This is a genomic window from Flammeovirga sp. MY04 (genome assembly GCF_001682195.2).
GTDB lineage: Bacteria > Bacteroidota > Bacteroidia > Cytophagales > Flammeovirgaceae > Flammeovirga > Flammeovirga yaeyamensis.
Window position 1 is genome coordinate 4,162,672 of the sequence record NZ_CP003560.2, and the last position, 57,671, is coordinate 4,220,342.

Here is a 57,671-nt window from a genome sequence, read left to right on the forward strand (position 1 = left end):
TTTGCTGGTCAATAAAATCAAATACTCGTTTTAGTTCCATGAAACGATTGATATAAATGCTTATGTATATATGTTTTCTAGTTGTAATAACCGTGTAGGTGTACACACAGTCACTACAAATTAAATGCTTTTTAATGAAAAATAAGATGATTAATATTAAGAATCTAGCTTTTCATTTAAATATTTAATTGATTATCAGCGTGATATTAATGAGTGAATAATCATTTAATAGTTGGTAATGATTTCCTTTAAAGGTAAATAGGTGAGGAATTTAAGATTAATTGTATCTTTATCAGACCTATTTACAGCATATATCAAACATCAGATTTTAATGGAAGAGTTCAATAAGAAACAACATTGGGAAGAAATATATTCTAAAAAATTAATCACAGAAGTGAGTTGGTATCAGAAAGTACCTCAAACATCTTTGGATTTTATAGAACGATCGGTGCTGTCAAAAGATGCCTCTATTATTGATGTTGGTGGTGGGGATAGCTTTTTGGTCGATCATTTATTAGAAAAAGGTTTTACTGATGTATCCGTTTTAGATATTTCTAAAAAAGCTTTGGATAGGGCCAAACAACGATTGGACAAAAAGGCCAATGCAGTGCAATGGATAGAAAGTGATGTGACTACTTTTGAATCGGATAAAAAATTTGATTTTTGGCATGATAGGGCCGCATTTCATTTTCTAACAGAGGCGGATGATATAGAAAAGTATAAAAGAATTGTCGGTAAAAGTATTCAATCGGACGGTTTGTTAGTTATTGGTACATTTTCGGAAAATGGGCCGAAGAAGTGTAGTGGAATACCAATCAAACAATACTCTATAGATCAATTGTCCAAAACATTTGATACTGATTTTGAATTAATCAATACGCTAGAAGTAGATCATACCACACCGTTTGATACCATTCAAAATTTCACTTTCTGCTGCTTAAGAAGAAAATAAAATATATGTGGACGAAGTGATACTACGTCCATTTTTTATTTAGGTAAATTTAATTGCAGTTTTTCGATTCCATTTAAAGATTTCAGGTATTCTATCACATAATGATTTTTATCCTTAAGATAATCGCTAAGTTTTCCTCCATTTTCGTATTGAGTTAATAAGCCAGCGTCTTCCAGATCTTCCCAATGAATCTCATGGAATGCCATATCCCAAGAAGCGAAGTTTCTTTTATCGAGTTCACCAGAGTAAATTTTCTGGACATAGGAGTGTCTTGTATCCTTACAGATTTTGTTATAAAGACTGTTGACTTCCTTTTCTTCTCCTTCTAAGATTTGTAGAAACTGATTATCCATTAAAACCAATAGGCCGGTTAACTCCTTATTTTGATTACTTTTTCTACTTTGGGTTAAAATTTCCTTTAGAACATCATCGTTCAATTTTTCATTTCTTGTACTAATATAACAAAGACAATACATAGCTTTTGATAATTAATTTCTTGGTTAGTCAATTATATCAAATGTCTTGTTTTTTTGTTTTGTCTCCTCAGAAAATAATTAAAATAAGAATATAACTTCTTTCTAAAAGCAAAGTCTATTTCTGATTTAGTGCTAAAACTTCTTTTGGTGTACTATTGAACTTTTCATATCAAAATGATACTATTTTTTATTGAATGGCATTACCAATTTTTTAATAATAAAGGGCTAAAAAAAGAAATACTTGATTATGAAATAAGAGTAAACTTTAGAAATTAAAAAAGGCAATTTGATCTCAAATTAGACCAATTGCCTTGCTTGTATATTTAACTTAAAAACTGAGATTATTAGAAATTGATGTTCAAACCTGCTTGACCACCAATCCAGAGAGCATTTCTTGTACCATGGCTAGAAGTCTTGTCATAGAAAGCATGTTCTGGAACGCTTAATGTACCTGCTTGTTCTGCTCCATTTACTTTTTGATCTACTGTATATACATTAAATGATGGACCAGCAAAAACAGTTAGGTTTTTAGTGATGTGGAACTGAGCATTCAAATCGGCTTTACTTAATAAGTTTAAGCTTCCAGTATCCCAAGAGTTATCGTAAATAATTTGGTTTGCAGAAAGGTCTAATGCGATACCTACTGTTTTGTTTAGGTTAAATAAAGTACCAAAACCAGCACCTACACTACTTACTACTTTACTATCATATTCTGAATAACCCGCTTTGAAAATAGTATAGAACTTTTCAGTACCCATTTTGAAGTTGATATTTGCCCAAAGTGTTTCTGAAGTACTCACCTCAACAGCATAGTAACCATCTTTCACTACGTTAATTAAACCAATTGGCGTACCCTCAGCACCTGATGAAACCACGTTGATTAAACCAATTTGAGTACCTACTAACGAATCTGTAAAGTTGATTAAACCTAATTGCATACCTGTAGCTTTACCTCTTGTTGTATTGGTTAAACCAATTTGAGCACCATCCATATCTTTATTAGCCACATTCGAAATACCAGAAATTTGAGCACCACTCACATCTTCTCTCGCAAAGTTATTGATACCTGCCATCTGCATTCCGTCTAACCCCTTGTTAGCATAGTTGGTAATACCAGAAACAATAAAGCCTTTATTTTCTCCTGCAGCGACGTTTGTAATACCTGCCATTTGGAAACCTCTAACATCTCCTTTATTTACGTTGGCAATACCACCTAATTCAAAATGTTTAACTCCACCGTTAACGCCCCATAAAATATTAAAAGATAAATCGTTTACTTGATCAGTATTTGTACCATTTGTACCTAAAGGATACAAGAAAGAAACTTGTCCAGTAAACTGATTTGTTTTAGTCGAATCGTTTTGTGCAAAAGTTGTAGTTAAACCAAGGATGAATAAAACGATATATAAGGATAACTTTTTCATATTTATATTAATTTCTTTTTTTTCTGAATCATATTTTGAATTGCGATAGACGCCTTTACCGCTTTTCATAGTAATGACCCTCCACTATTTAGTTACCCCTATTCTTTGATGAAAAAAAATGAAATTATTTCATAAATAACTGATATTTAGTTTCTTGTATTTTTTTTAAATTTATGTTTTTCATATCTACTTCTAATAGCTAAAGCTAATAGTTCATAGAAACGAGTGGTTTCACTGCCTCAGAATAATAAGACCAATGTTTGATTAAGTTATCCCAACAATTTAAATTACCTTACCTCTTACCTCTCATAAAAACAAATATATATTAAATGTAATCAACTGACTATGAGTATTTTAGAATGTTATTTTCGTTCTTTTACATGAGTTGTTTAAACAAATATTGTTTAATCCTTGTTATGATGGTGTAAATTGAATAAATTTGTTTCAACAAATAAAGATAAAACAATTAATATTATGTCAACTCAAGCAATAACCAATTCAGAAGAGAAAACATTTGAAGAATCAAAAGCAACAATGGCCGTTCGCTATTTATTAGCTTTAATGATGATTGTTTTTGGAGCGAACAAATTTGCTCAATTTATTCCAATGCCCCCTGCAAACGATCAAGTAGCACAAGTATTTGGTTCACTAATGATGATGGGAATATTACCTATCGCAGGTGTACTAGAACTTGTAGGAGGTATAATGTTAGCAATAAAGAAGCAAGTACCTATCACTCTAATTGTATTAGGTGCAATTGGATTTAACGCTTTTCTTTTCCATGCGACATTGGATCCAGCAGGTATTGGTGGTGCGACAGTATTCTTAGGTATGGTAATTTATTTAGCTTATGCCTATAGATCAAAATATATATCTTTAGTAAGATAACTAGTAGTTTGTTTAATAACCGACCCATATCAATTAACAGCAGTAAGAGAGAAATATTAACTTATCGTAGATCAGTCAGAAAAAAAACAGTCACTTTTTAGTGACTGTTTTTTTGATTATCCAATAACTTCAACTTTATCGTCCAGACTTGCTGCTTGTTCACCCCAAGATGAAATAGCATCCAATAATGGAATTAAAGTCTTTCCAAAATCAGTTAATGAATATTCTACTTTTAATGGTGGTTTATCTGTAGCTAAAACTTTTCTATTAATAAGACCGTCTTCTTCCAATTGTTTCAATTGTAGACTTAATGTTCGCTCACTAATAGTCGATATAATTTTTTTTAATTCGTTATAGCGATGAGGTTGTGTTTTAAGATGAATGAGAATAACTGTCTTCCATTTACCTCCAATATATTTCATGGTTAGGCTTGTACAGCAAGGATATTCTTTATCGTCTACTTTAAATTTCATGATACTACGTTTTTTATAAACAGAAGGATTCGTACTTCTAATACTCAATAATTATATAAATATACGAAACTAACAAAAGTATAGTTACTTTATTTAATGATGTTTGAATTTACTCAATTAAAACAAAAGTTAATATTTAAACTAACCTTTTTGTCCGTTATTGATTCTTATTTCAACGGTACTTATGTTTGTAACTATCAAAAGTATAGTAACATTAATTATTAATGTAAAACTTTTGATGATAAAGTGAATAAAGTTTAATCCTGATGATTTGTTTAAACAAATAAAACTCATTGCCGTTGAATCAATCATCAAATAAAAAAATACAATTATGGAATTTATTGACATCGCTAAATCAAGATACACAACAAAAAAATATGATGCTTCTAAAAAAGTAAGTGAAGCAGATATCGAAAGAATTAAAGAGATTTTACAATACAGCCCCTCTTCAATTAACTCTCAGCCTTGGAAATTTACGATTGTGGGTAACCAAGAATTGAAAGAAAAATTAGGAAAAGCTTCATATTTCAATGAAGAAAAATTAGTTGAAGGTAGTCATGTAGTGGTTTTCAGTGTAGTTGAAAGTGCAGCTAAATTCGAAGAAAATATGGAATCATATTTAGCGGAGGGTGCAGTTTGGTACTACAATAATTTCTTAAAACCACAAGGTGATGAGAAAGTACAAAATTGGATGTCTGAACAAGTGTATCTTGCTATAGGTTATTTCCTTTCTGCTATTGCTTCGATGAATATCGATTCAACACCTATGGAAGGCATCGAAAACGATAAATACAAAGAAATTTTAGGTTTAGATGGTTATCAACCATTAGTAGCGGTAATGATTGGATACCGTGATGAAGAAGATGGTAACCAACCTGCTAAAACAGCTAAATCTAGACTGGAACTAGATAGTGTAGTAGAAGTACTATAGTCGAGTGATAATTTTCTGCATTAGGCAACTGAATTACTTTCGGTTGCCTTTTTTGAATCCATATTTATGTAGTAAATTGAAATAATATATTTGGTAACCAAAATCTAACAACAATGATTTATAACAACGTCCTAGATAGTATTGGAGGAACACCCATCATTTGTATCAACCAACTTTTCGGAAGCGATCATGAAGTTTATATGAAAGCGGAGAAATTTAATCCTGGTGGAAGTATCAAAGATAGAATTGCTTTATCGATGATTAACCAAGCGGAAAAAGATGGTGTGATCAATAAAGATACATCCATAATTGAACCTACTTCTGGTAACACAGGTATTGGTTTGGCTATGGTAGCTGCTGTAAAAGGGTATTCACTTACTTTGGTGATGCCAGAATCGATGAGTATCGAAAGAAGAAAGTTGATGGCGGCTTATGGTGCAAAATTAGTACTAACACCTAAAGAAGGTGGTATGAAAGGAGCAATTGCCAAAGCACAAGAATTATTGGAAGCAAGTGATAATGCTTGGATTCCATCTCAGTTTGACAATCCAGCCAATGTAGCTGTTCACGAAGAAACGACAGCTCAAGAGATTTTAGCCGATTTCCCTGATGGTGTAGATTATCTAATTACAGGTGTAGGTACAGGTGGACACATTACAGGTGTGGCTAAAGTATTGAAAAAATTCTGGCCTGAACTAAAAGTTTTTGCAGTTGAGCCAGAAGGTAGTGCTGTGATTGGTGGCGGAAGCCCAGGACCTCACCCATTACAAGGTATCGGACCAGGTTTCATTCCAGGTAACCTTGATGTGGAATTACTTGACGGTGCTATCGGAGTAAATAACGATAGAGCGAAACAATTGGCTGCTGAGTTTGCCTTAAAAGAAGGTTTCTTAGGAGGTATTTCTACAGGTGCTTCTTTAGCTGCGATCGAGAAAAAATTACCTGAGATTCCAAAAGGAAGCAAAGTGTTATCATTTAACTATGATACTGGTGAGCGTTACTTATCTATCGAAGATTTATTCTAGTTTTCGGTATTGAAGATAAAATATCCTTATTTTTATAACACTCAATTGATTCGTCAGTTGGGTGTTTTTTTTCAACTATTTTTCATCAAATAAACTTTTAAGAAAATGACTAGACAGGCAACTCTTCAAGACCTAGAACAAGTAACCACTCTTTTTGATGGATACAGAGTATTTTATAGAAAAGAATCGGACATCAATTCAGCAAGAATTTTTTTAAAAGAGCGTTTAGAATTAAACGATAGTATAATTTATGTAGACGAACAAGAAGGTGTATTAACAGGCTTTACTCAATTGTATCCTCTATTTTCTTCTACTAGAATGAAAAAATTATGGTTATTGAATGATCTTTATGTTGATCCAAAATTTAGAGGAAAAGGAATTTCACTTCAGCTTCTTGATAAAGGAAAAGAATTGGCAGTAGAATCGGGTGCCTGTGCTGTGATGTTGGAAACAGAAAAAACGAATAATATAGGCAACCAACTTTATCCAAGAGCAGGATTTACATTAAATACCGAGTCAAACTTTTACGAGTGGAGCGTATAAATAAAGGGAATCAGAAATTAATCTGATTCCCTTTGTAGTTAGTTATTGGTGTTTGATAATTTTCTTATCTATAAACTGACCATCGACTTTCATCCTTATGATGTATAATCCATTGGCCCATTTATTTTCCAATTCAATCAGACCTTTTTGATCTGATTCCAAAAGAATATGTTTTTTAAGCACTCCAACTAAATCGTAAATCCATATTTCTTCTAAACCTTCAATCGCTTCGATATAAATTGATGTCGAGAATGGGTTAGGATAGACTTTCAAGTTCAATTCTTCTTCTAAGTTTAGAGTCGCACGTTTTCTGGCATTTGCAGTATTTCCACAACTAGGTGCAGTTGCACTATTCGTGAAATACAAGGTTTGTTTACCAGTGATTTCCACCAATACGAAATCATTGCCTTCCATAGTAGCATAATAAGTACCGTCCATTTCTGGTATTCCTGAAGAAGTAAACGTAAGTGTTGGCTGTGCATCCGCCAAAGTATGGGTGATACTAGACGTTAGATCAACCCACCAACTTGGTACTCCATTGCTTGTATTAAGAGAGAATTGCCATAATCCATTATTCGCTAAACTCCAGTTAATAGTTGCATCTTTTACCTGATCTAGATTCCAGGAATCATTTCCAAGTACATAGATATGTTTGTAGGTCACGTTCGACAAATCAGGAATTGCTGTTGCCGAAGGAGTTCCGAAAGCACAACTTGGAGCATTTGGATTAGCATCTACCGTAATGGTTTGTAAAATACTTGCATTTCCGCCTCGACCATCTTCTACGGTTAAAGTGACCTCATGTACACCCACACCGAAAGTGGCAGAAGCTGTGACTCCTGTTGCAGGAGCATCTCCACCAAAATCCCAAGTGTAAGTCAAAGGATCATTATCTGGATCCGAAGAGGTGCTCGCATCAAAATCGATTGTCAAAGGAGCAAAGCCTGAAGTAACAGAAGAAGTAAATGCTGCTGTCGGTAATTGATTCGCTCCTTGTACAGAGATAGTAATAGAATCCGTTGATGTTAACCCGCTATCATCAGTGACTGTTAAATATACTTTTTGATCTCCAACTTGAGTGAAAGTATAATTCGTGAGTGCAGTCGTTGCTGTTGTGCCATCAATTTCCCATAAATAAGAAGCAATCACTCCATCCATATCATTTGATGTTGATCCATCGAAAGAGACTACCAAAGGAGCTTCTCCACTGCTTACGTCAGTTACTATTTTAGCTATTGGAGGTACCTGATCCGGCAATACATTAATATCAATTACTTCTTTGGTCGATAGGCCATCGGCATCGGTAACAGTTAATGTCACGCTTTGGGTTCCTACTGTTGTGAAGGTATAAGATGTGATACTATCAGTACTAGTAATTCCTCCACCGAAATCCCATAAATACGTTATAGAGGTACCTTCAGGATCTGAAGAAGCACTTGCATCGAAATCGACAATTAAAGGACTTTTTCCTTCTGTAGCCGAAGTGGCTAATTGTATTTTAGGTGGTTGATTGACATTCACTGGCTCAATACCCCACACCAATTCTCCTTTTCTGTATAAAGTGATTTTTACATTAGGGCCAAAGCTTGTCTGAGCTGCATTAAACGAGAAATCATTGCTCTGATCGTTCATTTGATATCCCGATTGATGCATTCTCAATTGTATCTCACCGGTATTCGATTTGGCATTCAACATTCCCGAAGAAGCAAAACCAAGTTCCACGAATTGTTCACCTTGATAAGTGGAGAAAGTTCCATTCACACCTTTTACACTACTGTAATCTGTACCAAAACTCATTGGTGCGACATCTTCGTTCGAGAACCAATATCTGATTGTAAAATCATCCAGAAGAACAGCATCAGCAGAATCGTTATGGATTCTAAGTACTGGTTTTAGTTCCTGCGTAAGTACACCTGCAGAATTATCTCTGTATTGAATGCTGAAAGGTGTTTGAGGCATATTGGCAAATAAAGGATCGACAGTAATAGTGATGCTTGCTTCTAAGCCATGATTGGTACCATCGGCATTTACCAATATCAATTTTAAGATATGCTCTCCCCCTGAAAGTGCAGTAATAGGAATAGATGCCAATGTATAATGTGATGAATGGTAGACATCATCAATATATAAATCGACATGTGGTCCGTCAGGGGCAATATCAAATTTATAGAGAGAGAATCTGATGTCGAAATCTGGTCCAACATACCCACCGTTGGAAGGTGAGTTAAATATAGCAGTAGGTCCTGCTGGCAATGGATCATTCGTGACATTCACCCAGATAGAATCGGTAATGTCTGTAGCTGAATTATCACTTCTTTCCATTAAGAAAGTAAGTAAATGAGGACCTTCAGATAAGGCCGAATTGTCTTGAAATACGCTATCTTCTGTAATTAAACCGCGATCACTACCATCAATTTTAAATCGGAGTTTATATTCTGTCGAAGGTAAGGACCAATTTTCTGTTTCGAAGAAGATTTTTAAAGGAGCATTGACCAATTCGTTGTCTGTTGGCGATGTGAAATAAACATCGGGTAGTTGTTTAACAGGAGTGTCAGCATCTCCACCATGCAATGTCCAAATAACAGCTGCGTCAAACATTTTCCATCCATCTTCTGAGAAAAGGTGCATAAACTGATCCCGAAGCGGGAAGGCCAACCTTCTCGAAGAAGCGATTCCACTTCCTTGATCATATCCAAATAATATTGGTTGACCCTCTGCTTCTAATATTACCGTTGCTTCTACTGAAACATTGGCAAAGGGTAAGAATTGTACCACACTATATAGTTCTACAGAATCTGCGGTCGAAATACCGCTTACAATTGGGTGAAGTGAATTCGTAATACTTGCTTTTGCATGACCGTTGGAGGTAAATCCATAACCTAAGTCGAGATCTCCATCGGCCAATCCAAGTTTATTGTACATGAATGGATCCCAAGTCATCACAGGAATAATTGTTCTTTCTATATTTTGTCCAATGATACTTGGCTCTACTGTTGATGAAACTAAAATGAGATCATAGGCATTGGTCATTGTTGGTCCAGAAACATCGTTATCATCAAAAACATGAACATTAAAACCAAACTGTTGCTGAATTCTATTTTTGATAAGTAAATCGTCTGACGATAGGTTTTTATCTCCAACAATAAACATCACATCTATCACACCTTTATAGGTAGTTTCAATTTCCGGAGTAAGTGATGAGGTTTTTCCATTATCATAGAAAATACGAGCATTGAGTTTGTAGTTTTTCCATACTACAGGAGTCCATGCTCCCACAAAAGGGGCTGTTTCTATTATACTTACTAACTCTCCATCAACATAATATTCTACTTTAGTGATGTCAGGTAAAGCACTACTTATTTCTAATGGAATCTCTTTGTTTTTATCAATTACTTGCCCATTAGCAGGAGAAACAATTTGAGAAACTTCTGGCAAATCAGAGGTTGTTTCTGTTCCATCAATTTGTTTTAAATAACTGATCAGTTGGTCCATCTCTTTAGGACTTAAAGTAGAAGTCGCTCCGTGTCCATCCGTCTGGTTTTTCGAGCGGAAAACATCTTCTAAAGTAAGTGCCGAACCGTCGTGTAAATAAGGAGCAGTGTTCCAAACGCCTCTTAAGGTGGGAGTATCTATACCCAATAAATCTTTTCCTAATCGGTTTCCGCTATTGGCATTTTGAGTACCGACATCGTGTCGAATGCCTAAATTACTATCTGTAAAATGATCTCCACCATGACAGCTAGCACATTTTAATTGTTGGAAGATCTGTTGTCCTGCAAGTCCATCTGCGGTTAGTGTTCCATCTTCTTCTTTGTAAGGGCTAGAAGCAAAACCATCCAACGATTCAATGTAAGCTACTAATGCATCAAGATCTTGAGAAAGGCCAGCTTTTGGAGTTCCTAAAGTGAGTGCATTGGTTTTAGCATGGAAATCTGCATCCGTCATAAATCCTTGTCCGTTGAAATTATTTCTGATATCGTTTTCAAAATCATGAATTTCATCGAAGTTAGCCGACCAGTGAACAGGACCGTGTGCAGTACCTGCCCTACCTTTCAAAGTGATTGTATTTCTAAGGCCTTCACCACGATCAGAAAAATCCCAAACTCTACCATCTTCCGCACCGTCGTTATGACAAGAAGCACAGCTCATATAGCCATCGCTACCCATTTTCTGATTGGAAGCATCGTAGAAAATCTGTTTTCCTTTTAGCACCTGAGCAGTAAGTAATTCGGTGGTCACTGTAGAGATTGTTGCCAATTCTTCTAATTGAAGATTACCGTTCTTTACCATAGCATCGGCATCGAAGACAGAAACGGTTCTATCCATAAAGTTTTTGACGAATAGTTTGTTAGTGACTTTATCAAATACCATCCCTTGAGGTGCAAGCCCAACATCCTTTTGTAGTAATTCCAATCCCTTTTTAGGATCAATTACTACTACATGATTATTGCCTTGCATTGTCACCAAGACATAATTTCCATTAGGTGTATGTATAACCGATGAAGGCTGCCCATGATTATCGATATCCAATCGATCGCCAAGAATTTCTGATGATAAACCAAGATCTAAATGAGAAATAGCGGTTCTTACTGAGTTATCGAAAGTAAGTGGTTTTCCATCTCTCATTCCTCCTCTAAGTACATTGTCTTTTTTACCAACAGTCCATGCATTCCCTCCATTAGGGTGAATACTAATACCAGAGATATAATTAGGAATACCTCTACCTTGATTGCCGTTATCGATAGAAAAATCATCAATAGGTAAAACAATATCCGTATTTAGTGTAAAGGTGGTTAAATCGATCTCCCACACTTTTCCTTGGTCTTGAGGAGAGATAAACTGAGTTACATAAAGTGTATTGGTAGTCGGATCTATTGCCATTGCTTTTGGAGTGGGTCCTACTGCTATGCTTTGCGTCATCGAGTAATCTACGGTGGATAATTCGATCACCTTATCGCTACCATATCCGGCAATAAAACCTCTAGAACCATCTGAGTTAAACACTACACCAAAAGGCGATGTTCCTCTTGGTAAACTAATTACCTGATCGACCACTTCTGTATCGGCATCGATCACATAAACTTTGTCGTTATCGCGGCAAGTCACCCAAATTTTGCGGTTGCCGTCCATTGCAATGCTTACAGGATCTGTTGATACGGGTAGTTCTTTCACAAAAGTCATTAAATCAGCATCAAGAATACTGACAGAATTATTATCTGGATTAACCACCCAAACGTTTCTTTTTAGTTCATCAACTAGAATAGGAGACGATTGTGTTGGAAACTCAAGAGGTACATCGGCAATTACATTTACATGAAGTGATTTTACAGAAAAACCACCATTATTATCAGATACTTGCACTTGAACAATGTAGTTTCCTGCTGATGCATAAGTATGACTTACCGCTTCACTTCCCCAAGCTGTCTGAGGTGAACCATCGCCAAAATCCCATCTATAAGACATGGTCTGATTTTCAAAATCTGAAGCAGCAGCCGTAAAATTCACCTTATTACCTGCAAGGAAAGGAGAAGCTATATCCATATCGATTGCAGATATTTCAGGAGATTTATTTGATGCATCTCCGCCAGTTGTGAAGTAAAAAATGTATTCTTCCATTCCATTACCCACAGCATCTTTGATACCGCCTTCTACAAATTTTACCTCATAGGTTGTGTTAGGAAGTAAAGCCTCTCTTGGAGCATAATTAACGACATTATAGGATGTAGACGTCACATCTCCTGCAATAGGAGCTCCCCCAAGAGGGCTAACTTGAATTGTTTTGTCAGTTAGCGTAATATCTTGTAAAGTCTCGTTGATAACGAAACCCAAAGTACTGGTCACAGGTAAATTGGTTGCACCTGCGGCAGGGAATTGAAAACCAACTGTAGGAGGTTTAGTATCCAAACCATCTTGGTGACAAAATATGGTGGTTTTACCATCTCCACTAGCCACCAATATATGTCCGAGTGGCATCCATTGGTTATCGATAAACTGTAGCACCTCGTCGTCTGAGGCTGGGGTGAACTCAAGTTCTACTTTCATAGTTTCGAAATTGAATTTCACCCCACGGTCAAATCTCCCAGAAAATCCGTATTCATCTTGGAACATCATATAGCGTCCAAGTGTTATTTCGTCTGATGATAAATCGAATGCATGTTTTACGTTGGTTGGGTCTGAGATATCAAAACCAACCATACTATTTACAGCTTCGTTACCACTCATGTATATAATATTATTTCGCCATACTTGTATACCAGTACTGTATTGTTCGTGGGGAATATCACCTCCAAAAGAGCCTAGGAATTTTACGTTTGTTGGATCTCCAAAATCGTAAACACTCATGGCACCAGTTTGTGGGATATAGAAAACGTAATTACCTATACGCATCACGATATCTGGTTTTGCAATGGCTTCAGGCATTGTACCGAGGAACTCCCCCGATCTCATATCATAGATTCGGTTACCATCGATCGTATGAGGAAAAGTTTCTAGTTTGTCGTAATGAGGATTGCCAGATTCAACAGTGTATAAAACGTCTGAAGTAGTTACAGGCTTTAGGTCTAACATGTTCGACATGTCTAAATATTTATATCCAGTACCATCGGTTTGTGGTACCGAATATTCTCTCCAATACAAATCGTTAATTTTCCACCATCGGTGACCGTTGTTGGCTCTTTCATCGAATTGTATTCTTTTAGGAGTAGTTGGACTAGAGACATCCCAAATTCCAGTACCGGCCTGTCCGGCAATCATTAAATAGTTTCTGTGATAGGTGTTGATTCTATCCCCTTCAGGGAAGTGTGCTAAGAAAGTACCTGCAGGCCAGGTTTGGGTGGTCATTGTTGGGCCCATTTCACCATTGTACTGGGCCATTACATGAGCGTGTGTGAAGTAGCTAATCAACACAAAAAGTAAGATCCTTTTTATGTGAAAGCTTTTAGTTAATAGACGTTCCATCATCAATTATTATTAATAGTGGTGATAAGAAGTTCCTAGCCTTAAATGCAGTTGCTTTATTTAGTAGAATAGAAAAATAAGTAGCAAAAAAGTGTCGTATTCTTATCAAATATTTAAGTGAATGATGATTACCGCAGAATGCTATTTAGAAATTTTTAGTCGTAGTAATAGTGTTTATTCATTTCATACATTGTGGTAATAATTCATCATTTTTTAATAATAATTGGTGATAATTTAAATTGGAAATAAAGTCGTTTTCAATATTACTACAATAATACGTAATTATTACACTTTAATTTCTAAGAGGGGGTACAAGGTGTTTTTTTGAGGGTTTATATTTGAATTATAATCTATTGAAAGCATAGTATTTATGAATTCTTTTGAATAGAAAATATAAGTTTATAAATTGTAATACAAGGTAACAAACAAGCTTACTCTCAAAAAGCAAACTAACTTATGAAATCAAATTTTTTAATCATCAGAAGATTATTTTTTATATTCTCTTTTTTTATTTTTTGTCAATCTACATGGGGGCAAGAACTTGTAGATAGCAGACAAACAAGTGTACATACCTATGTTTTTCAGCTTTCCCAAGAGGAAGCGAAAACAATCTATAAAGAAGGATTGTCTGAAATTGATTCTACCTATTTTCATACCCTAGTCGACTCCTTTGCCACCGATGGATATTATGCTAAAAACCTACCTGAAGCTCATTATCTGTATGCTTTTGCGAAAGGTGGAGAATTAGAATCGAGCGTGGTCACTGTAGAAAATCTTGATGTATTTATAGTACAAAACAGTACGGATCTTATTGTTCAGCTATTTGATATTAACGGTGAATTGGTCACAGATGCAGAAGTGAAAGTGAAAAATAGAAAACTTCATTTTAATAAAAAACTGAAAGCATTTGTTGATAAAAAATCGGATAAAAAGGGGGTATTAGAAGTGACCTATAAAGGGTTTACTACTTATAGAAATCTAGAGAAAGATATCAAGTACTCTAGGTTTAGAAGGGGGGGTAATAATGTTCTGTTCCGTTCGCCTTTAAAATATGTCACAATCCCTATCAATTTTATCATACATATTCCCATTGATGGGGTGAAATCTATTTTCAGACGAGGAACATATGGTACCATAAGTAGAATAAAATACTTTTCGATACGAACCTTCGAGAGGGTCGCCTGCATATTCGATGACTATTACTGTAATGGAGGAAGTTATTATAGTAAAAAATATCACGGTTATTTTACATTAAGTCAACCAAAGTACAAGCCAGGAGATACTTTAAAACTCAAGGCCTTTATTACGAATAAAAAAGGAAAACCAATTAAAGGAAATGTACATCTTTTTATTAGAGATGGATATGGTTATCGTTCATCGAATAAAAAGCCCGTGAAAATGATTGTTCCATATGTAAAAGGCGGATATAGCTTTGAATTTCCTCTCGATTCTTTAAACCTCACTTTAGATAAACGATATACGCTATCGCTTGAAACGGAATATGAAGATGAGTTTCTGTCGACATATTTCTATTTTGAGGACTATGAGTTAGGAAAAAATAAACTACATGTTCGAACAGATTCAGATAAACAGTACAAAGGAGAAGATCTGAAAATGTACATCAAAGGGACTGATGAGAACGATTTGCAGCTGATGGATGCGAGAGTGGAAATTGATGTAATTAGTCGTAATGTGTTGAATTATTTTGATGACTCTATCTTTATCAAAAATAAAATTACATCCATAAAAAAAGATCTTAAGCCTCAAGGGGAAACAGAGGTGATCATTCCAGATAGTTTATTTGAGAATGTGAATATGAAGTATACGGTCAAAGTGAAAATGTTTACTTCCGATAATGAAAACATCATTGAGAAAAGAGACTTTCATTACTTCTCAAAAGAACAATATTTTGATATATCACTTCAGGCAGATTCTATTCATTTTGACTATTTTGAGAACGGGAAATCAAAAGCAGAGAAAGTAGAAATAACAGCTTATGATAACTTCGGAAATCACACCTCTATTTTTGAAGGAGAATTGCCATTTGCTACAGCAGTGTCTCCTTATTTTTCAGATTATAAGGTAAAGAATGATAGCCTTTCTAAAGATTTAAGATTATACCAAGAGTCCGCAATGTTGTCTTGTTATACGCATAGAACAGCAGATTCCGTTTTTATACAAATCGATAACCCTAGAAAATTAACCTTCGATTATCACATATATAAGAAGAATAATAAAAAGGCAGAGGGATATTCGGATAGTCTAAACTATGCGAAAAAGGCTGCTCATCTCCAGAACTACTACATCATGCTGAATTATTTGTGGGGAGGAGAAATGAAAACTGAAACCTATCTTATCCCTATTGCAGAGAAAAAACTAAATGTAGAAGTAAAGGAACCATCATTAATTTACCCTGGTCAGAAAGCAGAAATAGAAGTGTTGGTGACAGATTATAAAGGGAAACCTGTAAAGAATGTAGATGTTACGGCTTATTCTTTAACGAATAAGTTCGATGCACAAGCACCTGAGTTAAATGATTTATCAAAAAGGAAAAAGGATAAAAAATTGATCAATAATTTTTCTGTGAATGATATAGAAACTAATAATCGCTCATTAATATTAGATTACTCCACTTGGAATGCTTTGGCGGGTTTAGATTCTATCGAATACTATCAATTTCTTTATCCATCCGACAGTATGTATTATACTTCCTATCCAGTGGAAGATAGTGTGACTCAGTTTGCTCCTTTCATCATAAATAATGGAAAAGTAGAACCTATCAAAGTGGTGTATGTAGATGGTAAACCTGCTTATTTTTCTTTCACGAGTGTTGCCAAGCCCTATTCCATTTCAGTGAGTCCTGGAAAACACAATCTTAGAATCAGAACAGAAAGACAAGAAATACACATTGATTCGGTTTATTTCGAAAAAGGAAAGAAAACGATTATCAGTGCGGCAAATGAACATGGAAATGAGCGTATTCAAGTGAGGGAAAAGTTAACCTTTCCAACGACTTCAGAAGAGAATAATTTAAAGAGATATCTATTCTCTTTTAGAAATACCTTTAATGGTAAATATGCTTTTATTGAGAATTATGATGAGCTACATTTATTGGGAACATCTTTGGAAAAATATAGAACTAAAAGATATACTACGGGTCCTGTATTAGGTGATTACAAGTTTAATCTCATCAATGAATATGAAACTCATTTTAATCAAGATTATCAATTTGAATTTGAGTTTGGTAAACAACTTCTCAAAATGAGAGAAGTGAATCGATATGATTTTGGCATAGATAATTGGGATTTTCAATTAGATGATGAGGTATATACCTTGGAGAAAATCAAAAAAATGTGGGAACATGAGGTTGCACTTTCGAAAATTAAAATCCCAACATATCGCAATCCTAGTAGTACAGAAGAAGGTAAAGGTACACTCAATTTTAAACTGGAAACCTACGGAAAGAGAAAGAATGATTTACTATTGAATGTAGTCATGATGAAAAATGACGACATCAATTTTATAAGGGTGTATCAGGGAGGTAAAAAAGAGTATTCGATACGTAACCTTGAAGAAGGAAGCTATAAATTGATTTTATTTTTCAATGGAGAAAAATACCATATCGAAGACGAAGTTTGGGTTAAAAAAGATGGTATTATTTATTACTCTTTTGATTTTCCTAGAGAATTTAAGAAAGACAATTTCAGTAAAGAGGTAAGTAAAATAATTGAGGACATTATTTTTAATCCTTTTAATAATCATTATTCAAAGCAAAAAAATCTTCAAAATATTACGCAGAGTTACCAACGCGAATATAGTTATAATGGAGAAGGGAAAGTGGTTTCGGGTTATGTTTTAGATAAAAATTCTAACGAACCTTTACCTGGGGTAAGTGTATTGGTACAAGGAACAACTTATGGAACAGTGACTAATTTTGATGGTTACTACGAATTAAAAACACCTTATACCGGTATCTTAGAATTTAAATACATAGGGTATCTTTTTGAAGAATTTGAACTTAGCGGGAGGTCTTTAATAGATGTGCTCTTGGAGTCAGATGTAGAACAATTAGAAGAGGTAATCGTGATAGGTTATGGAACCACAAGAAAGAGTTACGCTACCGCATCTGTAGCATCAGTTACTTCTCAGGCATTACAAGGACAAATAGCTGGAGTAAGCGTGAAGGGGACTCCGGGAAGTAGTCCTGTGGTAACTATTCGAGGTGCGTCTTCAACAATTGAATCTGGAGAACCATTGGTTATCATTAATGGTAAAGTATATACCGGTGATTTAGCAAACATAAATAAAGAATATATATCTTCTATGGAGGTCCTAAACCCTGAAGCGGCTTCAGGTATATATGGTAGTCGTGCTGCAAATGGAGTGATGATTATTAGTATGTCTGATGAAAAAGTTGCAAAAATGGGCTTAAAGTTAGAGGAAAAGAAAGCCGAAGATCAGTTAATCGTTCACAGCGAAGCGACAAATTCCCTTAGAGATAACTTTAGTGATAATGCTTTCTGGCAACCTCAATTAACCACTGATAAAGATGGAAAAGTAAAGTTTGAGGTAGTTTTCCCTGATGATATCACGAAATGGGATACGCACTACTTGGCCATGAATAATAAAAAGCAAACCGGTCAGGCATCAAGTGCTATAAAATCGTATAAACCGTTAATGACGCAATTGAACTTACCTAGATTCTTAGTGGCAGGGGATACGGCAATGGTTTTAGGTAAAACATTAAACTATTCTCCTTCTACTGTTAATGTATCGGTTGATTTCTCTATGGATGATCAAAAAATCATTCAAAAAGAAATGGAGATTAAAGACATTCATATCGATACGGTATCGGTGACATCTAAAGCTGATTCTCTTCATTTAAAATATACAATCAATACTTCATCGGGTTATTTTGATGGTGAAAAGCGCAGTATTCCTGTTTTCCCAATAGGTCTGGAAAAAGCCAAGGGTACTTTCTCTGTTTTGGATAGAGACACCACTATTCAATTATCATTTGATGACAATGAGAGCAAAGTCCAATTGTATGCTACCTCAGATTATTTAAATATAGTGGAAGATGAAGTCCGCTCTTTAATTTCCTATCGATACTTATGTAATGAGCAGTTGGCGTCAAAACTCAAAGCACATTTGGCACAGATGAGGATCGCTAAGTTTAAAGGGAAGAAGTATAAAAAAGAGGGAGATATTAAAAGAATCATCAAAAAGATAGTAGAAAGAGCAGATAAGAAATACAGATGGGGATGGTGGCCTAATTCAGAAAGTAGTCAATGGATTACTCAACATGTACTTGAGGCATTACTGGAGGCCGAACGTTTAGGTTTTAAGGTCGAAATAGATAAAGAGGTCATCACTGATGATTTAGTCTATCGATTGGCAGTATCTAAATCGAAACATCAACGAATTACACTTATTGAAACGTTATCGTTGTTAAATGCAAAAGTCGATTATCAAAAGTGGATTGATGAAATCTATAAGATGGGAAAACTAGATCTTTATCAGAAATTGAAATTGATGAAGGTACAAACTCAGAATAACTTATCTTACTCAATGGATACGGTGGCCGCATTTAAGCAAGAGACTATTTTTGGTAATTACTTTTACTCGGATACCATAAAGCAATATCATTATAAGTGGAGAAACCCAATTGTAAATAATGATGTGCAGAATACGTTGTTGGTGTATCAAATATTAAAATTAGACTCGATAAATGACCACTCTTCTGAATTGAAAAAGATGAGAAATTATCTTTTAGAAAAACGATCGGAAGGAAGTTGGGGTAATACGTACTCATCTTCAAATGTGGTAGAAACGATCTTACCTGATTTGTTGGATGTTAATGGAAAAGAACAACCATCGAAATTGGTACTATCTGGAGATATTCAGGAAACAGTATCGGAATTCCCTTACGAAAAGACGCTAGAAAATGTACATCAAATAACTATTGAGAAGGAAGGAGCATTTCCTGTGTATTTTAGTTCCTATCAATATTATTGGGATGAAAATCCTGAGAGAAGAGCCGATGGTTTTATCATCAATACTCATTTTGAAGGCATCGAAAATGATAGGTTAGAAGCAGGTAAAAACGTGACACTAATTGCAGAAGTAGAGGTGAAAAAAGAATCGGATTATGTGATGATCAATGTGCCGATACCTGCAGGTTGTTCTTATGCTTCCAAAAGACAATCGTATTATGGGGTGGAAGTACACAGAGAATATTTTAAGAATGAAACGGCGATTTTTTGTAAGAAAATGCCAAAGGGGAAATACACTTTTAAAATCGAATTGAACCCAAGATATTCGGGGGAATATCACCTAAATCCGGCCAAGGCGGAGTTGATGTATTTCCCTACATTTTATGGAAATAATGAGTTGAGGAAGGTGGGGGTGGAAAAATGAGACAAGCTAAACACTTTGATTTATAGTGAATAATCATTTAAGGAGGGCTTTTTGATGTTTAAGTAAATGATAAACTAATACTTTAGGGGTTTCCCTTTGTATATCTATTTAACAGATTCATTTACTTATGAGAAAAATACTTTTTGTTCTTTTCTTGTTGATATGTACTGCTTTTTCTGTAAAAGCTCAAGGAAAGAAAAAAGGACATGATAAGTGTAAACATAATCACCACTGTCATCACCATAAAAAGAAAAAAAAGAAGCCTAAAAAGCATCACCATGGAAAGGAATGTAAGCATCATCATCATGATTATACTTATGTGATTATTCAAAATCCAAGAAATCAGGCACAACAAGATATGAACTCAATATCTTTAAATGTTGGCTTATCGAGTTCTCAAAAAAAACAAATTGAGCAAGCTTATTTTAATTTCTATATGTCAATAAACACACACATAGATCTAAAAGAAGAAGATAGAAAGAAAAAATGTAAAGAGTTAGAAAAGAAAAGGGATAATAATATTCATCAAGTTTTATCTCAAACTCAATTCAACTTATATACAAGTTTTTTGAAAACATGGAAATAAATAAGAGAAGTCATACAAAATATTGTATGACTTCTTCTGTTTTAAACTAAAACCAATCTGTTCACTTGACTAAATATTTCTGACTAATCTGACACTGTTATAAATTCTTACGGCATCTCCTTGTGGCCCCTTTCCGTCTTTAAATTTTGAAGGATTACCCGATTTTGGATCACTTCTTTGACTTCCCGGACCATGTATATCTATCCAATTTGCAGGCAGATTAGAGGTTTGATTATTCTCTTTTCTAGGAGGAGGTCCCATTGTCCTATTTTTTCCATTGGGTCCACGTCCCTCTGGTCGTTTTGGCATATTTCCTAATGACTTTCCAAAAGCAAAATAGACAGCAGCACCACCACCATTTTTTCCTTGTCTTTCGTGGGTAGTACTACTCCAAAAGAAAGCGTAATCGTTCTCATTTTTTTCGTTTTTAATAGGGGTAATATCAAATATTGGATGAATAGCAGGAGCTCCAGAAGAGTGGTTGGCTCTTTCATAGTCTACGATGCTTTGTAATTCTTTAGCATCAGGTAGTCGCCAATCAGAATACCCTCCTAAATCACTTTCTTCAGCATACTCAAGAGCTTCTTCCCAAGTCATACCCTCTCCAGCATCATTTTTTTGCCACATTAATCCAGTATTTTCATCGGTGATTGTACCGTTATTATTGTCTTTAAAATCGTTTTCTCCGTATTCCTCATTACCTCGAACAAGGAAGTAATTAAATTTTTTGGCTTTTCCATGTAATTTTTGACCATAACCTTTTATACGCCCATCGGCGAAATTAACGCCATATATTAGGGTTAATTCTCCTTCGTGTATTGTAGATGTTGCACATTGAACATCAATTAATCGTTCGCCAGCGGAAGCATCACCATAAGCAAAATCGAAGTAATCTGTATTGATAAATGGTTTTATATTACCAGAATTATTTGCTTGAGGATTTAGGTCCTGACCATCAAACATGATGAGAGAATACAATTCTTTTATAGTAGGTAATCTCCAATCGTTGTATCCGCCCGTATTTGCCTTATTGACTTCTTTGATAATGTCTTTATAAGATAATTTATCGTTAACATCAATCTTACCATCCCCATTGTGATCTAAAGATTTTTGCCACATTAATCCCGTGACTAGGTCAGTAATAGTTCCGTCATTATTATCTTGATATTGAGGACTGTTTCCAAGGTGATTAGCATTTTGGCCATAAAATTTATCTCCTAATTTAGGCAAATCAATTTCCTTTTTATTATCAAATGATTTGGTTTGATTCGTTCCTACAATTGGATATTTCAAGTTGTTTTTTGATCCTCTATTTAATGTATAAGAAGTACCAATAAATAGAATCAGAAAGGCATTGAGCAGTATTATATATCTTTTTATCATTTCAATTTGATTTTTTGTGATGTTTCAAAAGTAGAAAAGGGTTTGAGAACGTGGGAATTAATTCAACGAAGGTGGGGAGATTTTCAATGAAAGTATGTTTATTTAATTGGTTTTAGATATTGATAATGAATAAACTAGTATTTAAAAAAGTTTTGCAAAAAAGAAATTTCTATAATACATTTAGATATTCAATTAACTGACTGACTATTTTTTAAAAACCAATTTAAATCTCTATGAAAAACTTCATCATTGTTATCTCATTGTTTATTTACTCAATGAGTTGTTCAACTATTACTTCAGATGAACAGGAACTAATTCCAGAAACAAGCACTGAACATTCAAATCTAAAAGTACTTCCAGGGGGACCTGGTGATGAATTACCCAATCCGGATGATCCTTCAGAGTGTACAGATTTTAATACAGCAGCTATCGTTGAAAACTCAAACCCGTGTGTATCCTTTACAGGAACTTTTTCCCAAGGTAGATATACTTTAAAACGGAGCAAGTAATGCCACAACTGTCCGCTGGTACGTAAATGGGGCTAGAATAATTAGTCAAACTAATACATCTCTTGTTATTGAAGCAACTAAAATAGGTTCAACAACCATTTCTGCTTCAATATCAAATAGTAAATGTTCGAAATCAGTATCTTTTAGAACATATTTTCCAACTTGTAATTAATTTATAATTTTTTGTCAGTTGGTTAATTGTTATTAGAATTCAAGTTATAAAAAACGGCCTTTCCCAATATGAGAAAGGCCGTTTTTATATATCGAAAAATGATTTAAACAAAGTTTAATTGAGTAAAGCTTTTTTGGTTACTACTTTTTAAATTATGAATTCCAACTATTCAGCCACTTGTTGCCCAAAATAAAGAAATTCGAAATCCCCATTTTTTAATTCTTGAGGGATATCTTCTTCTGTAAAATAGTTATAGATTATATCTAATTTTTCTAAAGAGGACATATTTAAGATTTCTAAAGGTAGTGGACCTGAAAGTTTATTATTGGCAAGGTTTAGGTATTTCAAATTTTGAAATTCAGTAAGATACAATGGGAATTCACCTTCAATCTTATTGACGGATAGAACAATCTCTTCTAACTGAGGTAAATATTGAATAAAATCAGGGAATTCTTTAATATCGTTGCTATACAGATACACTTTCTTTAAGTTCTTCATTTCTCTCATAGTAACTGGGAATTCATATATTCTCGTATCTTCTAGACCAAATTCTTCTAATTGTTGTAATTCGCCGATCCAAGAAGGTATAGTAATTGGGGCAGCCCCATCTTCCCAAATGTAAGGCCCCTCTAACCTTAGTGCCTTTAAATTTTTCATATGACGCACATCTGGAAAAGTTTCTGTATACTGAAAACTTAAATATTCAAGATTATTGAAACCAAGGATTTTACTTTTTATATCATCATTAAATTGGACTTTTTCCATGTCCAAATAGGTGAGATTTAACTTGTAAAATGACTCGGGTAAAGTGACACTTGTTTGGGCAAGACTCACATGAGTAAGGTTAGGAAGCAAATCTCCAATCTCATCCCATAACTTAACCCCGTAACTGTAGTTTACAACCAAGGTTTCTAGTTCTGGGAAGTTTAAAATGCTTTTGGGTAAAGATTGATCTACTGTTGTTTCATTATCTAAAAACGATACAGCAAGGAATATAATATTACCGTTTTCATCCAATTTAATATTTTTAAATTCGGAAAGGTCATTATTTTTATCCCAGCTATTTAATTCTTTACTTACGTAAACATCATAACTTACACTAGCTAAAACATACTCCTTAAAATTCAAAACAGAGTGTTTTTGTGAAAATCCATCAGTAGGATTGGTAAAATCAGAAAGACTAAAATGTATATGATTTGTACCTTCTCTTTGAATATAAATTTTTGATAAGTAGTAAGGTCTATCATCTATTTCTGTAGAAAGATGTACACCAAATCCAGATCCGCCATCTTTATATGTATTTCCGATATCATCTGATGAAGCAAAGAATATTTTCTTTTCCCTTTCTACGTCAAATTTAAGTTCTGATATATTTTGCATTACATGCAACTCCAAGGATCCAAATGTATTGATTAAATCTTGAGGTACATCATAGGTAACTGCATACCCTTCAGAATCTGAAGTTTCAAGATCAATAGAAGTAATTTCATCTTGTTTAATTTCAAAATCAAAAGTACCTGAGAAGATAGGAAGGAAATGCAATTTTCTACTATCATCTATATATTCGTCAGGGTTAAATCTACTAAAAGACGCATTGTATTTACCTACAGGAATTCGGTAGTCATCTAGATCAGATGCTTTGATTGTACTTCCATAAGTCCCACCTTCTACTTGTTTGAATTCGATTAATATATCGGAGGCAATATTATCTTCTTTGGTAAATACAACATCAATTCCCGCATCTTCATTTTTATAAGTGATATTGATATTCTCAACTTTTAGACTTCCTGAATTATCTATGATTGAATTAGGTTTTGTTTCTTCTTCTGTACAGCCTGAAAAAATGGATAAAAGTATAACAATACTGAAGAGTTTAATTAGTTTTTTAGTCATAAAAAATCTGCTTTAATTATAGTGTGTTAAAAAATGTTGTACGAAAATATTGATTTTATTTGAAATAAGTAATGTGTTTTCCATTAATAAATTACTTAACTACATAAAACCAATGATATTAAATAGTTTAGACTAACCTTTATCAGATTATATGTGTTTTTGTAAATTATTCTAAAAAATTTTAAAAAAAATCAATATTAGGATAGGGTTTCTTTTTCAGAAATGCTCTTATCATAGTGTAAATCACTTAAAAAAATACGTTATGAAAAAGATACTAATCTTAGTTTTGTCAATTTTATCAATTGGTTGTTCATCAAAAAAGGAAGAACCTCAACCTCAATTAAAACTTTCTAATGAAAGAGTTTTTATTAATGAAATATATTGGAATGATGGGAATGATCATCAAATAATTAAGTTAATACTTAGAGAAGATGGCACAGCAGAAAGAAGAGGTGGTAAAGTTAACGATCAAAATATCTTCTATAGGGACTTCACTGGAACGTACGAAATAGAAGGTAATGAAGTTTTACTTTTCATGAGTGGCGATGAAAGTAATTATTACACTCATACATCAGGAGGATGCTATAGTCTTGAGTATTCTAACCATAAAGAAGATGTCTTCACAGAAGATCTAACAAGATGGGAAGAACGTGATACAGATGTTAAGTCATTTTTCAAAAATCAGAATTTTTGTGACTAAAGTTTTATACATCGATAGAATAGTTGATACTTTATGCTACTTATATTGGTGTCATCAGTAGTCTAAAGTCTATGAAGTCAGTCATGAATGAAAAACGGCCTACCCCAATAAAGGGATAGACCGTTTTCATATATCTAAGAACAGCCTAAGCTATTCGAATTAAGTCGATTAAACCAACTCTTGTGCTTTCACTACAACAGCATCCAAGCCTGTAATATCTTTACCACCTGCAGTAGCGAAGAAAGGTTGTCCACCTCCGCCACCTTTGATCTCTTTCGCTAATTCCTTAACGATTTGACCAGCGTGAAGGTCTTTAGATTTCACTAATTCTTCGTCGATCATTACAGCTACTTGAGGCTTACCGTCTACATTTGCGGCTAATATCAAGAACATATTCTCTACAACAGCTTTTAAGTCGTATGCCAATTGCTTTAATCCTTGAGCATTTGCTACTGAAACTTTAGCTGCAATAAAGTTGAAACCGTCTTTAGCTACTGCTTTAGAAGCTAATTCGTTTTTCACTGCTTGAAGCTCTTTATTACGAAGCGTTTCTACTTCTTTCGATAAAGCTGCTTTTGCTTCTACTAAGTCAGCGACTGCTTTCTTAGGATCTTTCGCTTTTAATAGCTCTTTGATCTCTTGAAGTAAAGTGATTTGCTCGTCTACATATTCTTCAGCAGCATCTGCAGTAATTGCCTCAATACGACGTACACCTGCAGCAACTGATGATTCAGCAGTAATTTTGAATAAACCAATTTTACCTGTAGCAGGAACGTGTGTACCACCACAAAGTTCTACTGAGTAATCGCTATCGAAAGTGATTACACGAACGAAGTCACCGTATTTCTCACCGAATAATGCAGTAGCACCCATTGCTTTTGCCTCTTCGATAGGAACGTTTCTTTGCTCGTTCAATTGGATATTCTGACGGATTCTTTGGTTAACGATTTTCTCAATCTTTTCGATTTCTTCCGCTTCCACTTTTTGGAAGTGTGAGAAGTCAAAACGTAAGTGTTTTTCGTTGACTAATGAACCTTTTTGAGCTACGTGATCGCCCAATACTTCTTGTAATGCAGCGTGTAATAAGTGAGTTGCCGAGTGGTTGTTCTCTGTTAGAGATCTACGCGAAGCATCTACTTTAGCCATTACAGGAGCAGCTGGGTTAGAAGGTAATTTGTTAGCGAAGTGGATAATCAAATCGTTTTCTTTCTTCGTATCGAAGATAGCGATCGTCTCATCCCCAGAAACTAAAGTACCTTTATCACCTACTTGTCCACCACTTTCTGCATAGAAAGGAGTTTGATCAAGTACTAATTGTATAATTGTTTTCTTCTTCTCTGTTACTTCACGGTAACGTAAGATAGAAGCGTCTGATTCTAATGCATCGTAACCCAAGAATTCTACTGAGTCACCATCGTTTACATCAATCCAATCGCCTTTTTCTGAAGCTGATGCTGCACGAGCTCTGTCTTTTTGCTCTTTCATAGCTGCATCGAATCCTGCTGTATCTACAGTGAATCCATTTTCAGAAGCGATCAATTGTGTTAAATCAAGAGGGAAACCGAATGTATCGTACAAAGTGAAGGCTTCTTTACCTGCAATCGTTTTGTCCGATGCACCGTCCATTGCTTTTTGAAGAATAGATAAACCTTTCTCCAATGTTCTTAAGAAAGCTTGCTCCTCTTGCATCACTACTTTCTTGATGAAATCTCTTTGAGAAATTACCTCAGGGAAAGTTTCTTCGAATTGGTCAGAAAGAATATCCACCAACTCATACATGAATGGTTTGTTGAACTCCAAGAAAGTATAACCGTAACGTACCGCTCTACGAAGAATACGACGGATCACATAACCTGCTTTGTTGTTCGAAGGTAATTGACCATCTGCAATAGCAAATGAAATCGCACGAATGTGGTCAGAGATCACACGGATAGCGATATCTATCTTTTCGTCCTCACCATACGCTTTACCCGACTTAGCAGCCAAGAATTGGATCATTGGTTGGAATACGTCTGTATCGTAGTTCGATTCTTTCTTTTGAATCGCCATACATAAACGTTCGAATCCCATACCTGTATCGATATGTTTGTTAGGAAGAGAAACTAAAGAACCATCCGCTTTACGGTTGAATTGCATAAATACAAGGTTCCAGATCTCTACCACTAGTGGGTGATCTTCATTGACTAAAGAAAGACCATCTACTTTTGTTCTTTCCTCGTCGTTACGAAGGTCAATATGGATTTCAGAACAAGGACCACAAGGACCTGTCTCACCCATTTCCCAGAAGTTATCTTTTTTGTTAGCAGGGATAATTCTGTCTTCGTCGATTAACCCTTTCCAGATATCAATAGCTTCTTGATCTAGCTCAGTACCGTCGCCTTCATCGCCTTCGAATACTGTAACATATAATCTATCTTTTGGTAGCTTGTAAACTTCAGTAAGAAGTTCCCAACCCCACTCAATTGCCTCTTTTTTGAAATAATCTCCGAAAGACCAGTTACCTAGCATTTCGAACATTGTATGGTGGTAAGTGTCAATACCCACTTCCTCCAAATCGTTGTGTTTACCAGATACACGTAAACATTTTTGAGTATCGGCGACACGTGTGTCCTCGGCGGCTTTGTTTCCTAAGAAGTAATCTTTGAACTGATTCATACCTGCGTTAGTAAACATCAACGTAGGATCGTTTTTAATTACAAGTGGTGCCGAAGGAACGATGGCGTGCTGCTTGCTCTGGAAAAACTCCAGGAACGTGCGGCGAATACTTTTTGCGTCCATGTATATCTCTACTGAGTTTTTAAAATTTTAATTCACGCAAAAATATAATTTTTTATCAATTGATGTATTGATTCACAATAACTATCTGTTGATAATAAGGTTCTTTAAGTAAAAAAAATGATGGATGAGTATAAAAATGAAGAATCCAACCCTCATTTTATCCCAACTACGTCTACAGATCTATCTTTTTGATATTCATCGACAGTTTTTCTTCACTCTCAATTTGATGTTGATCCAAAGTGTTTTCAGTGCTTACACTCGCATTTTCAATTTGATTTTCCTTCGATACTTCGGTTGTAACATTAGTGGTTTTGGTTGTCGTTGAAAACATGCAGATGACGACCAGCAAAAAGAAGTTAATCAAGATAAATGTAAATAGGTTTTTCATGATGGGTAATTAAAGTTTGATTATTATTTAGGTTTATGCATTGTATATATTGAGAATAAGTTCTTGTATTACTACTCCCAATTTGTCTGACTCGGTATGATGTAAAACTACCCATCCATACTTTTGTTGGAATCCTTCAGTAAATACCAAAAGGTTTTGGGTGTCTTCATTTTTGTAAACCAACACCTTGATGCCGGCAACAGTTAACTCTTTTTCTAAGAGAAAAGTATTACTCACTGTAGGTAAATCCTTATTAAAATCGCCTCCAATGCCAATATGCATCTCCTCTTTTAGATATTTAGATTGGACATTTTTGTAATATGGTTCGTTTCCAAAGACATTTATGCTCAGGAAAAATGACATAACTAAAGTCAGTATGCTTGTATGTAGTTTCATGATTGTTGGATAAAGAATCTTCATCATTTATTAGGTGAAATGATGAAAAGGGTATTTGGTAAAGAAATTGTTGCATTAAATTTACTTGATTATCAAATAAATACATAGCAAATTAGATCTTGTTAAGAGATCATTTGATAATCGAATAAAAATATCGAAATTTTATATCAAGAAATTAATATTTCAACTGATTTTCACCGTGAAAAATGAACAATTACTAATTTTCATCACTGCAAACGGTTGAAATTATTGAGATTAATAGTATTCATGAAAATCATATCATTTCTTCCCTATATTTGTTTGCATTAAAAACTAAAAAGCTTGGTTTAGATAATTTTACACCGTCTAATCAAGTAGAAAACACGATAGCATCATCTTATATTGTTTATGAAGTCATTTGAAATCCGATTGCCTTATTCAATTCTAGAAACTGACACTTGCTTCTCTCAAATAGCTCCCGATTGGAGTGAGCTCGAAAAGTGGATTGTGAGAGCAAAAAAAATTGGTGTCAAAAAAGTTTTGGTTCCCATTCTTTGGAAATTAGTCGAAGGAGAGGGAAAAGCATCAGATGATCCGGGACATTATATTCAATACGATTGGTCGTATTACCGTAGTCTTATAGATACCTTAGTTGGGTATGAATTAGAGTTGGCTGTGGAGTTTAATTTCCATATGATCAACAACTATGAGCAAAACTTCTTATGTACATTACCCGATTGGCTTTGGGGTAAACTAATGGCCGATCATCATGAAATAAAGTACTTAAGTCAGCTTAAATATGTAAATAAAGCGGGAGGTAGTACGCAAGATGCAGTATCTCTTTGGGCAGATCATTATGTCATGCCTTACTATGAAGGTTTAATTCATTCCTTCAAAAATCATTTCCAAGACAAAGCCAATCACTTCTGTAAATTTATTATTTCTACTGCACCTCAAGGAGAGTTGAGTTACCCTATTAATGAGTGCTCTTTCCCTAGAAGAAATATGCAGTGCTATTCGTCTACAGCCTTAGATAGCTGGGATGAGTTTGTAAGAACTAATTATCATTCTTACGGTGAGGCAGGTGATGCTTGGGGGATTGAAGTAAATAATAGAGAACATTTGTTCGAAGTTTTCAAAAGCAATGATGTTCTTCAATCAAGAAAATATAACGATACCAAATACGGAAATGATGTCACAAAATGGTACAATGAGTGCCTAATTAGACATGGAAATAGAGGGTTACATATTTTGCAATCGGCTTTCTCTGCCAATGGGTACGAGAAAAGTTTATTGTGTTTAAGACTTCCAATTGCTTATGCAGAGAAGAACTTAAAAAATATGTCGAGTCAGACCGAGGTGGGTGCAGGTATTATTGCAATTAGTGATGAAAGAGATCATAAAGCAGCCTATCACCATACTTTATCATCTCTAGGAAATGGAATTGATGATAAACGTCTTGGCTTTATTATTCCTACAAAAAGTAGAAAAGAATATAAGGTCGATTCTTCTTTTGCAGGGAAAGTAAAAAGTATTCTTGAATTTGCTGATACCCAAAAAGCACAGTTTTTCTTTGAAAATGAAAGTGTTGAAGGAATCAACTCCCATTTAATTTGGGACAATGCTGCAATGTGGATATTGAAACAGCCGAATGTAAATGGTTTTATTGTCAATAACCTAAAATCAATATTTGATAAGATCTCCACTGGTAGTGCTCGTTTGCAAGAATTAATCTCTAAAATTAGAGACAGAGACGGCTACATCGAAAGAAAACAAAAGTCGTTTAGAGTAATGGGACCACTTCACGTGAAAACTCACAATGCTCGTCGACTTTTAGAAGATAGAGACTGGCAAACAGTTTCTAAACAATTAGATAAAATGAGAGAAATCGGAGTAAGTTCGGTTTCTATAGATATTTGGTGGGGATTAGTAGAAGGAACGACTTCGAATGTATTCGATTGGAGTTACTACGATAATATGGTAAAACTTATCGAGTCGAAAGGCTTGAACTGGGTGCCAATTTTATCATTCCACCAAGCAGGAGGTAATGTAAACGACGATTTTACTCAGATGATCCCATTATGGTTATGGGGTAAACTAGTGGAAGAAAATCCTACTTTAGAGACTATCGAAGACTTACAATATGTTTCTGAAACAGGAGATGTAAGTGTTGAATACGTGTCTTTATGGGCAGATACGTTTGTACTTCCTTATTATAAACGCTTTATGGAGGCTTTCAAGCAGCGTTATAGCAAGTATGCTTGGATGACCGACGAAATTAATATCAGTCTTGGACCTGCAGGTGAGTTAAGATATCCTTCTTACAATGCGCACGATTGGGGTGATTATCCTAACCGAGGAACTTTACAATGCTACAGTAGACTAGCAAAAGAAGATTTCCAAAGGTACATTCTAAAAGCTTACCGAAACCTTGATTATGTAAATGAATTGTGGCAAACACAATACAAAGATGTGTCTGATATCCAAATGCCAGATGCTGAAGAGTTGTTTAAAAATAACAACTATTCGAAATCAAGAATTGGTATTGACTTCTTTAACTGGTACAACCAAAGTCTTGCAGATCATGGTAATCGTGTCCTTCGTGAAGCAATGGATATCTTTAACGATGATGACTTCAGAACAACACCAATAGGTTTTAAAATGCCAGGTATCCACTGGAATATCTCCGATCCAAACCTGCCTAGGGTAGCAGAAATAACTGCTGGCCTTATTGCTCCTTACCCAGGTATTGGAGCTGTAGATAGAGGAGAATACAAGGATATGTTGAAGAAGATAATCGACAAAGACTTTAAAGATAGAATCGTACTTCACTTTACATGTTTAGAAAAAGTAAACAAAGACTGGGAAGGTTATTCTAGAGCCGAGGACTTAGTGATGTGGTTCAGTAATTCCGCTAAAGAATTAGAAATTCAGGTAATGGGTGAGAATGCCCTATTCCATGAATTATTTTCTGAGACGGGTTGGGAACAAATCGAGAAAGCTTTGACAAGATCGAATACAAGTTACTCTGGTATTACCATTCTTAGAATGCAAAACCTTTTCTCAGATAACAACTTTGCTATTGAAAAATATGCAGATTTGATTAATCGATTAAGATAAGTCTAGTTAGGAATTAGGAGTTAGGAGGTAGGAGTTGGTTGAGTTGACGCTCGTTTTAAAGTAAGAAGTAAGAGGGAAGAAGTAAATGGTGCAAATGTTAAGCGATAGCGACATTTGTACCTAAAAACGTTAGAGGTCTCCCGACCTCGGTTTTTAAATATGAAAATAATGAAAGTATCGAAAGCCTAGGAATTCATTCCTGGTAACGGGGATTTAGGTAAGAAGTAAAAGGTAAGAGGTAAGGGTGAATTTTAAGTATTTCTAATACATATGAGTTAATTTCCAATATTATCTTTTTTACGACATAAATTAAAAACACTGTTTGATGTTGAATCAGGCAGTGTTTTTTTATTTGGTATTAACTATATGAATATCAAATAATAAATGGTTCCAAGAATACGAAAGAAAAACAGTATTTGATAGAAAACGAACAGAATTTATAAAAAGCATACAGATTAAATGTCGTTTATCTTCTTAAATCAAGAGAAAACGACATGAAAAAAATTATCAAAACACTCGTTGCGATCTCCTTGGGCAGCTTTACTCTTTTCAGCTGTAGTAATCAGGATGATCAGCCAAGTCAAATTTCTGACTATGATACTGTTGTGACTAAATATGAACCGAATATGTCAGATCAGTTTGGTACAGCCAAAACCTTTAGTATGCCAAATTATGTAACACATCCAGGACAGGATTCTGTTAGTAATCCAGTGGTTAATCCGTTGGATGAAGTGATCCTTGCCGAAGCCAAATCTCAGATGGAAATGGCAGGGTATCAGTATGTAGAACCTAATACAGGAGAAGAAGCCGATCTTGTGGTTTTACCTTATGGGGTAGAAGTAACTTATGTAGGTACTTGGAATATGTACGATTACTGGGGTGGTTATTGGTGGAACTATTGGGGATGGTACGGATACCCTCCTTATTATGGTTACCCTGTTTCTGGAGTGTATACTTTTTCTCAAGGTTCTGTGATTTTAGAAATAGTAGATAACAGAGCACATATTCAAGAGGGTGGAGATGAGAAGATTCCAGTGTTATGGCAAGGAATCATAAATGGTACTCAATTTAATACTATAGATGATAAAACACGTGTAGAAGACGGCATACAACAGATGTTTATTCAATCACCTTACATTCAATCGAAATAGTCATGAACACAATCAAAAAATATTATTTGATGCTTTTGATGTTATTCATTGGCATCACCACTTATGCTCAAGAAGATAACTTAATTGGGGTGACTTACAGTATAGCTACTCCATCTACCGGAATGAGTGATTTTGTATCAGGTACTTCCTTCCAAGGAGGGAATATAGAATACCGAAAATTTCTAAATGATAATTGGTCGGTGGGTATGAGCTTCGGTTTGAACACCTTTAATCAGTCCAACGGATACCAAACCTATTATGGGGAACAGGGAGCAATTTCTGGACAAGAATATAGGGATTTTGATATGATGACCACTTATGCTACTGCACATTACTATTTTGGAGAAAGAGGAGGTATTAGGCCTTATGTTGGATTAGGAATTGGTGCTTCTGGCCAGTATTTCAGTAATCGGATAGGAAGTGTTTTGGTGACGGACCAATATTGGGCATTTTCTATGGCTCCAGAAGTAGGTATTTTGGCTCCTCTGGGTGATAGTGGTATTTCCTTCCTTTCGAATGTGAAATATAATTATTCGGTAGGAGGTTCTGGGTACGATCCAATGGGAATTTGGCAATTTAATATTGGTATTGCCTTTGGGTTCTAAAATTTAATACTTCATTTGTTGAAGAAAGGTTATATAATAGTGATTTCTAAGCAGTCGGTTGTTAATTGACTGCTTTTTTGTGTCTTGAAGTTTTTTCTATGATTGATGAGAAGTAAATGATTAAGAATTAGAATCTAATAGTTTTTAGATAGAATTTGATAAAACTCTATAAATCAATACCGTTAGATATATTATGATTAGGTAATTAGATAATAGTAATAGTTAGTTGTTAGGAAAGACAGATACTTTGTAGTATCTGTTTTTTTGTGGGTTATTATTGCTAAACCATTGTGCATAAAAAAAACACTTGAAAATAATTCAAGTGTTTTTCCACAGCTGGTTAATGTTACTGGTGTATCATGCCATACAATAGGTGACTAACCTATGATTCTTTACCCAATATCTAATATCCACGAACTGTGCCACTAGTTGTAAATATTTACTAATCGTTGATTTTGATATAGATAGGGCATTTTTTTGATCGTGCCAAAAAATAAATAGTTTCAAAATGAAACACATTTTCCAAAATTTGGAAAACAATACATTTTATTCATATCTATTATCAAATAAATAAGGTGTTAAATACTCAACTTGCTGATACACTATGACGAAACTCATTTTGTAAGCATTATTAGGGTAGTATATTCGCACTCGACTTTTAAATTATATACATTCAAAAAGAATTTATAACTATGAGACAAAAAATCGTAGCAGGTAACTGGAAAATGAACCTGAATAAAGAAGAAGCTGAAATTTTAGCATCAGAAGTAGTAAACATGGCGAAAGATGAAACTCCATCTGACGTAAAAGTTATCATGTGTACTCCTTTTATTCACTTAAGCAAGGTTAAATCATTAATCGGTGACGCTGCAAACGTTTTTGTTGGTGCTCAAAACTGTTACACAGAGCCAAAAGGTGCTTACACTGGCGAAATTTCTGCACAACAATTAGCTTCTTACGGTATCGACTACGTGATCTTGGGTCACTCTGAGCGTCGTGAGTACTTTGGTGAGTCAAACGAAATGTTGGCTACTAAAACTGATGCAGTTATTGCTAACGGTATGTTGCCAATCTTCTGTTTTGGTGAAGTATTAGAAGAGCGTGAGGCTGGTACTCAAAAAGCTGTTGTAGAGAAGCAATTATCAGAAGGTATTTTCCACCTTTCTGCTGAGGACTTCGGTAAAGTAGTTTTAGCATACGAGCCAGTTTGGGCTATCGGTACTGGTAAAACAGCTACTTCTGCACAAGCACAAGAAATGCACAAAGATATCCGTGACATGATCGCTGCCAAATACGGACAAGAAGTGGCAGACGCTACTCCAATCCTTTACGGTGGTTCTGCTAAGCCAAGCAACGCACAAGAGCTTTTCGCTCAGCCAGACGTTGACGGTGGTTTGATCGGTGGTGCTTCTTTAGCATCTAGAGATTTCATCGATATCTCTAAATCATACTAATTGAATTAAAATTTGCCTTGGAGCAATTTTGATATATCATGAATATTCGCTTAATGGTTTTCATTAAGCTACAAAGGGTTGTCTATTATTTTAGGCAACCCTTTTATTTTACTCTATGATAATCAACATCAAATAACCTTTTTTTGGGTGGTATTTAACCAATTGTCCTTCTAATTATCCAATTATTTTTTATCGACTATGTATTTTAGTATTTTCATGTAAACAACATTAAACCAGAAAATAAAAAACTAACAGGTGTTGAATATTAGATAAAAACTTACGCACTGATCTTGATTGTGAATAACATTTTAAGTCAAAGTAAGGTTACTAATATAGACATCAATAAGTATATTGAATCAACATAATTAACTGTTATGAAACGTCTTCCTCTTTATATTCTACTACTATTTACTTTAGTTTCTTCTACAGTTTTTGCTCAAAAAACAAAAAAGAAGAAAAAGGAAAAAACATTAATTACCGAAGCACAAGATGAAATTGAAAAACAAGGCGAAATCCAAAGAGATAGTTCTGTTTTTTATTTTGAAAATTGGATGATGGGTAATATCGTTTTCAAGAATGGAAAAGTAAAAAAGCAAGTGCCTTTATTATTTGATTTGGAACATGATCAGATTGAATACCAAGAGATTAAGTTACAACAAATGTATGGTGGCTTAGAGATGTTGGACACCACTATCAATGTCGTTGAGGTAAGTGAAGTAAAAGAATTTTCCATCACTTTCATCGATGATAGTAATGAAAATGTGACTTCCACTTCAATTTATCATTTTGTGAATGGCGATCAATTTACAAGAGAGGGAGTTCCTGCTATTGGTATTTACGAATTAGTGGCTGGAGGAGAAGGAAAGATGGGAGTATTGGCCTATCCATATTTATTGAAAACAGCCCATGTTTATAGCAGCATGAATAAAGAGCAAAATGAATTACAACGTCAACGTTATGGAGGTTATAATCTGAACAATAAAGATGTGTATTATTCTTTTCAGCTTAGAGAAAAATTATATTTACTTTCACAGGCGGGAGAAATAATATCTACAGATAAGAAGAAAAAAGTTATAGTAAAAGATTTTATAGGCCGTGAAGAAGAAATTAAAGAATTCATGAGAACCATGGATACCTATTATAAATCCAAGGATGGATTAAGACAATTGGTTGAGTTCTATAATAATCAGTTTAACTAGTCATTATCATCAAGTAGCCATTTTGATATAAATTCTGCTACTTCTTTCCAGCGTGGTTCATACATAAACATATGGGCCATTTCATCAAATATTCTCACTTCATGACCATAAAATGAAGCAGTTCTTTTGACCTCTTCAGGAAAAATAATCTGATCACTCTTAAAGCCAATATGTATCATTGGTAGCTCAATATTCTTTGGATCAATTTTAAAATCTCTGATGATTAATTCCACCAAAGCACGCAAAGACTCTGATTGCATGTTTTGTCCAATAAAGCGTTGCACACGCTTCGAAGGTGCTGTATGATAAATACCCTCAGGAGCATCAGAATCCACATATTTAAGGATAGGAAATACTGTCGAAGCCATAAACTTCCCCCAACTCAAAGGGCTTTTTGTCCAATATTTAAAAGAGGAATTCAACATGCCATAAGGAGGTACTGAAGCCAACAAAACCACTTTATGCAAACTTACCTTTTGAGCGACTAACTGTGCCACAATTCCACCCATAGAATACCCAAAAAGAATCGGCTTTTCCTCCAAAGAAGTAATTAAATTCACCACATCATCAACAAAGTCGTCGATACCATAAAAGTTCAACAACAACTTGTTTGCCTCTTGCCCATGACCACTCAGGTTAATCGAATACGTCTCGTACCCTTGTTCCGGAAAATAATCCAGAAAGTTGCCTTCCCATAGTTTCCCATTAAACAAGGCACCATGAATCAAGATGATGGGGTTTTTGTGCTTCTTTTCTTGTGGGGAGATGTGGATCATGATATAAAAGGTAGGAGTTAGGAACTAGAAATTAGGAGTTTAAAATATTCTGCTAAACTGACTACAATTTAACAGAATATTTTATCAAAATAATTGATATAAAATATTTTAGATTACCTTAACTCCTAACTCCTAACTCCTAACTCCTAACTCCTAACTCCTAACTCCTAGTTCCTAACTCCTAACTCCTAATTCTCATACTTCCCTCTAAATTTCTCATACAACATCTTATGCTTATCGTTCAGATCGATTTTACGACCATCGATAAAGGCATGTTCAACGACGCTGTTTCTCATGTCTAGGAAGTCGCCTTTTGTGATGATGAGGGTAGCAGACTTTCCTTTTTCTAGGGACCCATAGTTTTGGTCGATACCTAAGATTTCTGCAGTGTATGAAGTAATCATTTTTAAGGCATCTTCTTTATCAACTCCATAGGCGACACATGTACCCGCATAGAAAGGTAAGTTTCTAGCGTTGGATACAGAACTGTGGGTTAATCCTACTTTTACACCTGCCTCGTTGAGTAGCTGAGCACGTTTGAAAGGAAGGTCGACATCATCGTGTTCTAGATTAGGTAAACTATGAACATCTGATAAAAGTACTGGAATATTGTTCGATTTTAGGAAATCGGCAACAATCCAAGCATCGTCTCCACCGACAACCACCATCTTTTTTACTTTAAATTCTTGACCTAATTTGATGGCTTCGATAATTGACTTGGCATCATTTACACGTATAAATAATGTTTCATCTCCTGTGAAAATTCCCTTTAAGGCTTCTAATGGAAAGTTAGGTACCTCTTGTTTTTCTGCTTGAGAATAAGCCAATCCATCCATCAAAACCTGACGGATAAATTTTACTCTTTCAGCGTACTTTTTATTTGGTTTCACTCCTTTATCGGGACTTGTCCAGGAAGGTTGTCTGTATTTTGAAGGCCAGTTCAAATACTGTCCATCATTTTCTTTGATGATCGCTTCTTCCCAATTCCAAGCATCCAATTGAACAATAGACGATCTTCCAGAGAACACACCACCGGCAGGGATCACTTGTTCAATCAAAATACCGTTTGATCTCACCGTTGGAATTACGTGAGAATCGGTATTGTAAGCCACAACAGACCTCACTTCTGTATTTACATAGCTTGTTTCATAATCATCTCTTGAAGCGGAAACAGCTTCAATTTCTACTAAACCTAGTTGTGATGTAGGTAAAATAGCTCCAGGATAAATATGTTTCCCAGTGGCATTGATGACTTGATAACCCTCTTCAGAAAAGTTATCGCCCACATAAGTGATTTTTCCATCTGAAAAAGCCACTACACTATTTTCTATCACTTTACCTTTTCCATCGTGAAGTGTTGCCCCTTTAATAAGGATAGGAGAAGATTGAGGTTTTGCAGGTGTAGGTACTTGACCAAAAGCCAAGCCTGAAATCATCCACAAAACAAAATTGATTGCTATAATTTTATTCAATGTTTTCATTGTTGTATTAGTCAAGGTTTAAATGATCACAGTGCATATGATGATTGATTTTAGGAGCAATGTCTTTCACTTTCGCTCCATTCTTCTCCGCTACCTGCATTTTCTGAATTAATCGGTTACGGTCCTCACTCATTTTCTGACGTAATTCCTTGTCTTTTTCCAATGAGAAGTACACTGTGCCATCAATAATAGTGTAAGCCGATTTCGCATAAACCGATAAAGGATGATCCGTCCACAATACAATATCAGCTGATTTGCCAACTTTAATAGAACCCACTTGATCATCGATATGAAGTAGTTTTGCTGGGTTTAAAGTGACCATCTTCAAGGCTTCTTCTTCAGACATGTCAGCATATTTAACCGACTTAGAGGCTTCTTGATTTAAACGACGGCCCATTTCTGCATCATCAGAATTAATTGCTACAGTCACTCCTTGATTCGTCATCAATGCTGCATTTTGAGGAATTGCTTCATACACCTCGAATTTGTACATCCACCAATCAGAGAAAGTCGATGCTCCCACACCGTGTGCTTTCATTTTATCGGCTACTTTATAACCTTCAAGAATATGTGTGAACGTATTGATGTTGAAATCGAAATCATCTGCTACGTGCATCAGCATGTTGATTTCCGATTGCACGTAAGAGTGACAAGAAATGAAACGCTCTTTATTGATAATCTCTGCTAATGCTTCCAATTGCAAATCTTTTCTTGGAGGAACACCATTGCCATCGAAGCTATTCATATCTTCTCTGTATTTTTTCGCTCTGCTGAAGCCATCCATATATACCGCTTCTACACCCATTCTAGTTTGAGGGAAACGATGAGACATGGGCCATGAAGAACGTTTTACATTCTCACCCAAAGCAAATTTGATGAACGGATCTGCTCCTTCGAATAATAAATCTTGAGGGTTCGTTTTACCCCATCTCAATTTGATAATCGCCGATTGTCCACCTACCGGATTGGCCGAACCGTGCAACAATTGAGCGGAAGTCACACCACCCGCTAACTGACGATACATATGTACATCGTTGGGGTTAATGACATCCTCCATTCTAACCATAGACGACATCACTGCAACATCGTTTACTGAGAATAAAGCGATATGCGAGTGTTCATCGACAATTCCGGCAGTAAGATGCTTGCCAGTACCATCAATTACTTTGGTCTTTTTACCAGCCTTAAGATCTTTACCTATTTTGGCTATTTTGCCGTCTTTTACTAAAACGTCTGTATTTTCAAGAATACCATCTGTTTCATTGGTCCAAACCGTAGCGTTCTTAATCAATAGAGTTTCTTGCTGTGCGATATCAGTATCACCATAAGCCGTAAACGGATAGACTACAGTGCCTATTTCGTCTACATCATCCTCTTTTTTCTTTTCTTTTGATGAAGTTTCGACATCACCTTTTTTCACCGCACTCCAAGAAATCCATTGGTTTTTGGCATCCTTACCTTCACCTTTAAAGTTACCTTCTTGATCTATCCATCCTGATAAACGAATTCTATCCGCTGTTTTAGTGGTATCTTGAGTGAAAGTGATGGTGATTAAATCGTTCTGAAGACTAGCATTGGTCGTCAGTTTTGTAGAATCTTTTTTGATGGCATATTTCAATGATTCCAGATCGTCTCCCTTAATTTCCAAAGAATACTTCTGATCATTAATAGCCAATTGATATTCACCTCTAACATCATTTTTATTCCAAGACTTGATGACAAATCTTTTTCCTTTGATCCAGTTTTCCAACACATCTCCTTTCTCAAAAATATTCTCTGAAGTGATGATAAAGTTGGCCATTTTACCTTGTTCCAAAGTACCCAAACGACTTTCTTCCTTTACAAAAGCAGCAGGAACAGTCGTTAAAGCGGCCAAAGCCTTTTCTTCTGATAAACCTCTCTTTACTGCCAATCTTAAATTCGTTAGGAAATCAGAAGTTTTCTCTAGTTTACTTGCCGTAATAGAGAACTTGATGTCCTCATCAGCTAACATTTTTAAGTTGGATGCTGCCAACTCCCAGTGTTTCAAATCGGCATAACTAGCATTTCTAGCATCCAATGGATCTTTTACATTCAATGCTTGAGGATAATCCACAGGAATTACCAAAGGACTAGATAATTCTTTTAATGCAGGAAGGTTTTGATATTCATCTCCATTCCCCACATAGATGTATTGCTTATTAAATTCTTTAGCCACTTTAGAAGCACGAAGAATATCGAATACATCGTTGGCATCAAAGAATTGTGGAAGGGATTGCGTTCTATTGAATGCTTCTAATGTAAGGTCAGTAAATGTTTGATTACCGCCTTTCGCATACCAATCTGCATCATAATACGTTTGTCTTAATAAAGCCACGTAACCCATTGTACTTACAGGGTACATCTGCTTAGAAGAACCTTTATCAAAAGCATAATGAGCACCGACTTCCGATTTTAAAATTAAATCGTTGGCTTTTCCTTTACCGTAAGTCACCAACGCAGAAGTACCTCTTGATACGCCATCAGGTTGGAAAGTAAGTGCCGTACCAAAACCAATCGATCGCATGGATTCAGCTTTACTATCATCTGCTTTAAATAACTCGGCAGCAGAAGTATTTGCATGAATTGCGTCGTTGGCATTGTAGGCCTTCGGATTTTGAGAACCGATTTTTTCAGGTTCTGAAAACGTCCAGAAACTACCTCTTTTAATTTCTGGCATTCCGTAGCTAGAGTGAGCATCAATAAATGAAGGGTAAATGTGTTTACCTTCTACATTAATTTCTGCGGCTCCTTTAGGGACATCACCGCCTTTGGTTACAGAAACAACTTTACCTTCTTTAATGACTAAAGTGGCATTTTCGATGGTTTGCTGAGGAGAGACATGAACAGTGGCATGAGTAAATGCGTAATGCAAATTTCGATGATCCTTTATACCGTTGATGGTAAAAGTTTCTTGTGAGAAAATAACATTACTCCATACCAAAAATGATAAGAGTAAATAATGGAGTTTTGACATCAGTTGAATTGAATTGGATGTTTGTTAAATTAATACCTCTAACTTAGTAAGATAGATTCCTTGATCAAACATTTGTGTCCATAATTTGTTTTGATATCAATAACTGATATGGATTTGATAAAAATACATAGAATACCATGAAAATTTTAATAACCGGAGGTTCAGGACTAGTTGGAAAAGATATATCCTTAAAACTATTAAAAAGAGGTGATGAAGTAGTGTGGTTAAGTAGAAAAGAAGACCTCAATTCTCAAATCAAAAGATACAAATGGGACTTAAAAGAGGGATACATCAACAAAAAAGCATTTGATGGTGTAGATGCAGTCATTCATCTTGCTGGAAAAAGTGTTGGTGAAGGAAGGTGGACGGATGCTGCTAAAAAAGAAATTTTGAATAGCCGTGTTCTATCAACAAGACTTTTGAATAAATATATAGGTAAGTTAGAAAATCCACCTAAAGTAATGGTTTGTGCATCTGCTGTGGGAATTTATGGAGATACTCAAAACGAATCTTTTACCGAAAGTTCTAAATACGGTCATGATTTCCTTGCTAATGTGGTTAAAAAATGGGAAGACGAACAAAATAAGTCTACTGTAGCACGATTAGTAAAGCTAAGAATAGGAGTAGTGCTTACTCAGAAAGGAGGAGCCTTACCCAAAATTCTTGCCCCCATAAAGATGTGTGTTGGCTCAGCAATTGGATCAGGAAATCAGTGGATGTCTTGGATTAGTTTAAACGATTTGTCAAATATGTTTATTCATGCATTGGATAATAAAGTAGAAGGAGTGTTTAATGCTGTTGTATCTAAACCAATTACTAATGCAGAAATGACAAAGCAACTTGCGGAAAGTATCAATAAGCCATTGTTTATGCCGAATGTGCCTGAGTTTATATTAAAAGTAATGTTAGGAGAAAGTGCTGCTTTGGTTTTGAATAGTAGCAAAGTAATTTCTGAGAAAGAATTTGGTTATCAATTTCATGAAAATACAATCAAAGAAGTGGTCTCAAAGAATATATAGATAGAAGATTCAATAGGCATATTTTGAATTATTCTAAGATAAATGAACTGTATTTAGTTATAGTTCATTTTTTTATTCCCAATTTTTTGTAGAATTCTAATTTAGATTATTAGTATTTTTATTTAATTAACTGATAATCAGTTTATTTATCAATAAATCCTTAATTTTAATGAGTCTACAACTTTCTTACTCATTTTAATTCTGTATGATCATAAATAATGTATAAAATGAGGTTTTGAAAGTACTCTATTTTCAATCGTAAATAAATAGCTACTTGGTCACTAATTATTGTTTCTAAGTCGTACTAACTCAAGAATATCAATTAAATAAATGATTTACTATTTCAATTCTTCATGAAGGTAATAGGTAACTTCAATTGCTCGTAAACATTAACTGAAAGACATAAATAAACAAAATACTCATTACTATTCACTCTTTCATTGTTTACTATGTTCCAATCCTATCTGTATCACCTTAAATGGTTATTACTAATCATCATGATCTGTAATATTTTATTGGAACACCTATGCCTTAAATAACTATTTTATTATTCTATTTTATATGAAAAAGCACATTTTACTGTTTGTGTCGCTACTCGCTTTCTTGTGGGGAACAACCTATGCCCAAGAACGTACAGTAACTGGTACGGTAGCTGACGGATCAGACCCTCTGCCGGGGGTAACAGTAATTGTATCTGGAACATCAAATGGTACAATTACAGATTTAGACGGCAAATTCTCACTTTCAGTTCCGGAAGGAGCTTCCCTAACATTTAGCTTTGTAGGCTATAAAACTCAAACCATTCCAGTAGGTACACAATCCAATATTAGTGTAGGAATGGAAGTAGATGCCGAAGAGTTAGATGAAGTGGTAGTCACTGCCCTAGGACAGCAACAAGACAAAAAATCTCTTGGTTATGCTGTACAAGGAGTAGAAACAGAAGATTTAACTCGTACAGGTAATTCCGGCTTAGCTGGAGCAATGCAGGGTAAAATCTCAGGGGTGGATATCAAACCATCTTCCGGTATGCCTGGAGCATCAACTCAGATTAATATTCGTGGTGCTCGATCGTTTACAGGAAACAATGCACCTTTATATGTGATTGATGGTATGCCAATCGCTTCAAATCCAGATTTTAGTACAGGTAACTCTGTATCGGGTGCCGATATTTCTAACAGAGCAGTTGATATTGATCCGAACGATATTGAAAGTATCAATATCCTGAAAGGTCAGGCAGCCGCCGCACTTTATGGTATTCGAGCATCAAATGGAGTAATCATCATCAATACTAAAAGTGGTAAAGGACAAAAAGGAGGAAGACCTGTAGTAAGAATTGCCAACTTTACCAGTTTTGAAAGAGTATCTAGAAAACCAGAATATCAAACTACTTATGCACAAGGTTTTAATGGAGCACATGCTCAAGGTTCATCAATGGCTTGGGGACCTCTAGTATCTGATTTGCCAGATGACCCCACTTATGGTGGTAACTCACAAGGTAGACCCGGTTTATATAGAGTATCTCAGAGAGAAAGAGCAGGACTCGATCCTTGGGTAGCACCTGCTACTTACGATAACTTTGGAGATTATTTTAGAACAGGTTATACCATTAATACTTCAGCAAGTGTGAGTCAAGCTACAGAACATGCCAATTATAGTGTAGGTTTATCGAATGCTACACAGCAAGGTATTGCTCCAAGCACGGGTATGAATCGTTGGAATGCCAAAGGTAAATTCGATGCCACATTAAATGAACATTTCACAACAGGTGTAAGTGCCAATTATGTAACAACAACCATCGATAAATTATCGGCAGGTAATGATGCCTCTCTCGCAGGTGTTTACGCTGCTCCAACATCTTACGATTTGAAAGGTATTCCTGATGCTGAACCGGAAGATCAATTCTCTCAGATCTACTACCGTTCTCCTACATTTGATAACCCTTATTGGGCAGCCAGAAATAACGAGTTTACAGAAAGTACAAATCGTTTTTATGGTAATGCCTACATTCAATATGAAACGGATATTAAAGACAACATGGATATCCGATTCAAGTATCAGTTAGGGGTGGATGCTTACACTACTCACTACCAAGACATTTTTGAATATGGTCATAGAGCTGGTGCAGGTTATATGTCGAATTATGGGGTAACCAATAATGTGATCAACTCATTAACTACATTGAACTTTAACTGGGATATTTCTTCTGAATCAAAGTTCCAAGCTATTTTAGGTAATGAGGTTAACGACACTAGAAAAAAGACCTATGAGCAAAACGGTAATGCTTTCAACTTTGGTGGTTGGAAACACATTACAAATACCAATGTAATTACAGCCAATGAAAATCAAAGAGATACTAGAACTGTAGGTTTCTTTGCTTCCTTAACTTACTCATATAGATCGATGTTGTACCTTACGGTAACAGGTAGAAACGATTACGTTTCTAATATGCCAAGAGGTAATAGATCATTCTTCTATCCTTCAATATCAGCTTCTTGGGTGGTAAGCGAAATGGACTTTATGGATAATTTAGATAAAGTATCATTATTGAAAGTAAGAGCTTCATTCGCTCAAGTAGGTCAAGCAGGAGATTACTTGGATAACTATTATCAAACGCCATCTTACGCTGGCGGATGGTGGTCAAATCCATATCCGATTCAATACCCATTGAATATCAACAACAATAATGTGAACTCATTTACGAGATTTCAACAAATCAATGATCCTAACTTGAAGCCTCAAAACACAGCTTCTTATGAGGTGGGTGCAGATTTAGGATTCTTAAATGATCGAATCACATTAAGCTATACTTATTCAAGACAGAATGTAACAGACCAGATTTTCGCAGTACCATTAGCGGCATCAACTGGTTTCTCTGAATTATATACCAACGGTGGCGAATTACATACGGATGCACATGAGGTGATTTTAACAGCGATTCCTGTAGAGACTCAAAACTTCAGTTGGTTAATCAACTTGAACTTCTCAAGAATTGTATCGAAGGTAGATAAATTAGCTGATGGTGTTGAAAGTATCTTCTTAGGTGGTTTCGTAACTCCTCAGGTGAGAGCAGCGGCAGGGTACACTTATCCTGTAATTTATGGTTCTACATTCTTAAGAGATGATGAAGGTAGAATCTTAGTAGAAGAAGATCCTAATAGCCCATACAGAGGTATGCCTAAGCCAGGTCCTGCTGGAATTATTGGAGATGTAAACCCTGACTTTATTCTTGGTTTTACCAATACATTTAATTACAAAAACTGGTCGTTGGGAGCAACTTTCGAATGGAAACAAGGTGGAGAGATGTATTCTGGATCAAATGGTTTGAACAACTTGTACGGTGTATCTAAAGTAACAGAAGACAGAACATCTACTTTCGTTTATGATGGTTATTTAGCAGATGGCTCTAAAAACAATATTGTAAGAGGTGGTGCTAATGACCCACAAGCTTATCAGTATTTATATTCTGATATCGAAGGTAACATCGATGAGGCATACATTTATGAAAACTCTTTCATCAAATTAAGAGAGTTATCGTTAGGCTACAAGTTCCCTAAGAAATTAATTAAAGGAACAACCACTCTTGGTTTATCTGCATTTGCAAGAAACATTTTGATTTGGACAGAATTACCAAACTTCGACCCAGAGTCATCTCAAGGTAACACAAACATGGCAGGTTCGTTCGAACGATTCTCTATGCCTAACACGAATAGCTTTGGTTTTGGTGTTGATATCACTTTCTAATTGGATAAAATGAAAAAACTAAAATATATAATTTTATTGATGTTAGGGACCATCCTTGCTTCATGTACTGAAGATATAATGGATGAAATCAATAAGAACCCCAATAACCCTACTGAAGTGCCTTCAAGGCTGATTATTACAGATGCAATGAACAGTTCTGTAGTATCAGTAGCCAATGGCGATTATGCAATTTATGCTTCTGTTTTTATCGAACATCAAGTGGGTGTATTTAATCAACTTTACAATACAGAAACACGTAATGATGCATCTGTAACTTCAGCGACAACCTACAATAATGCTTGGGTGGCTTCTTATACTACAATGAGAAACCTTAGAGATGTTATTGGAAAATGTTCTCCAGGTGGATCAGAAGATGGAAACTACCATACTTTGGGAATTGCTCAAGTATTAATGGCCTATAATTTAGCAGTGGTAACAGATGCTTGTGGTGATGTGCCTTGGACAGAAGCTTTAGATCCAACACAATTCTTGAGACCAAACTTAGATACTCAAGAGAGTATTTATGAGGCGGTCGATCAATTATTGGATGATGGTATTGCAAACCTTGCAAAAACATCGAATTTCGCAGCTTTAGGTGCACAAGATGTAATTTATGGTCTTCAAACCGATCCTACAGAATATTGGACAAAGTTTGCCTATGGCTTAAAAGCGAGATATGCAATGCGTTTGGTGCATAAAGGAAAAGCAACTTATGATGATGTACTTACAAATGTAGGTTTGTCTTTTGCTTCTGCAGATGAAGAGGCAAAGTATACTTACAATGGAGCAACATCATTTAACCCTTTCTATCTACTATTCACTCAAAGAGATATGTATGGATCGAGTAAAAGTTTAGACTCTTTGAATATGAATGCTGCAGATCCTCGAAAAGCGAAATACTTTGTTCCTCACCCAGATGCAACAGATCAGGTAAATCCTGAATTTGCTCCTAATGGTACACCAGATCAAATTCAAGGTAGATACGGTATCTCGTCTTATTTCCAAGATCCCGTTCAAACTACTTATCTAATGAGTTACCATGAGTTGAAGTTCTTAGAAGCAGAAGCTACTGAACGAAAAGGTGCGGGTACAGGAAAAACTCTTGCTCAAGCAGCGATTACAGCAGCAATGACTGCTGCTAAAATTGACGCTGCTGATATTACAGCTTATCTCACAGCAATTGACGGTGAAGCATTTGATGCAAAGTACATTCTTAAAGAAAAATATGTAGCATTTTACATTGTAGAACCTCTAGAAGCGTATGCAGATTACAGAAGAATGCAAGCAATGGGAGAGGACGATTACATTGAGCTTTTAAACCCTCAACCAGCGAAGTTCCCATTGCGATTTACGTATGGTGCTGATGATGTAAACAACAATGAAAATGTTAGAAAAGCACAAGAGAAAGACAATGGTCAATTTGTCTACACCGATCCTGTTTGGTGGGCAAGTCCTAATTAATCTTGAGTTTTTAGATATTACTATTTGATTTTGAAAGCATTGGATGAAAATCCAATGCTTTTTTAGTTTGATTAATAAACAGCATAATATTAATGTTAATATTTAAACAATATTAAAATTACATCCTTAAAATTATTTAAATATAACAAACTGATATTCAATAAGTTAAAATGAAATAATATTGATTTGATTTAGAATGAGTTAGCACTTTTGTTTGATGTGGTTAACAATCTTATTGCAACTTTTTTTTGAACATTTTGAATATTTAAGCTTGATACTTGCGAAAATTATAACTAACCAAGGCATTTTATCAATTATTTAAAACCAATTTGTTATTGAAGCTCCTACTGAAATGTAACTATCATTTGCTAAATAATATTAGGAGCGTACTCTAACTAAAACCACTGTTTATGAACAAACATTTATTACCTTTTTTGGTACTGTTGCTGTTTTCAGTAACTAGTGCTTTTTCTCAAGACAGAACCGTTACAGGTGTAGTATCTGAGAACGGAGAACCATTACCGGGTGTAACCGTTTTGGTTAAAGGAACAACAAAAGGAGCTATTACAGGCATTGATGGAGATTTCGCTATTCAAGCGAGCAGTAACGATGTCGTTATTTTCTCTTTTGTTGGTTATAACTCTCAAGAAGTAGAGGTTGGAACTCAGTCAGTCATTAATATCGACTTACAACAAGATGTTGAACAACTAGAAGAAGTAGTTGTTACTGCAATGGGACAGCAAGCCGATAAGAAATCTATCGGTTATGCTTACCAAGAGGTAAAAGCAGATAACTTACAACAAGCAGGTAACCCTGGTTTAGCAGGTGCTCTTCAAGGTAAAGTTTCTGGTGTTGACATTAAGCCTTCTTCGGGTATGCCTGGTGCATCGACACAAATCAACATTCGTGGTGCGAGATCTTTCACAGGAAATAATGCTCCATTGTATGTAATCGATGGTATGCCAATCGCTTCAAATCCAGACTTCTCAACAGGTTCATCAGTAACAGGTACTGACGTTGCTAACAGAGCAGTGGATATCGATCCAAACGATATCGAAAGCATCAACGTATTGAAGGGTCAAGCTGCAGCAGCCCTTTATGGTATTAGAGCATCAAACGGTGTGATTATCATCAATACAAAATCAGGTAAAGGATCTAAAAACTCTAAGCCTGTGGTGAACATCTCTAACAGTACATCATTTGATGTAGTTTCGAGATCTCCAGAATTCCAAACAACTTATGCTCAAGGTTCAGGTGGTCGTTTCGATCCTAACCAATCAATGGCATGGGGTCCAAAAATTTCAGATCTTCCAAACGATCCTACATATGGTGGTAACGGTCAAGGTCATGATGGTAAATACTTCGTTCCTCAATTAGAAAAAGCGGGAATGAACCCATGGGTAACTCCAGGCACTTACGATAACTTTGGAGATTACTTTCAAACAGGTCATACAGTAAATACTTCGGCGAACATTAGCCAATCAACGGAAAATGTGAACTACAGTGTGGGTATGTCCAATGTGAACCAATCGGGTATTGCACCAGGTACTGGTATGGAAAGATGGAACGCTAAAGCAAGATTTGACGCTACTTTGAACGAAAACTTCTCAGCGGGTGCTTCGGCGAACTATGTGCAATCAGAAATCGATAAACTTTCTGGTGGTAACGATGCAGCTTTAGCAGGTGTTTATGCTGCACCAACATCATATAACTTGAAAGGAATTCCTACAGCGAATCCAAACGATCCATACGATCAGATTTACTACAGATCGTTGACATTCCCTAACCCTTACTGGGCGGCAGAACATAACGTATTTAATGAAAGAACAGATCGTTTCTATGGTAATGCATACTTGCAGTACGAAACACAATTGAGACACAACATGGATATCCGTGTGAAATATCAATTGGGTATTGATACTTATTCTTCACATTACCAAGACATTTTTGAATATGGTTCAAGAGGTATCATCAATGGTGCAGGAGGTGGATCTATCAACAACTATGGTGTATCAAATAATACATTGAACTCATTAGCCACTGTGAACTTTAACTGGGACATGACTCCAAAAAGTAAGATCACAGCAATTTTGGGTAACGAATTGAACGATCAAACGAAAAAGACATACGATCAATATGGTGCGAACTTCAACGGTGGTGGATGGAAACACATCACAAACACTCAAGTTCAATCGATGAACGAGAACCAACGTATGACGAGAACAGTTGGTTTCTTCGGTAGCTTAACGTATTCATACGATCAAATTTTCTTCTTAACGGCAACAGGTCGTAACGATTATGTATCGACGATGCCAAGAAATAATAGATCATTCTTCTATCCTTCTATTTCAACATCATTGGTGTTGAGTGAAATGGATTTTATGGATGATGCACACAATGTATCATTGTTAAAAGTGAGAGCATCATTTGCTCAGGTAGGTCAGGCAGGTGAGTACTTCGAAGACTATTACCAAATCCCATCGTATTCTGGTGGATGGTGGTCTGCTGAATACCCAATCAACTACCCAATGAATGGTATTACAGGTTTCAACAGATTTGGTACTCTTTACGATCCCAACTTGAAGCCTCAAAATACGACTTCTTACGAGGTGGGTGCTGACTTAGGTTTATTCAACGATAGAATTGTATTCTCATATACTTACTCTCACCAAGATGTTAGAGACCAAATTTTTGAAGTGCCTTTGGCTGCATCAACAGGTTACTCTAGAAAGTTAACGAATGGTGGTCGTTTAAATACTGATGCTCATGAGATCAACTTAACGATTGTTCCAATCGAGAAGAAGAACTTGAGATGGGATATGCAATTCAACTACTCGAAAATTGTTTCTGTAGTTCAAGAATTGGCTCCAGGTGTTGAATCAATTTTCTTGGGTGGTTTCGTAACTCCTCAAGTAAGAGCTGCTGAAGGATTTGCTTACCCAGTAATCTATGGTACGACTTACTTAAGAGACGATCATGGTAACGTGGTAGTAGACGATAACGGCCTTCCTATGGTAGGTGAAGAAGGAATTATCGGTGATGTTACTCCTGACTTCATCTTAGGTTTCAGTACTAACCTTCAGTACAAAAACTGGAGTTTATCTGCTGTATTTGATTGGAAACATGGTGGAGAAATGTACTCAGGTACAAACGGTTTGATGGATGTTTACGGTGTTTCTGCTAGAACAGCAAATAGAGATCAGGACATTATCTACAACGGTGTGAAACAAGATGGTACTCCTAACGATATCGTTATCGGACCTGGAGGATCAGCTTCTCACCAAGATCTTTATAACAGAGAAAACAATATCAATGAGTCGTTTATCTATGATAACTCTTTCCTTAAGTTAAGAGAATTGGCTATTGGTTACCGTTTCCCTGAGAAAGTATTTAATGGAACAACAGGTGTTAGATTATCAGCTTTTGCTCGTAACATCTTATTGTGGTCTAAACTTCCAAACTTTGACCCAGAATCGTCTCAAGGTAACAACAACATGGGTGGATCTTTCGAGAGATTCTCTATGCCAAACACTTCGAGCTTTGGTTTTGGTGTTGACTTAACATTCTAATTAGACTTATCATGACAATCAAGAAATATATAAATAAGTTTGCCATTGCATTGTTGGCAACTGTAACCTTATTCTCTTGTTCAGAGGATAAGATGGACGAAATCAATCAAAACCCGAACAACCCTACAGAGGTGGCTTCGAACTTGGTCTTAGCAGATTTGATTAACAGAACTGCAGTACAAATTGCGAATGGTGATTTCGCATTCTATGCCTCACTTTATGTGGAGCATTTTGTAGGAACGCACAATCAGTTTTTCCAAGCAGAAATTAGAGACGACGGACAATTGACTGTATCGTCTACTTACAATAACTCTTGGAATGGTGCTTATACTGCATTGAGAGATTCTAAAGATGTTATCAGAATTTGTTCTGAGGAAGGTCATGAGGCAGGGAATACTTCAAACGCAGGTATTGCTCAAGTATTGATGGCCTACAACCTTGCAATCTTAACAGATATGTGTGGTGATGTACCTTGGTCTGAAGCTTTAGATCCAGACGAGCATATGCTTCCTCACTTGGACAAGCAAGAAGATATTTACAAAGAAATTTTCTTAATGATTGATGATGCAATCATCAACTTGGAAACGGAAAACAACTATGCCAATATTGGTATGTATGATATCTTATACCAAGGTCAATTAGATCTTTGGGTGAAGTTCGCTCACGGTTTAAAGGCAAGGTTATTAATGCGTCAGTCACATATTGATGCTTCTGTTTACGATCAAGTTTTAGAAGAAATCAAATTGTCGTTTGCTGATGCTTCTGAAGAAGCTAAGTATTTATACAATGGTGGTTCGACGATTAACCCTTATGCATTACTTTGGGGTATTCGTAGACAATATGGTGCATCAAAATCTATGCACGATATGATGACAACGAATAACGATCCACGTTTGGAGAGATACTTCATTCCAAACGATCATGCTGATGTTACTGAACTAGTATTAGGAGCGAATGGTCAGAATGATCAAAATCAAAACCTTTATGGTATGTCTGATTACTTCAATGATCGTACTTACCCCACTCAATTCTTAAGTTTCCACGAGTTGAAATTCTTAGAAGCTGAAGCTTTGGAGAGAAAAGGTCAGTCGGGTGCTGAAGCAGCAACTGCAGCAATCAAGGCAGCATTCATTTATGCAGATATGGAAGAAGGTGCTCAGAAAGCTGAAGATTATATTGCGACAATCGACAACTTAGATATCGATAGAATTATGGCTGAAAAATATATTTCAAGCTACCAATCTGAATCTATTGAAGCATATAACGACTTCAGAAGATTGAAAGCGATGAACGGAGGAAACCATCCTTCGTATGTTCATTTCTTGAATCCTAAAGTAGACAAGTTCCCATTAAGATATACTTATGGTGCAGACGACGTGAACAATAATGCAAACGTTAGAGAAGCATATCAAAAAGTAAATGTTTATACGGATAATGTTTGGTGGGCTGGTGGACAATACTAAGTCTAAATACAATATTAAGTATAAAAAAACACTACTCATTTAAGGGTAGTGTTTTTTTGGTTGTTATTAAACATTTGTAAACAGTGTTTAATGTTATGGGAATTGTATTTGGTTAAAAAAATTAACAAACAAGAATTATTCATGGATTTCTGTTTATGTATTTAGTGTTTAGTGTTATCGGAATTGTTGTTTTTCAATATATTAATATTTGATGTTTTTTTTAAGTAATTCATTTACAGGTTTTTGTTGTTTTGTTTGTCCTTGATTTAATGTCGTTAACTAAAAATAAGTCAATTATTATTTTTTAATAAATGATATTGCAACTAACCTCAAGTTTGATGGAGAGTGTTTAGAAATAAAGCCATATAACTAATTTTCTCTTTGTTAAACCAATTCAATTTAAAGTTTATTCATCTTATAAGTTTATTTAAAGACAAACAATTTTTATTGATCTATTTGATGACTAAAATGTTAGCTTAATTTTTTTAATTTATGTACAAACGACTTCTTTCTTTATTTGTACTTACACTGATGTTTTGTGTAAGTGCTGTAGCACAAGACAGAACAGTTTCTGGTATAGTTACAGAGGCGGGACAGCCATTACCAGGGGTAACTGTTTTATTGAAAGGTACTTCCAAGGGTACAATCACTGATATTAATGGTAAATATCAAATCTCAGTTTCAGAAAACTCAGTATTATTGTTCAGTTTTATTGGATACTCAACACAAGAAGTGAGAGTAGGCCAAAATTCAAAAATTGATATTTCATTAGAGCAAGATGCTGAACAACTTGATGAAGTAGTAGTTACTGCATTAGGTCAAGAATCTGATAAAAAATCTTTAGGTTATGCCTTTCAAGAGGTACAAACTGAGACATTACAACAAACTGGTAACCCTGGTTTAGCAGGTGCATTACAAGGTAAAGTTACTGGTGTTGATATTAAGCCTTCTTCTGGAGCTCCAGGTGCATCAGCTCAAATTAATATTCGTGGTGCAAGATCATTTACAGGAAATAACGCACCACTTTATGTAATTGACGGTATGCCAATTTCATCAAACCCTGACTTCTCTACAGGAAGTTCAGTAACAGGTGCTGATATTGCAAACAGAGCTGTTGATATTGATCCTAACGATATTGAGTCAATCAACATCCTTAAAGGTCAAGCAGCAGCGGCATTATATGGTATTAGAGCATCAAATGGTGTAATTATCATCACTACTAAAAGTGGTAAAGGAAATAAAGGTAAGCCTGTAGTTAAAGTTTCAAACTTCACAAGTTTTGAAACAGTTTCTAGAAAACCAGAGTACCAAACTACTTATGGTCAAGGTTCAGGTGGAACATATGTACCAAATACTTCATTAGGATGGGGACCGAAAATTTCTGAGTTACCTAACGATCCAACTTATGGTGGAAATAATAATGGTCATCCAGGTAAATTTTATGTACCACAAAGAGATCAAGCGGGCTTGGATCCATGGGTAACTCCACAAGCATATGATAACTTTGGAGACTTCTTCGAAACAGGTCATACAATTAATACTAGTGCAAACATCAGTCAAGCAACTGAGTCAGCAAACTATAGTATTGGTATGTCAAACACTACTCAGAAAGGTATTGCACCTTCTACAGGTATGGACCGTTGGAATGTTAAAGGTAGATTTGACGGGACAATTAATGATAATTTCAGCACTGGTATTTCAGCAAACTATGTTCAAAGTGAAATTGATAAATTATCTGCAGGTAATGATGCAACATTAGCAGGTGTTTATGCTGCTCCAGCTTCATATGATTTGAAAGGTATCCCATCAAGCTTACCATCAGATCCTTATTCTCAGATTTACTACAGAAGTTTAACTTTTGATAACCCTTATTGGGCAACTCAAAACAACGTATTTAACGAAAAGACTCAACGTTTCTATGGTAATACATATTTACAATACGAAGAGAGTCTTAGAGAGAACATGAACCTTAGAGTAAAGTATCAATTAGGTATTGATTCATACTCAACTCATTATCAAGATATTTTTGAAAAAGGAAGTAAGGGTGATGCTGGTAGAATTAACAACTATGGTATTACTAACAATACTCTCAACTCATTATTAACAGTGAATTACAATTGGGATATCTCTGATAAAGTGAAGTTCTCGGCTATTCTTGGTAATGAAGTAAATGATACAAAAAGAAAAACTTACGATCAAGTTGGTGTAGGATTTAACTTTGGTGGTTGGAAGCATATTGATAATGCAATTGTTCAAACAGCTAATGAAAATCAAAGAAATACAAGAACTGTAGGTTTCTTTGGTAGTGCTTCATTATCATATGATGATTTCCTTTTTGCAACGGTTACAGGTCGTAATGACTATGTATCTACTATGCCTGCAGGAGCAAGATCTTTCTTCTATCCTTCTGTATCTGTCAGCTGGGTATTAAGTGAAATGGATTTCCTTAAGAATTCTGATGATTTATCATTATTGAAAATTAGAGGTTCATTTGCTCAAGTAGGTCAAGCAGGAAATTACTACGAAGATTTCTATACTAAACCTTCTTATGGAGGAGGCTGGTGGTCTGGTACTTACCCAGTTAACTATCCAATGGGTGGTGTTAATGCGTATACTAGAAACTCTACAATTTATGATGATCAACTGAAGCCTCAAAACACAATGTCATATGAAATTGGTGCTGATGTTGGGTTCTTTAATGATCGTATTAGCTTAAGTTATACTTATTCTCGTCAGAATGTGACCGATCAGATTTTCCCAGTTCCAATGGCGTCATCTACAGGTTATTCTAGCTTCTTAACAAATGGAGGTAGATTACATACTGATGCTCATGAATTGACATTAAATTTAGTGCCAATACAAACAAAAGACTTTACTTGGGATGTAATGGTGAACTACTCTAAGATTACTTCTGTAGTTGATGAATTAGCTCCAGGTGTTGAGTCAATTTTCTTAGGTGGTTTTGTAACACCACAAGTTAGAGCAGGTATTGGTTACGCATACCCAGTAATCTACGGTTCTACTTTCGCAAGAGACGATGAAGGAAGAATTTTAGTAAATGAAGATCCTACTAGTGCTACTTACGGTATGCCAATGCAAGGTCCTGATGGTATCATTGGTGATATTACTCCTGACTTTATCTTAGGTTTCAATACAAACTTCCGATATAAAAACTGGAATTTAGCTGCAGTATTTGATTGGAAACATGGAGGCCAAATGTACCATGGTACTAATAACTTGTTAAACCTTTATGGTGTAGGTATTGATACAGAAGATAGAACATCAACTTTCATTATGCAAGGTTATAAAGAAGACGGTACTCCTAATGATATTGTAAGAGGTGGAGAAGGTGACGAAGGAGCTTACTTTACTAGATATTATAATGTAGAAGGTGAAATTGATGAAGGAGCAATTTATGATAACTCATTCTTGAAATTAAGAGAACTTTCATTAGGTTATAGTTTACCGAAGAAAGTAATCAAAGGAACAACAGATATTCGTTTATCTGCTTTTGCAAGAAATATCTTATTGTGGACTGAATTGCCAAACTTTGACCCTGAGTCTTCTCAAGGTAATAACAACATGGGTGGAGCATTTGAAAGATTTTCAATGCCTAACACATCTAGTTTCGGTTTTGGTGTAGACTTAACTTTCTAATTTTATTAACATGATCAAAAAATATTTAAAATATATTGCAGTAGGTTCATTAGCAATGTCGTCTATGACATCTTGTACTGACAAGATTATGGATGAGATTAATTTGAACCCCAATAATCCAACTGAAGTACCGACTTCTTTTGTATTAACAGACGTTATTAGTAGAGCAGCAGCTTCTGTGTCAAGTGGTGACTTTGGAATGTATGCAGCTTTATATGTAGAACATCAAGTAGGTATTGATGGTCAATTTTACAACGCTGAAACAAGACTTGGGCAAGTAACTCAATCAACTACATATAATAATGCTTGGAATGCAGCTTATACTGGTTTAAGAGACGTTGCTGATATTATTGAACATTGTTCAGCAGGAGGAAGAGAAGAAGGGAATTATCAAATGCTAGGAAGAGCATTGGTATTAAGAGCTTACTATATTTCTGTACTTACAGACGTGTGTGGTGATGTTCCATTTACTGAAGCTTCAGATTATAAAAACTACTTCACTCCAAATTTAGATAAACAAGCTCAAATCTATGATGATATCTTTAATATTTTGGATGAAGGGATCGAAAATTTAAACAAAGAGAATTCATTCGAGGGACAAGCTTCTGCACCTGGATCTCAAGATGTATTGTATGATCGTTTAAATTCGAGAGCTAATCCTACAGCTTCAATTGATGCTTGGATTAAATTTGCACATGGTTTAAAAGCGAGAGCTCATATGAGACTTTCACATATTAATCCATCTGAGCATTCATATCAAGACGTATTAGATGAAGTAGCATTATCATTTACAAGTGCTAATGAGGAAGCTAGATTTGACTATAATGGATCAACTTCATATAACCCTAATTTCTTATTCTTAAATGTAAGAGCTTACTATGGAGCCTCACAGAGTTTAAGAGATAACATGGATGATAATGATCCAAGAATTGGTCAATTCTTTATTCCAAATGTTTATACTCGTCCAGATAGTCCAGACTATGGTAAAGTAATTTTTGCTCCAAATGGTATGGAGGATGCTGCACCTGCTTATAATGTTTATGGCATTTCATCATATTTCTTAGATGCTACACAACCATCTTATTTGATGAGTTACCATGAATTGAA

34 protein-coding genes (2 of these 34 only partly in view) are annotated in these 57,671 nt (G+C 35.3%); 21 read left to right on the plus strand and 13 right to left on the minus strand.

Translation table 11 applies throughout. From position 1 onward, the window contains the following. A protein-coding gene (locus tag MY04_RS16620) for an AMP-dependent synthetase/ligase (RefSeq protein WP_066211455.1) crosses the window boundary here: on the minus strand, window positions 1-40 show its beginning. It extends 1,721 nt beyond the left edge of the window; 40 of the gene's 1,761 nt are visible here — the first part of the coding sequence; its start codon is at window positions 38-40; the stop codon falls past the left edge of the window. Window positions 41-262: 222 nt separating this feature from the next. On the opposite strand from MY04_RS16620, the gene MY04_RS16625 reads away from it, so the two are divergent. Next, entirely contained in the window at window positions 263-952 is a 690-nt protein-coding gene (locus MY04_RS16625) for a class I SAM-dependent methyltransferase (RefSeq protein WP_236941080.1), read from the plus strand. A gap of 35 nt (window positions 953-987) precedes the next feature. On the opposite strand, the gene MY04_RS16630 is transcribed toward MY04_RS16625, so the two are convergent. Both MY04_RS16630 and MY04_RS16635 read right to left on the minus strand, forming a co-directional pair. Next, window positions 988-1,428 (minus strand): BLUF domain-containing protein, encoded by a 441-nt coding sequence (locus tag MY04_RS16630; RefSeq protein WP_066211459.1) that lies wholly within the window; start codon window positions 1,426-1,428, stop codon window positions 988-990. A gap of 344 nt (window positions 1,429-1,772) precedes the next feature. Then, window positions 1,773-2,852 carry an LA_2272 family surface repeat-containing protein gene (locus MY04_RS16635; protein ID WP_158297742.1) on the minus strand — a complete coding sequence of 360 codons (1,080 nt, stop codon included), beginning with the start codon at window positions 2,850-2,852 and terminating at the stop codon, window positions 1,773-1,775. Window positions 2,853-3,326: 474 nt separating this feature from the next. On the opposite strand from MY04_RS16635, the gene MY04_RS16640 reads away from it, so the two are divergent. Beyond that, window positions 3,327-3,740 (plus strand): DoxX family membrane protein, encoded by a 414-nt coding sequence (locus tag MY04_RS16640; RefSeq protein ID WP_084005931.1) that lies wholly within the window; start codon window positions 3,327-3,329, stop codon window positions 3,738-3,740. 116 nt (window positions 3,741-3,856) lie between these two features. On the opposite strand, the gene MY04_RS16645 is transcribed toward MY04_RS16640, so the two are convergent. After that, entirely contained in the window at window positions 3,857-4,213 is a 357-nt protein-coding gene (locus tag MY04_RS16645; protein WP_066211465.1) for a winged helix-turn-helix transcriptional regulator, read from the minus strand. Window positions 4,214-4,544: 331 nt separating this feature from the next. Between MY04_RS16645 and MY04_RS16650 the strand changes: the two genes are divergently transcribed. The 3 genes from MY04_RS16650 (at window position 4,545) to MY04_RS16660 (ending at window position 6,712) form a co-directional block, all read left to right on the plus strand. Continuing rightward, on the plus strand, window positions 4,545-5,144 hold the full coding sequence (locus MY04_RS16650; RefSeq protein ID WP_066211468.1) for a nitroreductase family protein: 600 nt from the start codon (window positions 4,545-4,547) through the stop codon (window positions 5,142-5,144). A gap of 113 nt (window positions 5,145-5,257) precedes the next feature. After that, window positions 5,258-6,169: a cysteine synthase A gene (cysK, locus tag MY04_RS16655; protein WP_066211471.1), complete on the plus strand. Its 912-nt coding sequence runs from the start codon at window positions 5,258-5,260 to the stop codon at window positions 6,167-6,169. A 105-nt stretch (window positions 6,170-6,274) separates the two neighbouring features. Beyond that, entirely contained in the window at window positions 6,275-6,712 is a 438-nt protein-coding gene (locus MY04_RS16660) for a GNAT family N-acetyltransferase (protein WP_066211473.1), read from the plus strand. Between the two features lie 42 nt (window positions 6,713-6,754). On the opposite strand, the gene MY04_RS16665 is transcribed toward MY04_RS16660, so the two are convergent. Further along, window positions 6,755-13,585, minus strand: a complete 6,831-nt coding sequence (locus tag MY04_RS16665; RefSeq protein WP_066211475.1) for a PKD domain-containing protein — start codon at window positions 13,583-13,585, stop codon at window positions 6,755-6,757. Between the two features lie 540 nt (window positions 13,586-14,125). Between MY04_RS16665 and MY04_RS16670 the strand changes: the two genes are divergently transcribed. Both MY04_RS16670 and MY04_RS16675 read left to right on the plus strand, forming a co-directional pair. After that, window positions 14,126-20,089: an alpha-2-macroglobulin family protein gene (locus tag MY04_RS16670; RefSeq protein WP_066211478.1), complete on the plus strand. Its 5,964-nt coding sequence runs from the start codon at window positions 14,126-14,128 to the stop codon at window positions 20,087-20,089. A 127-nt stretch (window positions 20,090-20,216) separates the two neighbouring features. After that, a complete protein-coding gene (locus MY04_RS16675) occupies window positions 20,217-20,675 on the plus strand; it encodes a hypothetical protein (RefSeq protein WP_066211486.1) in 459 nt (152 codons plus the stop codon). 69 nt (window positions 20,676-20,744) lie between these two features. On the opposite strand, the gene MY04_RS16680 is transcribed toward MY04_RS16675, so the two are convergent. Further along, on the minus strand, window positions 20,745-22,058 hold the full coding sequence (locus tag MY04_RS16680) for an Lcl C-terminal domain-containing protein (RefSeq protein ID WP_205960482.1): 1,314 nt from the start codon (window positions 22,056-22,058) through the stop codon (window positions 20,745-20,747). A 233-nt stretch (window positions 22,059-22,291) separates the two neighbouring features. On the opposite strand from MY04_RS16680, the gene MY04_RS16685 reads away from it, so the two are divergent. Then, window positions 22,292-22,567: a hypothetical protein gene (locus MY04_RS16685; RefSeq protein ID WP_066211488.1), complete on the plus strand. Its 276-nt coding sequence runs from the start codon at window positions 22,292-22,294 to the stop codon at window positions 22,565-22,567. A gap of 337 nt (window positions 22,568-22,904) precedes the next feature. On the opposite strand, the gene MY04_RS16690 is transcribed toward MY04_RS16685, so the two are convergent. After that, window positions 22,905-24,632 (minus strand): leucine-rich repeat domain-containing protein, encoded by a 1,728-nt coding sequence (locus MY04_RS16690; protein WP_066211490.1) that lies wholly within the window; start codon window positions 24,630-24,632, stop codon window positions 22,905-22,907. Window positions 24,633-24,894: 262 nt separating this feature from the next. Here MY04_RS16690 and MY04_RS16695 point away from each other — a divergent pair, with 262 nt between their 5' ends. Beyond that, entirely contained in the window at window positions 24,895-25,332 is a 438-nt protein-coding gene (locus MY04_RS16695) for a hypothetical protein (RefSeq protein WP_066211492.1), read from the plus strand. A 168-nt stretch (window positions 25,333-25,500) separates the two neighbouring features. On the opposite strand, the gene alaS is transcribed toward MY04_RS16695, so the two are convergent. From alaS to MY04_RS16710, 3 genes are all read right to left on the minus strand, one after another. Next, window positions 25,501-28,110: an alanine--tRNA ligase gene (gene alaS, locus MY04_RS16700; RefSeq protein WP_066211494.1), complete on the minus strand. Its 2,610-nt coding sequence runs from the start codon at window positions 28,108-28,110 to the stop codon at window positions 25,501-25,503. A 172-nt stretch (window positions 28,111-28,282) separates the two neighbouring features. Continuing rightward, window positions 28,283-28,498 (minus strand): hypothetical protein, encoded by a 216-nt coding sequence (locus MY04_RS16705; protein WP_066211496.1) that lies wholly within the window; start codon window positions 28,496-28,498, stop codon window positions 28,283-28,285. Window positions 28,499-28,531: 33 nt separating this feature from the next. Continuing rightward, the gene (locus MY04_RS16710) at window positions 28,532-28,921 is read right to left on the minus strand and encodes a hypothetical protein (RefSeq protein WP_066211498.1); all 390 of its coding nucleotides are present in this window, start codon (window positions 28,919-28,921) and stop codon (window positions 28,532-28,534) included. A gap of 360 nt (window positions 28,922-29,281) precedes the next feature. Here MY04_RS16710 and MY04_RS16715 point away from each other — a divergent pair, with 360 nt between their 5' ends. The 5 genes from MY04_RS16715 to MY04_RS16735 all read left to right on the plus strand — a co-directional run bounded on the left by MY04_RS16715 (window position 29,282) and on the right by MY04_RS16735 (window position 36,402). Further along, window positions 29,282-31,993, plus strand: a complete 2,712-nt coding sequence (locus MY04_RS16715; protein WP_084005933.1) for a family 14 glycosylhydrolase — start codon at window positions 29,282-29,284, stop codon at window positions 31,991-31,993. A 494-nt stretch (window positions 31,994-32,487) separates the two neighbouring features. Next, complete coding sequence (locus MY04_RS16720; protein ID WP_066211502.1) at window positions 32,488-33,144, plus strand: DUF4136 domain-containing protein; 657 nt, start codon at window positions 32,488-32,490, stop codon at window positions 33,142-33,144. 2 nt (window positions 33,145-33,146) lie between these two features. Then, on the plus strand, window positions 33,147-33,749 hold the full coding sequence (locus tag MY04_RS16725) for an outer membrane beta-barrel protein (RefSeq protein WP_066211505.1): 603 nt from the start codon (window positions 33,147-33,149) through the stop codon (window positions 33,747-33,749). 692 nt (window positions 33,750-34,441) lie between these two features. Continuing rightward, entirely contained in the window at window positions 34,442-35,203 is a 762-nt protein-coding gene (gene tpiA, locus MY04_RS16730; RefSeq protein WP_066211507.1) for a triose-phosphate isomerase, read from the plus strand. Window positions 35,204-35,577: 374 nt separating this feature from the next. Then, window positions 35,578-36,402: a hypothetical protein gene (locus tag MY04_RS16735; RefSeq protein ID WP_066211510.1), complete on the plus strand. Its 825-nt coding sequence runs from the start codon at window positions 35,578-35,580 to the stop codon at window positions 36,400-36,402. Here the strand turns inward: MY04_RS16735 and MY04_RS16740 are convergent. The 3 genes from MY04_RS16740 to MY04_RS16750 all read right to left on the minus strand — a co-directional run bounded on the left by MY04_RS16740 (window position 36,399) and on the right by MY04_RS16750 (window position 41,654). Then, window positions 36,399-37,178: an alpha/beta hydrolase gene (locus MY04_RS16740; protein ID WP_066211513.1), complete on the minus strand. Its 780-nt coding sequence runs from the start codon at window positions 37,176-37,178 to the stop codon at window positions 36,399-36,401. The genes MY04_RS16735 and MY04_RS16740 overlap by 4 nt on opposite strands. 188 nt (window positions 37,179-37,366) lie before the next feature. Next, window positions 37,367-38,659, minus strand: coding sequence for an amidohydrolase family protein (locus MY04_RS16745; protein WP_066211515.1), 1,293 nt, complete (start codon window positions 38,657-38,659; stop codon window positions 37,367-37,369). A gap of 7 nt (window positions 38,660-38,666) precedes the next feature. Continuing rightward, window positions 38,667-41,654 (minus strand): amidohydrolase family protein, encoded by a 2,988-nt coding sequence (locus tag MY04_RS16750; RefSeq protein ID WP_066211520.1) that lies wholly within the window; start codon window positions 41,652-41,654, stop codon window positions 38,667-38,669. A gap of 137 nt (window positions 41,655-41,791) precedes the next feature. On the opposite strand from MY04_RS16750, the gene MY04_RS16755 reads away from it, so the two are divergent. From MY04_RS16755 to MY04_RS16785, 7 genes are all read left to right on the plus strand, one after another. Then, a complete protein-coding gene (locus MY04_RS16755) occupies window positions 41,792-42,673 on the plus strand; it encodes a TIGR01777 family oxidoreductase (RefSeq protein WP_066211523.1) in 882 nt (293 codons plus the stop codon). 561 nt (window positions 42,674-43,234) lie between these two features. After that, window positions 43,235-46,414 carry a SusC/RagA family TonB-linked outer membrane protein gene (locus MY04_RS16760; RefSeq protein ID WP_066211526.1) on the plus strand — a complete coding sequence of 1,060 codons (3,180 nt, stop codon included), beginning with the start codon at window positions 43,235-43,237 and terminating at the stop codon, window positions 46,412-46,414. A 9-nt stretch (window positions 46,415-46,423) separates the two neighbouring features. After that, window positions 46,424-47,875, plus strand: a complete 1,452-nt coding sequence (locus MY04_RS16765; RefSeq protein ID WP_066211528.1) for a SusD/RagB family nutrient-binding outer membrane lipoprotein — start codon at window positions 46,424-46,426, stop codon at window positions 47,873-47,875. Between the two features lie 410 nt (window positions 47,876-48,285). Beyond that, entirely contained in the window at window positions 48,286-51,444 is a 3,159-nt protein-coding gene (locus tag MY04_RS16770; RefSeq protein WP_066211531.1) for a SusC/RagA family TonB-linked outer membrane protein, read from the plus strand. An 11-nt stretch (window positions 51,445-51,455) separates the two neighbouring features. Beyond that, window positions 51,456-52,907, plus strand: a complete 1,452-nt coding sequence (locus MY04_RS16775; protein ID WP_066211534.1) for a SusD/RagB family nutrient-binding outer membrane lipoprotein — start codon at window positions 51,456-51,458, stop codon at window positions 52,905-52,907. 492 nt (window positions 52,908-53,399) lie between these two features. Beyond that, the gene (locus tag MY04_RS16780; RefSeq protein WP_066211536.1) at window positions 53,400-56,564 is read left to right on the plus strand and encodes a SusC/RagA family TonB-linked outer membrane protein; all 3,165 of its coding nucleotides are present in this window, start codon (window positions 53,400-53,402) and stop codon (window positions 56,562-56,564) included. Window positions 56,565-56,574: 10 nt separating this feature from the next. Beyond that, a protein-coding gene (locus MY04_RS16785) for a SusD/RagB family nutrient-binding outer membrane lipoprotein (protein ID WP_084005934.1) crosses the window boundary here: on the plus strand, window positions 56,575-57,671 show its 5' portion. The gene runs 397 nt beyond the window's last position; only the first 1,097 of its 1,494 coding nucleotides appear in the window; it begins with the start codon at window positions 56,575-56,577; its stop codon lies off the right edge, out of view.

Excerpts from the sequence above, each read along its gene's own strand:
- MY04_RS16640 (WP_084005931.1), top strand. The coding sequence starts at position 3,327 with ATGTCAACTCAAGCAATAACCAATTCAGAAGAGAAAACATTTGAAGAA.
- cysK (WP_066211471.1), top strand. The coding sequence starts at position 5,258 with ATGATTTATAACAACGTCCTAGATAGTATTGGAGGAACACCCATCATT.
- MY04_RS16670 (WP_066211478.1), top strand. The coding sequence starts at position 14,126 with ATGAAATCAAATTTTTTAATCATCAGAAGATTATTTTTTATATTCTCT.
- MY04_RS16630 (WP_066211459.1), bottom strand. The coding sequence starts at position 1,428 with ATGTATTGTCTTTGTTATATTAGTACAAGAAATGAAAAATTGAACGAT.
- MY04_RS16720 (WP_066211502.1), top strand. The coding sequence starts at position 32,488 with ATGAAAAAAATTATCAAAACACTCGTTGCGATCTCCTTGGGCAGCTTT.
- MY04_RS16735 (WP_066211510.1), top strand. The coding sequence starts at position 35,578 with ATGAAACGTCTTCCTCTTTATATTCTACTACTATTTACTTTAGTTTCT.
- MY04_RS16710 (WP_066211498.1), bottom strand. The coding sequence starts at position 28,921 with ATGATGAAGATTCTTTATCCAACAATCATGAAACTACATACAAGCATA.
- MY04_RS16695 (WP_066211492.1), top strand. The coding sequence starts at position 24,895 with ATGAAAAAGATACTAATCTTAGTTTTGTCAATTTTATCAATTGGTTGT.
- MY04_RS16770 (WP_066211531.1), top strand. The coding sequence starts at position 48,286 with ATGAACAAACATTTATTACCTTTTTTGGTACTGTTGCTGTTTTCAGTA.
- MY04_RS16650 (WP_066211468.1), top strand. The coding sequence starts at position 4,545 with ATGGAATTTATTGACATCGCTAAATCAAGATACACAACAAAAAAATAT.
- MY04_RS16740 (WP_066211513.1), bottom strand. The coding sequence starts at position 37,178 with ATGATCCACATCTCCCCACAAGAAAAGAAGCACAAAAACCCCATCATC.
- MY04_RS16660 (WP_066211473.1), top strand. The coding sequence starts at position 6,275 with ATGACTAGACAGGCAACTCTTCAAGACCTAGAACAAGTAACCACTCTT.
- MY04_RS16705 (WP_066211496.1), bottom strand. The coding sequence starts at position 28,498 with ATGAAAAACCTATTTACATTTATCTTGATTAACTTCTTTTTGCTGGTC.
- MY04_RS16645 (WP_066211465.1), bottom strand. The coding sequence starts at position 4,213 with ATGAAATTTAAAGTAGACGATAAAGAATATCCTTGCTGTACAAGCCTA.
- MY04_RS16675 (WP_066211486.1), top strand. The coding sequence starts at position 20,217 with ATGAGAAAAATACTTTTTGTTCTTTTCTTGTTGATATGTACTGCTTTT.
- MY04_RS16780 (WP_066211536.1), top strand. The coding sequence starts at position 53,400 with ATGTACAAACGACTTCTTTCTTTATTTGTACTTACACTGATGTTTTGT.
- MY04_RS16715 (WP_084005933.1), top strand. The coding sequence starts at position 29,282 with ATGAAGTCATTTGAAATCCGATTGCCTTATTCAATTCTAGAAACTGAC.
- tpiA (WP_066211507.1), top strand. The coding sequence starts at position 34,442 with ATGAGACAAAAAATCGTAGCAGGTAACTGGAAAATGAACCTGAATAAA.
- MY04_RS16680 (WP_205960482.1), bottom strand. The coding sequence starts at position 22,058 with ATGATAAAAAGATATATAATACTGCTCAATGCCTTTCTGATTCTATTT.
- MY04_RS16755 (WP_066211523.1), top strand. The coding sequence starts at position 41,792 with ATGAAAATTTTAATAACCGGAGGTTCAGGACTAGTTGGAAAAGATATA.
- MY04_RS16635 (WP_158297742.1), bottom strand. The coding sequence starts at position 2,852 with ATGAAAAAGTTATCCTTATATATCGTTTTATTCATCCTTGGTTTAACT.
- MY04_RS16765 (WP_066211528.1), top strand. The coding sequence starts at position 46,424 with ATGAAAAAACTAAAATATATAATTTTATTGATGTTAGGGACCATCCTT.
- MY04_RS16665 (WP_066211475.1), bottom strand. The coding sequence starts at position 13,585 with ATGGCCCAGTACAATGGTGAAATGGGCCCAACAATGACCACCCAAACC.
- MY04_RS16745 (WP_066211515.1), bottom strand. The coding sequence starts at position 38,659 with ATGAAAACATTGAATAAAATTATAGCAATCAATTTTGTTTTGTGGATG.
- MY04_RS16750 (WP_066211520.1), bottom strand. The coding sequence starts at position 41,654 with ATGTCAAAACTCCATTATTTACTCTTATCATTTTTGGTATGGAGTAAT.
- MY04_RS16725 (WP_066211505.1), top strand. The coding sequence starts at position 33,147 with ATGAACACAATCAAAAAATATTATTTGATGCTTTTGATGTTATTCATT.
- MY04_RS16775 (WP_066211534.1), top strand. The coding sequence starts at position 51,456 with ATGACAATCAAGAAATATATAAATAAGTTTGCCATTGCATTGTTGGCA.
- MY04_RS16690 (WP_066211490.1), bottom strand. The coding sequence starts at position 24,632 with ATGACTAAAAAACTAATTAAACTCTTCAGTATTGTTATACTTTTATCC.
- alaS (WP_066211494.1), bottom strand. The coding sequence starts at position 28,110 with ATGGACGCAAAAAGTATTCGCCGCACGTTCCTGGAGTTTTTCCAGAGC.
- MY04_RS16760 (WP_066211526.1), top strand. The coding sequence starts at position 43,235 with ATGAAAAAGCACATTTTACTGTTTGTGTCGCTACTCGCTTTCTTGTGG.
- MY04_RS16685 (WP_066211488.1), top strand. The coding sequence starts at position 22,292 with ATGAAAAACTTCATCATTGTTATCTCATTGTTTATTTACTCAATGAGT.